The 43,689-nt window shown below is 46.9% G+C and carries 37 protein-coding genes; 25 read left to right on the top strand and 12 right to left on the bottom strand.

Going from position 1 to position 43,689, the window contains the following annotated elements; all coding sequences use genetic code 11:
- On the bottom strand, nt 1-1,024 hold a 1,024-nt coding region (locus BLV62_RS09785; RefSeq protein ID WP_089761139.1), incomplete at its 3' end, for a winged helix-turn-helix domain-containing protein.
- A 179-nt stretch (nt 1,025-1,203) separates the two neighbouring features.
- On the opposite strand from BLV62_RS09785, the gene rhaT reads away from it, so the two are divergent.
- The 7 genes from rhaT (at nt 1,204) to BLV62_RS09750 (ending at nt 13,275) form a co-directional block, all read left to right on the top strand.
- Entirely contained in the window at nt 1,204-2,259 is a 1,056-nt protein-coding gene (gene rhaT / locus BLV62_RS09780) for an L-rhamnose/proton symporter RhaT (RefSeq protein WP_089761282.1), read from the top strand.
- A 42-nt stretch (nt 2,260-2,301) separates the two neighbouring features.
- A complete protein-coding gene (locus BLV62_RS09775; protein WP_089761137.1) occupies nt 2,302-4,428 on the top strand; it encodes a bifunctional aldolase/short-chain dehydrogenase in 2,127 nt (708 codons plus the stop codon).
- 36 nt (nt 4,429-4,464) lie between these two features.
- The gene (locus tag BLV62_RS09770) at nt 4,465-5,739 is read left to right on the top strand and encodes a sugar isomerase (RefSeq protein WP_089761136.1); all 1,275 of its coding nucleotides are present in this window, start codon (nt 4,465-4,467) and stop codon (nt 5,737-5,739) included.
- A gap of 15 nt (nt 5,740-5,754) precedes the next feature.
- Complete coding sequence (locus BLV62_RS09765) at nt 5,755-7,149, top strand: FGGY-family carbohydrate kinase (protein WP_089761134.1); 1,395 nt, start codon at nt 5,755-5,757, stop codon at nt 7,147-7,149.
- 24 nt (nt 7,150-7,173) lie between these two features.
- Nucleotides 7,174-8,115 (top strand): alpha/beta hydrolase, encoded by a 942-nt coding sequence (locus tag BLV62_RS09760; RefSeq protein WP_089761132.1) that lies wholly within the window; start codon nt 7,174-7,176, stop codon nt 8,113-8,115.
- A 137-nt stretch (nt 8,116-8,252) separates the two neighbouring features.
- Nucleotides 8,253-11,480, top strand: coding sequence for a glycosyl hydrolase (locus tag BLV62_RS09755; protein ID WP_089761130.1), 3,228 nt, complete (start codon nt 8,253-8,255; stop codon nt 11,478-11,480).
- A 28-nt stretch (nt 11,481-11,508) separates the two neighbouring features.
- On the top strand, nt 11,509-13,275 hold the full coding sequence (locus tag BLV62_RS09750) for an alpha-L-rhamnosidase-related protein (protein WP_089761280.1): 1,767 nt from the start codon (nt 11,509-11,511) through the stop codon (nt 13,273-13,275).
- A 318-nt stretch (nt 13,276-13,593) separates the two neighbouring features.
- On the opposite strand, the gene BLV62_RS09745 is transcribed toward BLV62_RS09750, so the two are convergent.
- The 3 genes from BLV62_RS09745 to BLV62_RS09735 form a co-directional block, all read right to left on the bottom strand.
- On the bottom strand, nt 13,594-14,952 hold the full coding sequence (locus BLV62_RS09745; protein ID WP_089761128.1) for a Gfo/Idh/MocA family oxidoreductase: 1,359 nt from the start codon (nt 14,950-14,952) through the stop codon (nt 13,594-13,596).
- A 249-nt stretch (nt 14,953-15,201) separates the two neighbouring features.
- Entirely contained in the window at nt 15,202-16,722 is a 1,521-nt protein-coding gene (locus BLV62_RS09740) for a M60 family metallopeptidase (RefSeq protein WP_089761126.1), read from the bottom strand.
- 83 nt (nt 16,723-16,805) lie between these two features.
- Nucleotides 16,806-19,058 (bottom strand): ATP-binding cassette domain-containing protein, encoded by a 2,253-nt coding sequence (locus tag BLV62_RS09735; RefSeq protein ID WP_089761124.1) that lies wholly within the window; start codon nt 19,056-19,058, stop codon nt 16,806-16,808.
- Between the two features lie 55 nt (nt 19,059-19,113).
- Between BLV62_RS09735 and BLV62_RS09730 the strand changes: the two genes are divergently transcribed.
- From BLV62_RS09730 to BLV62_RS09700, 7 genes are all read left to right on the top strand, one after another.
- Nucleotides 19,114-19,545, top strand: a complete 432-nt coding sequence (locus BLV62_RS09730) for a MarR family winged helix-turn-helix transcriptional regulator (protein ID WP_089761122.1) — start codon at nt 19,114-19,116, stop codon at nt 19,543-19,545.
- 196 nt (nt 19,546-19,741) lie between these two features.
- A complete protein-coding gene (locus BLV62_RS09725) occupies nt 19,742-20,605 on the top strand; it encodes a TIGR02452 family protein (protein ID WP_168927884.1) in 864 nt (287 codons plus the stop codon).
- The gene (locus BLV62_RS09720; protein ID WP_089761118.1) at nt 20,595-21,155 is read left to right on the top strand and encodes an NADAR family protein; all 561 of its coding nucleotides are present in this window, start codon (nt 20,595-20,597) and stop codon (nt 21,153-21,155) included. The genes BLV62_RS09725 and BLV62_RS09720 overlap by 11 nt, the downstream gene beginning before the upstream one ends.
- Nucleotides 21,142-21,684, top strand: coding sequence for an RNA 2'-phosphotransferase (locus BLV62_RS09715; RefSeq protein ID WP_089761116.1), 543 nt, complete (start codon nt 21,142-21,144; stop codon nt 21,682-21,684). The genes BLV62_RS09720 and BLV62_RS09715 overlap by 14 nt, the downstream gene beginning before the upstream one ends.
- Nucleotides 21,685-21,748: 64 nt before the next feature.
- Nucleotides 21,749-22,180, top strand: a complete 432-nt coding sequence (gene queF / locus BLV62_RS09710) for a preQ(1) synthase (RefSeq protein ID WP_089761114.1) — start codon at nt 21,749-21,751, stop codon at nt 22,178-22,180.
- Nucleotides 22,181-22,200: 20 nt separating this feature from the next.
- A complete protein-coding gene (map, locus tag BLV62_RS09705; RefSeq protein WP_089761112.1) occupies nt 22,201-22,965 on the top strand; it encodes a type I methionyl aminopeptidase in 765 nt (254 codons plus the stop codon).
- A 30-nt stretch (nt 22,966-22,995) separates the two neighbouring features.
- On the top strand, nt 22,996-24,165 hold the full coding sequence (locus tag BLV62_RS09700; protein ID WP_089761110.1) for a THUMP domain-containing class I SAM-dependent RNA methyltransferase: 1,170 nt from the start codon (nt 22,996-22,998) through the stop codon (nt 24,163-24,165).
- Between the two features lie 31 nt (nt 24,166-24,196).
- Here BLV62_RS09700 and BLV62_RS09695 read toward each other — a convergent pair whose 3' ends face one another.
- Nucleotides 24,197-24,670 carry an Lrp/AsnC ligand binding domain-containing protein gene (locus BLV62_RS09695; RefSeq protein WP_089761108.1) on the bottom strand — a complete coding sequence of 158 codons (474 nt, stop codon included), beginning with the start codon at nt 24,668-24,670 and terminating at the stop codon, nt 24,197-24,199.
- Nucleotides 24,671-24,821: 151 nt separating this feature from the next.
- Here BLV62_RS09695 and BLV62_RS09690 point away from each other — a divergent pair, with 151 nt between their 5' ends.
- The 3 genes from BLV62_RS09690 to BLV62_RS09680 all read left to right on the top strand — a co-directional run bounded on the left by BLV62_RS09690 (nt 24,822) and on the right by BLV62_RS09680 (nt 26,750).
- Nucleotides 24,822-25,697, top strand: coding sequence for a class I SAM-dependent methyltransferase (locus BLV62_RS09690; RefSeq protein ID WP_089761106.1), 876 nt, complete (start codon nt 24,822-24,824; stop codon nt 25,695-25,697).
- A 131-nt stretch (nt 25,698-25,828) separates the two neighbouring features.
- Nucleotides 25,829-26,470, top strand: coding sequence for a DUF4136 domain-containing protein (locus tag BLV62_RS09685; protein WP_089761104.1), 642 nt, complete (start codon nt 25,829-25,831; stop codon nt 26,468-26,470).
- A 49-nt stretch (nt 26,471-26,519) separates the two neighbouring features.
- Nucleotides 26,520-26,750 (top strand): DUF3820 family protein, encoded by a 231-nt coding sequence (locus BLV62_RS09680; RefSeq protein ID WP_089761102.1) that lies wholly within the window; start codon nt 26,520-26,522, stop codon nt 26,748-26,750.
- Between the two features lie 89 nt (nt 26,751-26,839).
- Here BLV62_RS09680 and manA read toward each other — a convergent pair whose 3' ends face one another.
- On the bottom strand, nt 26,840-28,051 hold the full coding sequence (manA, locus tag BLV62_RS09675; RefSeq protein ID WP_089761279.1) for a mannose-6-phosphate isomerase, class I: 1,212 nt from the start codon (nt 28,049-28,051) through the stop codon (nt 26,840-26,842).
- A gap of 120 nt (nt 28,052-28,171) precedes the next feature.
- On the opposite strand from manA, the gene BLV62_RS09670 reads away from it, so the two are divergent.
- Nucleotides 28,172-28,522 carry a YraN family protein gene (locus BLV62_RS09670; RefSeq protein ID WP_089761100.1) on the top strand — a complete coding sequence of 117 codons (351 nt, stop codon included), beginning with the start codon at nt 28,172-28,174 and terminating at the stop codon, nt 28,520-28,522.
- A gap of 355 nt (nt 28,523-28,877) precedes the next feature.
- On the opposite strand, the gene purB is transcribed toward BLV62_RS09670, so the two are convergent.
- A complete protein-coding gene (gene purB / locus BLV62_RS09665) occupies nt 28,878-30,218 on the bottom strand; it encodes an adenylosuccinate lyase (RefSeq protein ID WP_089761098.1) in 1,341 nt (446 codons plus the stop codon).
- Nucleotides 30,219-30,358: 140 nt separating this feature from the next.
- On the opposite strand from purB, the gene BLV62_RS09660 reads away from it, so the two are divergent.
- Together BLV62_RS09660 and BLV62_RS09655 are read left to right on the top strand one after the other, a co-directional pair.
- Nucleotides 30,359-31,105: a menaquinone biosynthetic enzyme MqnA/MqnD family protein gene (locus BLV62_RS09660; protein ID WP_089761277.1), complete on the top strand. Its 747-nt coding sequence runs from the start codon at nt 30,359-30,361 to the stop codon at nt 31,103-31,105.
- Nucleotides 31,106-31,165: 60 nt separating this feature from the next.
- A complete protein-coding gene (locus BLV62_RS09655) occupies nt 31,166-31,843 on the top strand; it encodes an NADPH-dependent F420 reductase (RefSeq protein WP_168927883.1) in 678 nt (225 codons plus the stop codon).
- A 6-nt stretch (nt 31,844-31,849) separates the two neighbouring features.
- Here BLV62_RS09655 and BLV62_RS09650 read toward each other — a convergent pair whose 3' ends face one another.
- Nucleotides 31,850-33,484, bottom strand: a complete 1,635-nt coding sequence (locus BLV62_RS09650) for a M1 family metallopeptidase (protein WP_089761094.1) — start codon at nt 33,482-33,484, stop codon at nt 31,850-31,852.
- Between the two features lie 48 nt (nt 33,485-33,532).
- Here BLV62_RS09650 and BLV62_RS09645 point away from each other — a divergent pair, with 48 nt between their 5' ends.
- On the top strand, nt 33,533-35,176 hold the full coding sequence (locus BLV62_RS09645; RefSeq protein ID WP_089761092.1) for an ABC transporter substrate-binding protein: 1,644 nt from the start codon (nt 33,533-33,535) through the stop codon (nt 35,174-35,176).
- A gap of 105 nt (nt 35,177-35,281) precedes the next feature.
- On the top strand, nt 35,282-36,064 hold the full coding sequence (locus BLV62_RS09640) for an acyl-CoA desaturase (protein ID WP_089761090.1): 783 nt from the start codon (nt 35,282-35,284) through the stop codon (nt 36,062-36,064).
- Between the two features lie 326 nt (nt 36,065-36,390).
- Here the strand turns inward: BLV62_RS09640 and BLV62_RS09635 are convergent, their stop codons facing one another.
- From BLV62_RS09635 to BLV62_RS09620, 4 genes are read right to left on the bottom strand one after another with little or no spacing between them, the layout of a single operon-like run.
- Entirely contained in the window at nt 36,391-36,981 is a 591-nt protein-coding gene (locus BLV62_RS09635) for an HAD family hydrolase (RefSeq protein WP_168927882.1), read from the bottom strand.
- Nucleotides 36,978-37,709, bottom strand: a complete 732-nt coding sequence (locus BLV62_RS09630; RefSeq protein ID WP_089761086.1) for an SDR family oxidoreductase — start codon at nt 37,707-37,709, stop codon at nt 36,978-36,980. Before BLV62_RS09630 ends, BLV62_RS09635 begins: the two co-directional genes overlap by 4 nt.
- An 18-nt stretch (nt 37,710-37,727) precedes the next feature.
- A complete protein-coding gene (locus tag BLV62_RS09625) occupies nt 37,728-39,059 on the bottom strand; it encodes an FAD-binding oxidoreductase (protein WP_089761084.1) in 1,332 nt (443 codons plus the stop codon).
- Nucleotides 39,059-39,946, bottom strand: a complete 888-nt coding sequence (locus BLV62_RS09620) for a decaprenyl-phosphate phosphoribosyltransferase (protein WP_089761082.1) — start codon at nt 39,944-39,946, stop codon at nt 39,059-39,061. The genes BLV62_RS09625 and BLV62_RS09620 overlap by 1 nt, the downstream gene beginning before the upstream one ends.
- Before the next feature lie 113 nt (nt 39,947-40,059).
- Here BLV62_RS09620 and BLV62_RS09615 point away from each other — a divergent pair, with 113 nt between their 5' ends.
- The 3 genes from BLV62_RS09615 to BLV62_RS09605 all read left to right on the top strand — a co-directional run bounded on the left by BLV62_RS09615 (nt 40,060) and on the right by BLV62_RS09605 (nt 43,493).
- The gene (locus BLV62_RS09615) at nt 40,060-41,694 is read left to right on the top strand and encodes a hypothetical protein (protein ID WP_139170053.1); all 1,635 of its coding nucleotides are present in this window, start codon (nt 40,060-40,062) and stop codon (nt 41,692-41,694) included.
- A 276-nt stretch (nt 41,695-41,970) separates the two neighbouring features.
- Nucleotides 41,971-42,585, top strand: coding sequence for a CGNR zinc finger domain-containing protein (locus BLV62_RS09610; RefSeq protein ID WP_089761078.1), 615 nt, complete (start codon nt 41,971-41,973; stop codon nt 42,583-42,585).
- On the top strand, nt 42,582-43,493 hold the full coding sequence (locus BLV62_RS09605) for an EamA family transporter (RefSeq protein ID WP_089761076.1): 912 nt from the start codon (nt 42,582-42,584) through the stop codon (nt 43,491-43,493). Before BLV62_RS09610 ends, BLV62_RS09605 begins: the two co-directional genes overlap by 4 nt.
- Nucleotides 43,494-43,689: the final 196 nt, after the last annotated feature.

Raw genomic sequence — 43,689 nt, 5'->3', positions numbered from 1 at the left:
ACGAGCGCATCGTCACATAGAATGGGACTTCTATCTGGGCGCGGGAATTTTCCTGTATCAGTTGTGCCGCCATTTCGCCCATAGATTTAAAGTCGGTAGAAATGGTGGTAATACCATTGAGAATGAATTTTTTCAGCGGCGTTTCATTATAAGAGATCACCCCTACATCTTTGCCGATCTGCAGATCCAGGGAGATGATCCGCTCGATCAGCAGTACCAAATCGCTTTCCCTCATATTTATATAAACATCTCCCGGCTGCATTTCTTCTACCGTAATATCATCTACCTTTTTACTGTTGAAAGCATAGTTCTGGCAGAATTGTACGAAGCCTTCATAAATTTCTTCAGGGTAATAGGTATTGTCGGGAAAAATGATCTTCAGGGTATGGTAACGTTGTAATTTATCCTTGGCCTTTTCCAGCGCCCCGTAAATATCTTCCTGGAAGTTTTCATATACGGCGCCGTATTCGCCGGTCACTCCTTTCAGCTTTTTGTCAAGCAAGATGAGTTTTTCTTTCGGAATGGTATTGATCACTTCATCCACATGCTCCCAGCGTTCCCGGAAATGTGGCAAAATAACAACATGTGTATACTCGTTCAGGTTTTGGGATAACAGCTTCTTGAAGAGGCTGAAATCGCTGTTGTAGATATAGAAATCTATGTTCGCCTGTTTACCCAGTTTATCTGCAAAAGAATCATATATGATCTTTTTATGTTCGCTAAGTTTATTGAATAACAGGAGGATCTTATATCGCTGATCGAGATTTGTTTGTTGTACATAATATCCTTTGCCCGGAACAGAACCAAGTATGCCCAGGCCTTTCAGGTATTTATACGCCTTTTCGGCGGTATCCCTGGATATTTCAAATGCATAGCTCACTTCATTGATAGACGGCAAAATATCGTCCTGCTGCACTTTTTTGTCGACAATCGCCTTGATAATTGAATTGGCAAGCTGGTAATACTTAGGTGTTGCAGAGAAATCGTCTATGAACAGGTACTTAAAAATCGGATGTTGCTTCATACGCGGCAGATATATAAATGGCTGCTATAATTATGCTGGAATTCCCAGCAATGATAAGGATTTAATTCAACAATAAAAACGGTAAAGCAGAAGCATGACAGTACATGACAGTTTAAAAAAATGCTTGTTATATTTTTATGCTCATAAGTTCTCCACGTTATAAAATTATTGATAACATTATGCAAGCTTTATTGGGCGTTTTATTCCATTTTATAGGCGGTTTCGCCTCCGGTAGTTTTTATATTCCCTATAAAAGAGTGAAAGGTTGGAATTGGGAAAGTTACTGGATTGTTGGTGGTTTGTTCTCCTGGTTGATCATTCCGTTCATTGCTGCCTGGTTAACTGTACCCGGCTTTATGGATATCATCGGCGCTACCCCAGGCAACGTATTGTTCTGGACATATTTCCTGGGCGTATTATGGGGGATTGGCGGATTAACTTTCGGCCTCTCTATGCGTTACCTGGGCATGTCGTTGGGCATGGCGGTAGCCCTGGGCTTCTGTTCTGCATTTGGCGCTTTGATCCCGCCTATTTACCGCGAATTCTTCTCTGATGATCCTAATAATTTTACCGCCATGCTCCATAGCAATAAAGGCATGTTCGTATTATTAGGTACCCTGGTTTGCCTGGCGGGAATTGCCATCTGCGGCAAGGCAGGTATGATGAAAGAAAAGGAGCTGTCGCACGAACAGAAAACCGCTACTATACAGGAATTTAACCTGCGCAAAGGCCTTGCGGTGGCTATTGTTTCCGGTATCCTCAGCGCCTGCATGAGCTTTGCCATATCCGCAGGTAAAACCATGGGCGATGCTGCGGTGGCAAATAATGCTAACCCATTATTTAAAAATAATGTCATCTTTGTAGTAATTATGTTAGGAGGTTTAACTACTAACCTGATATGGTGTGTGTTCCTGAATAAACGCAATCAATCGTTTGGTGACTATACGAATAAATCGACCCCGTTAGCCCGGAATTATTTCTTTGCGGCTTTGGCCGGCACCACCTGGTTTTTGCAGTTTTTCTTTTACGGGATGGGAGAAAGTAACCTCGGCAATGACGCCAGTTCCTGGATCCTGCACATGGCATTTATCATCCTGATCTCCGGTGTCTGGGGCTTTGTGTTGAAAGAATGGAAGAATGCCAGCCGTAAAACATTATCGACTATTTCCCTCGGTATATTCACAATTATTTTATCTGTAGTGCTTGTAGGGTATGGTAATTCTCTCAGTAATTAACCTGCGCATTTCGCAAATTAAAAACGTTAAAAACTATATAGTATGTCTTTAGATGGAACTACTACTCAATTCAAGCATGTCAGCTATTTATGGGATGAAGCAACAGCCGCCTCTATGGCTGGTGATGAAGTTGCCTTGCTGATCTATCGTTCCAATTTACTCGGTGCAGATCTGCGCCTTACGAACTACGGTGGAGGAAATACCTCCTGTAAAGCTATGGCAAAGGATCCGCTCACTGGCGAACCGGTAGAAGTAATGTGGGTAAAAGGTTCAGGTGGTGATCTTGGTACACTGAAGAAAAGTGGGTTAGCGGCTTTATATGTTGATCGTCTTCGCAGTCTTAAGAATATCTACAGGGGCATTCAGCATGAAGATGAGATGGTAGAACTGTTTAATCATTGCATTTATGATCTGAGTTCCAAAGCTCCGTCCATTGATACCCCGTTGCATGGCTTCCTTCCTTTCAAACATATCGATCACCTGCACCCGGATGCCGCCATCGCCATTGCTGCGGCAAAAGATGGCAAACGTATCACCGAAGAGCTGTTTGGCGGCACTATCGGTTGGGTGCCCTGGCAGAAACCAGGATTCGACCTGGGGCTGCAATTAAAACAATGCCTCGACGAAAATCCGGGTATCCGCGGTATCATGCTCGGCTCTCACGGTCTCTTCACCTGGGGCGATACAGCTTACGAAAGCTATATCAATACCCTGGAAGTGATCGAACGTTGCGCCGCTTACCTGGAAGAACATACTGGCCGTACCAAACCGGTGTTTGGCGGCGCCAAAATACAGTCCCTGGAGCCTGAAGCCCGTAAAAAACAAGCTGCCGCACTGGCGCCGGTATTGCGCGGATTCTGCTCTTCTTACCAGAAAATGGTAGGGCATTTCACCGACGATGCCCGCGTATTGGAGTTCATTAATTCCAAAGACCTGGATCGCCTGGCCCCGCTGGGTACCAGCTGCCCTGATCACTTCCTTCGTACCAAGATCAGCCCGCTGGTGTTAAACCTGGCGCCCGACGCTGACCTGGGTAATGTGGCAGCGCTGAAGGAGGGACTGAAACCGCTTTTCGAAGCTTACAGGCAGATGTATGCCGACTATTATAACGCATGCAAGCACCCTAACAGTCCGGCTATGCGCGATCCTAACCCCGTGGTGATCCTTTACCCGGGTGTGGGTATGTTCACCTTTGCGAAAGACAAACAAACCGCAAGAGTGGCCGCAGAATTCTATATCAACGCGATCAACGTAATGAAAGGCGCGGAGGCAGTATCTGAATATACTTCCTTACCTCGCCAGGAAGCTTTCAATATCGAATACTGGCTGCTGGAAGAAGCGAAGCTGCAAAGAATGCCGAAGCCTAAAGCGCTGACAGGCAAAATTGCACTGGTTACGGGCAGCGCCGGTGGTATTGGTAAAGCCATCGCAAAAAAATTCGCTGAAGAAGGCGCCGTGGTAGTGATCAACGATAATGATGCACAACGCCTCGGCACCGCAACAGAAGATTTTAACCGCCTGTTCGGTAAAGACGGGTTCGCAGCGGAAGTACTGGATGTTACAGATGCAGCATCTATCCGCAAAGCCTATGATACTGCGGCGCTGGCATTTGGAGGGGTAGACATCGTGGTGAACTGCGCCGGTTTGTCTATTTCCAAACCATTGGAAGAACATACAGAAAAAGACTGGGACCTGTTATATGATGTGTTGGTAAAAGGCCAGTTCCTTGTAACCCAGCAGGGCATCGAGATCATGAGAAAACAGGGTACAGGGGGAGATGTGTTGAACATTGTAAGCAAGAATGCGCTTGTTTCCGGTCCTAACAACGCCGGCTACGGTTCGGCAAAAGCGGCCCAGCTGCACCTCAGTCGCCTGAATGCCGCCGAACTGGGTAAAGATCATATACGCGTGAACGTAGTGAACCCGGATGCTGTGATATCCGACAGCAAGATCTGGGCTGGCGCATGGGCTGAAGGCCGCGCAAAGGCTTACGGTGTTACCGTGGAAGAGTTGCCTGCTTACTACGCGAAAAGAACATTGCTTAACGAAATCATCGTGCCTGAAGATATTGCCAACGCCTGCTTTGCATTTGTAGGCGGGTTGCTGAACAAGGCTACCGGTAATGTACTGAACGTGGATGGCGGCGTAGCAATGGCCTTTGTGAGATAAAGTGATTATCTTTTCTTACCTACTAAAACATTAACAATGCAGATCGAAAAATATAAAATCGCTGAACATAATGATTCATTGGCCCCTTCGCTGAAGCGGGCCTATGAATTCCTGGCGGGCGAGATAAATGATGCGGAAAGCATCATCCGGAAACTGACAGATTTCCAGGTAGCTATTCCCAGCTGGGCTTTAGGTACAGGCGGTACGCGCTTTGGCCGTTTCCCCGGCGGGGGCGAACCACGCAACCTGGAAGAGAAAATAGAGGATATAGGGCTGCTGCACCAGCTAAACCAGTCGAGCGGCGCCATCTCCCTGCATATTCCCTGGGATATCCCTTCCAATCCTTCTCATATCAAGGCATTAGCCGCCCAGCACGGCCTCCGTTTTGATGCGATGAACTCCAACACCTTCCAGGATCAGCCAGGACAGGCGTTGAGCTACAAATTCGGTTCATTGCAGAACGTGAACAAAGCTATCCGCCAACAGGCCATAGATCATAATATCGAAGTGATCAGGCATGGTATTGAACTGGGATCAGAGTCCTTAACCGTTTGGTTATCTGATGGCTCTTGTTTCCCTGGCCAGCTTAATTTCCGCCATGCTTTTCAGAACACCCTGGAAGGATTGCAGGAGATCTACAAACACCTGCCGGATAACTGGAAGATGTTTGTGGAGTATAAAGCAGCGGAACCTAACTTCTATTCGACTACGGTAGGAGATTGGGGCCAGTCGCTGCTTTATGCGCAGAAACTGGGTCCTAAAGCTTACACGTTGGTAGACCTGGGGCACCATCTGCCCAATGCCAACATCGAACAGATCGTTTCATTGCTGCTGATGGAAGGCAAACTGGGAGGTTTCCATTTTAATGATTCCAAATATGGAGATGATGACCTGACAGTAGGCTGCATGAAACCTTATCAATTATTTCTTATATTCAATGAGCTGATCGAAGGAATGGACGCTCGTGGAATGAATCATAACACTGATCTGGGATGGATGATAGATGCTTCTCATAACGTCAAAGATCCGTTGGAAGATCTCTTGCAGTCGGTAGAAGCGATTATGATCAGCTATGCCCAGGCTTTGCTGGTAGATCGCAATAAGCTGCTGGCGGCGCAACAGGAGAATGATGTGGTAACAGCGCAGGAAGTACTGCAACAGGCTTTCCGGACAGATGTACGTTCTTTGGTAGCAGAAGCAAGAAGAAGAGCAGGGGGCGCCATCAATCCAATTGCACTTTACAGGTCTGAAAAAGTGCGCGACCACCTGATTAAGGAAAGAGGAGCCAAAACTATGGCAACCGGTTTGTAATTTTTTAGCGTATTTATGAGTCAAATTCCCGTTATAGCCATCTTTGATGTTGGCAAAACCAACAAGAAACTGTTCCTGTTCGACGAACAATACCGGATCATCCTGGAACGGACCGCGAGATTTACTGAAACTACTGATGAAGATGGAGACCCTTGTGAAAACCTGGAAAGTCTCAGGCTCTCCGTTTTCGATTCGTTAAGAGAGGTTTTCAGGCGTAAAGACGTGGCAATAAAGGCGATCAACTTTTCGACCTACGGCGCAAGCCTGGTGTATATCGATGAAGAAGGCCGCCCGCTTACCCCGTTGTACAACTACCTTAAAGCCTACCCGGAAGCGTTAAGCGAGCAGTTCTACAATACTTATGGCGGGAAAACAGCTTTTTCGGTACAAACAGCATCTCCTGTATTGGGATCGTTAAACAGCGGGATGCAGTTGTACCGGTTGAAATACGAAAGACCGGAGGTATTTGCGAAGGTAAAATATGCCCTGCACCTGCCTCAGTACATGAGCTACCTGGTAACTGGTCAGGCTTGTTCTGATATTACCAGCATCGGCTGTCATACCAACTTCTGGGATTTTCAGCAAAATAACTATCATACGTGGGTAACAAAGGAAGGGGTGCTGGAAAAGCTGGCGCCTCTCCTTATTTCTTCTGAAGTATTGCCCGCCACATTCCCGGGAAGCGATTATGCAGTAGGCGTGGGCCTGCACGACAGCAGCGCTGCACTGATCCCTTACCTGGTGAATTTCCATGAACCTTTCGTGCTTATTTCCACCGGTACCTGGTGTATCAGCCTGAACCCGTTCAATGACACTCCTCTTACCAACGAAGAATTAGAGGCAGATTGTTTATGCTATATGACTTTCCAGGGGAAACCCGTTAAGGCTTCCCGTCTTTTTGCCGGTTATGAACACGAACAACAGGTGAAGCGTATTGCCGCTCATTTTAACCAGCAACCAGCCCGGTACAGGAGCGTGGAGTATGATAGCCGCATTGTTCGCAGCCTGCAGGAACGAAACGCCGGCGAAACTTACCGGGCGCCTGATAAAACGCAGCTGCAAACCTCCGTATTCGGGCAGCGCGACCTGGGCGCTTTTTCCTCCGATGTAGAAGCTTATCATCAACTGATGATCGATATAGCCAACCAGCAATATATTGCTACCAAAAGAGTATTGGACGGAGCCGCGGTAAAGCGTATATTCGTTGATGGTGGATTCAGCAAAAATGCGATCTATATGAACCTGCTGGCAGGACTTTTCCCGGACATTGAGATCTTCGCCGCATCAATGGCGCAGGCTACAGCAATGGGAGCAGCGCTGGCTATTCATAATGCCTGGAATAGCAAACCGCTGCCAAACGACCTGATTGAGCTCAAGTACTATTCCGTTACGCATGATGCCGCCATCTAACGTGTAATTTAACAGCTTCATACTATGCAGATGCGTTTCTTTTTCTTCCTTGCCTGTTGCCTGCTGTCTTTCCATGCGCAAGCACAAAATGTTATTCCGCTGTATCCTGGTCTGCCTCCCGGCGGGATTGCCGCCAGGAACGAAGAAACAAAAGATGATGGCGACAACAGGAGACTGGTGAGCGAACCTACTTTAACGCTCTTTATTCCACCTAAAGAAAAAGCTACCGGCGCCGCTGTAGTGATCTGCCCTGGCGGCGGTTACAGCACCGTGGTATATAAACGCGAAGGAACGGATATCGCAGATTTTTTCCTGAAACAAGGTATTGCAGCCATTGTTGTAAAATACCGCCTGCCTTCCGACAAGATCATGAAAGACAAAAGCAGCGGTCCGTTGCAGGATGTGCAGCAAGCCTTCAAAACGGTAAGGCAACATGCAGCCGAGTGGAATATAGATACCAACCGAATTGGTATCATGGGCTTCTCTGCCGGCGGTCACCTTGCTTCCACTGCAGGTACGCATTTCGACAGGCCGGTGCTGGCAGAAAATGCAGGAGTGAATCTCAGACCCGCATTTATGATACTCGTGTACCCGGTGATCAGCATGGAAAAATACCTCACGCATCCCGGTTCCCGCAGAAACCTGCTGGGAGAGAACCCGGACGAAGATAAAGTAAGATACTATTCAAACGACCGCCAGGTCACCCTGCAAACGCCTCCTACTTTGTTATTCCACACGGAAGATGACAAGGTAGTGGACGTAGACAATTCTATTGCTTTTTACCAGGCATTACGTCGTGCGCATGTTCCGGCGGAAATGCATCTTTACCCGGAAGGGGATCATGGATTTGTGCTCAAACTGCAGCGCGATGCATGGATGCAGATCATTATGAAATGGCTGGGAAGAACAGGGATGCTGAATGCCGATAATCCCCTGTTGCAGGGAGGTACAGGACAGTTATACTAATACTCTTTTCTATTTTAGGGATTGTTGTTGATAGCCTGAAATGCTATGGCATGGCAGACAGGGAAACTTTTGCCCTATACATACAGAATGAACTAAAACCAACAGGGTAAGCCAATCCCTGTTTTCAAATTCTACTTATGAATCAACTGATACTGAGAAAAAGAATCGGATGCAGCCTGGTTGCTGGTATGCTGACGGCTTCTGTTGCCGTTAACGCCCAGCAGGGGCCTATGCTGAAAGGATTTATAACTCCTCCCGAAACAATCAAACCAAGCGTTTACTGGTACTGGATGAGCGATAACGTTTCTGTTGAAGGTGTTAAAAAAGATGTGGAAGCGATGCAGAAAGTAGGCATCGGTCGTGCATTCATTGGTAACATTGGTTATGCGAAAGAAGAGGTGCCTTATGGTACCGTAAAATTATTTTCGGATGAATGGTGGAAAGCTACGCATGCAGCCATTAAAACTGCTACAGATAAAGGTATTGATATCGGCATGTTCAACAGCCCGGGCTGGAGCCAGAGCGGAGGCCCATGGATCAAACCAGGCCAGTCAATGCGTTACCTGGCAGGTAACGAGGTGCGCGTAGACGGCGGCCGGCAGGTGAACGTAAAGTTCCCCACTGTCTCAACGGACTTTCAACAGGTAGCGGTGATCGCTTTCCCCGAACCGGCAGCCGACAGGGAGGAAATAGCCAGGCATAACCCGGTATTGACTTCCAATGCACAGTTCACAAATATCAATGGATTGATAGATGATAATACAGCGGAAGAAGTTAAAACAGCCAAGCCTTTAGGCAAAGGTTCGTATATCGATTTTGAAGTAAAATCAGATTTCACGGCAAGAAGCCTGGTGATCTATCCCGCCGCTAAACCATTCAAGGGTAGTGTGGCCCTGCAGGTTAAGGACGGTGAACAATATCGAACAGTGACTACTTTTGAAATGGACCGCAGCAATCCGCAGGGGAACGTAGGTTTCAGACCCTATGCCCCTGTGGCTGTGTCCTTCGCCCCTGTAAAAGGAAAATCATACAGGCTGGAAGTAACGGGCGGCAACATTATGCTTGCTGAAACAAAACTGCTCACAGCGCCCCGCGTTGAAAGATATGAAGAGAAACAACTCTCTAAAATGTTTCAGACTCCTCTGCCTTTGTGGAACGAATACCAATGGCCTCAACAGGCGACGGTAAATGATCCGGCGCTGGTGATCAATCCATCCGCCGCCATCAACCTGACCAAACAGGTATCCGCCGACGGAACGCTTAACTGGAATGCGCCTGCCGGCAAATGGATCGTGATACAATATGGCATGCTGCCAACAGGCGTGCAGAATGGACCCGCCTCCCCGGAAGGAATAGGGCTGGAGCTGGATAAAATGAATGATGCCTATGTGCAGCATCACTATGATTCTTTTGTAGGAAAGATCAGGAACAGCATGTCGCCTGCCGATCGCAAGTCCCTGAAATGGGTAGTAGCAGATAGCTACGAAACCGGTTCTCAGAACTGGACAGACGATATGGCGGATGACTTCAAACAGAAATACGGCTATGATCCCCTGCCATACCTGCCCGTATTGGGAGGCAGAGTGGTAGGCTCGCAGGACCTGTCAGACAGGTTCCTGTGGGACCTGAGAAGGCTCGTAGCCGACCGGGTAGCTTATAAATACGTGGGCGGACTTCGTAAGGTGAGCAACAAAGATGGTATGAAGATTTGGCTGGAAAACTACGGCCACTGGGGATTTCCTTCAGAGTTCCTGAAGTATGGCGGACAATCGGACGAGATAGCCGGCGAATTCTGGAACGAAGGTTCATTGGGGAATATAGAATGCCGGGCGGCTTCCTCCGCTGCGCATATTTATGGCAAAACAAGAGTGGCGGCAGAATCCTTCACCGCCGGCGGGAATGCGTATGGTCGCTATCCTGCCTTACTGAAGAGAAGAGGCGACTGGTCGTTTACCGAAGGCATTAACCACACATTATTGCACGTATTTATAGAGCAACCGTATGAAGATCGTGAACCAGGTGTGAACGCGGGTTTTGGAACTGAATTTAACCGCAAGAACACCTGGTTTTACCAGGGCAAGGCATTTGTTGATTATATCAGGAGATGTAATTTCCTGCTGCAACAAGGTAAAGTAGTGAACGACGTTGCTTATTTTATTGGGGAAGACGCTCCTAAAATGACAGGGGTAAGAGATCCGGAATTGCCTAAAGGCTATTCTTTCGATTACATCAATGCCGAGGTAATTGAAACCAGGCTGCAGGTAAAGAATGGCAGGCTCGTATTACCCGATGGGATGAGCTACCGCATGATGGTTTTGCCTAAACTGGAAACCATGCGGCCCGAATTGCTGGAGAAGATCAGCCAGTTGGTGAAGCAGGGCGCCGTTATCCTGGGTCCCGCTCCCAAACGCTCTCCAAGCTTGCAGAACTACCCGGCGGCAGATACGAAAGTGCAGCAGTTAGCCACCGAATTATGGGGTAACAGTGCAGAACGCAAAAGAAAGGTAGGACAGGGTACCGTAATGAATGGGCTGACCATGGAGGAAGCCCTGGCCGAAATCGGCCTTCAGCCGGATGTTAAACAATTACCCGCAGAAGCATTATACATACATCGCTCTACGCCGGAAGGAGAAGTTTATTTCATCACCAACCAAGGCGCAGGAGAACTCACGTTATCGCCTGCTTTCAGGGTAACCGGTATGCAACCGGAGTGGTGGGATGCCGTAACCGGCGAAACAAGAGCGTTGCCAGAGTATACCGTGGAAGGCCAGCATACCGTCGTGCCGTTAACGTTAGCACCGGCACAAAGCGGTTTCATTGTGTTTAAAAAGAATGTAGGGAAGAAGGCTTCCGGCAAACAAAATTTCCCGGCTCCGGAAGTGCTTACGACACTGGAAAAACCATGGACGGTTACCTTTGATCCTGCGAAGCGCGGCCCATCAGGTCCTGTTACTTTCGAAAAGCTCACAGACTGGACAGCGAGCAGCGATGAACGGATCAGGGCCTATTCCGGTACAGCGGTTTATACCACTACTTTTGAGGTAAGTAATATCCCGGCAAACAACGCTCTGTACCTGGACCTGGGCGCCGTTAACGTAATGGCTAAAGTAAAGCTGAACGGCGTTGACCTGGGCACCGTGTGGACGGCTCCGTACCGTGTTAACGTAAAAAATGCATTGAAGAAAGGCAGCAACAAACTGGAAGTGGAAGTGGTGAACACCTGGGTGAACAGGCTGATAGGCGACAGCAAGCTGCCGGAATCTGAACGCAAAACCTGGTCTAATGTCAATCCTTATAAACCTACCGACAGTTATCAGCCGGCAGGCCTTGCAGGTCCTGTGGCCTTAATATCCGTTAATTATTAATTCTGTAACTGAACAGCCAGTGATGAACATGAAGCATATACTCCCGGCAGCAGCGTTGTTATTGAGCGCTTATACAGCCAGCGCCCAGCTGCCCCCCATCTTCGACCAAAGCAGGAATGCCACTGTTGAAACCACGCCTACAGTGAGAAAATATTTATCGCCCGTTAAAATTGTCTGGCAGGCAGGAAAAGAAGGCGAAAACGTGATCAATGCCTCCCGTTTCCTTTTGAAAGGGAACGGGCAGGCAGATCTGGCCAACAAGGATATGTGCATCCTGAAAAGTACCAGCAGCGTGCATCCGGCATTGCTGTTCGATTTTGGCACTGAACTCCATGGCGGTTTGCAGATCGTAACCGGTATGAGCAAGGTAAACAAACCCGTTAAGCTCCGGGTACGGTTCGGCGAATCCGTAAGCGAGGCAATGAGCGACATCGAACCGCAGAAAAATGCAACCAACGATCACGCCATGCGCGATATGATCGTTGAAGTGCCCTGGCTCGGCAAACTGGAAGTAGGAAACACCGGTTTCAGGTTTGTAAGAATAGACCTGCTCGATGATAACACCGAACTGCAACTGAAGGAAGTAAGGGCCATTTTCGTATACCGTGATATCCCGTACCTTGGTAGCTTTAAATCCAGCGATCCACTGTTGGATAAGATCTGGATGACAGGCGCCTATACGGTTCACCTGAATATGCAGGATTATCTCTGGGACGGTATCAAACGTGATCGCCTGGTTTGGATAGGAGATATGCATCCTGAAACTTCCACTATCAGCGCCGTGTTTGGCAATAACGAAGTAGTGCCTAAAAGCCTGGATCTCTCAAGAGATATTACTCCCTTACCCGGCTATATGAACGGCATGATCTCGTACTCCATGTGGTGGGTGCTTATACAGCGCGACTGGTTTATGCATACCGGTGATATGAACTACCTGAAGCAGCAGGCCGCATACCTGAAAGGACTACTGGCACAACTGGTAAGTAAAATAGACCCGGTTACCAATTCGGAGAAACTGACAGATGGTACCCGCTTCCTCGACTGGCCATCCAGCGAAAATAAACCTGCCATTCATGCGGGTTTGCAGGCAATGATGGTAATGACCCTACAGGCTGGCGCAGATCTCAGCAAACGCCTGAACGATCATGCAACTGCCGAAAAATGCGCAGAGGCCATCAGCAGGCTAAAAAAATATGTTCCCGAAATTAACGGCTCCAAACAGGCTGCCGCATTGCTTGCGCTGGCCGATATGGCGCCCGCAGAAAAGATCAACCAGGAAGTATTATCAGTAGGCGGCGTAAAAGATTTCTCTACCTTCTACGGCTATTATATGTTGCAGGCAAAAGCCAAGGCCGGCGACTACCAGGGTAGCCTGAACAATATCCGCACTTACTGGGGCGCCATGTTAAACCTCGGTGCTACTACATTCTGGGAAGATTTCAATATGGACTGGCTGCCTAACGCTTCCCGGATCGATGAAGTAGTGAAGCCCGGCCAGAAAGACATCCATGGCGATTACGGCGCCTATTGCTATAAAGGCTTCAGGCATAGCCTCTGCCATGGCTGGGCAAGCGGTCCTACCGCCTGGTTAACCGAACATGTTTTAGGTGTAAGCGTAGTAGAACCAGGCTGTAAAGTCTTGAGAATAGTACCGCATTTGGGCGACCTTACTTTCGCTGAGGGAACCTTCCCAACCCCCTACGGTGTGGTAACCATCAAACACAGGAAGCTCCCCGACGGCAAGATCCAATCGGATATCAAGGCGCCGTCCCAGGTAAAAATCCTGCGGAAGTAGTTGCACGCAAAGAGGCGGAAGGAGGCAAAGAGCGCAAAGGATTTTTTTAAGGGAAATAAGGAAAAAAAGGAGGTAAGGGAAATAAGAAAACAAAGGGAGCGAAGATTATGTTGTATAACACATTCTTCGCTCCCTTTGCCTGTTTGTTTTTTCTAAAAATTCTTCCCTTCGTATTTCACTTAAAAAACTTCGCTCCCTTTACCTGTTTATTTTTCCTAAAAATTCTTCCCTTCTTATTTCACTTAAAAACTTCACTCCCTTATTTCCCTTAAAAAAATCCTTTGCGCTCTTTGCCTCCTTCTGCCTCTTTGCGTGCAACTACGCGAAAGGGTGTACCCACGGGCCGCGATACGGGCGTTTCAGTAAGGCGGTGGCTTCCGGGTCGTTGATAACGATCTTCCGTTGAGGGTCATACGCTAAAGGTCTGCCCAGCTTCATCGAAATGTTGGCAAGGATGCAGCTGGCTGTAGAAATATGCCCTTCTTCTATATCTGCTACCGGCCTGCTTCCTTTCTGGATGGCTTCCAGGAAATTCAGCATGTGCAGGCGGGTAGCCGGTGCGGCATGCAGTTCAATTCCGGGCTCCTGCAGGTCTTCAGGGTATTTTTCTTTTTCGTATACAACATCCTTATGGATAGGTGTGCCGTTTCCTTCAGGCACAAAGTCGTACGACATGGGGCTGCCCGATAGTGTTCCTTTTTCTCCATACAGCTTAAAGCTCCAGGGATATTTGGGATCTGCCGGCGTACCCCAGGTACGGTGTTGCCAGACGCAGTTCAGGCCATCGTATTCAAAGATGGCGTGTTGTGTATCGGCGATGTTGGATTTACCTTCTTTTTGAACATAGATGCCGCCTGTAGAACTGATGCGCTTAGGCCAGCCCAGTTGCAGCATCCATCGTACGGTATCGAACATGTGAATGCACATATCTCCCATGATCCCGTTGCCGTATTCCATAAACGCACGCCACCAGCGTACATGAGGCATGCCGTCGAAAGGCCGCATAGGAGCGGGGCCTGTCCACATTTCATAATCGAAGTATTCAGGAACAGCCTGTAAAGGAGGGTTGCCGTTGTTGCGCATATGATAGTAGCAACACATTTCAACGTGCGATATCTTGCCTAACAGTCCCGCATCTACGATGTTTTTCTTGGCTTCTATCAGGTGTGGGGTGCTTTTGCGCTGGGTGCCGACCTGCACTACCTTGTTGTACTTGCGTGCGGTGGCCAGCATGGCTTCTCCTTCCAATACATCTACGCTGATAGGTTTCTGAACATATACGTTGGCGCCGGATTTCAGCGCCTCAATGGTTTGCAGGGCATGCCAGTGGTCGGGCGTGCCGATAAGTACAATATCCAGCTGGTTTTCGGCCAGCAGCTTCCTGTAGTCTTTATACAATTTGGGCGTCTGGTGTGAAGCCTGGCGTTGACGAACCATTTCGCCTGCGCCTTTCAGCATTTGCTCGTCTACATCACATAAGGCTACTACGTTGACAGGCGCCACCTGTATCAATTTAAAAAGATCGCTTTTTCCATACCACCCGGTACCTATCAGGGCTACACGAAGAGGTTTGGCAGGATAGATAAAGTCAAGGCCGCTTGCCCCTAATGCAGATAAGGCCAGGGTTGCAGTAGCGCCTTTGAGAAAACGTCGTCGGTTAATGTTAAACTGCTCCATACGTGGAATTTTTATATGTAGGGTACGGAGATATTTCTATCTCCACGTTTCAACATACAAAAAATCCTTAAATATTACTACGAAAAAAGTATCAGCTGGCGACAGGCGTTATTTACGGGTTTGACGCTGCAAGAAGAATTCCCGCTACCTCTTTTGAAGGTGAGAGATTTTCTACCTTCCACCAGGGAGGGGACGTTAAAATGCTCAGTACTTTCATGGTTTGGCAATTTGTATCGCCTGGTTGTTTTGTTATGGTTGCGGAGGAAAATTATATGGCATCCATACCGGGTATTGCTGAACAACAGCTTTAACGCTGTCGCTGATGGGAATGCCCCATTTTTCGAAGAAAGGCGCCAGGTTGCGTTGCGTGATGGCCGAGAAATCGCCTACCCACCGGTCGCGCTTGGCCGCATCTGATAACGGCCTCTCAAACTTCGGATCTGCCTTTGCAGCTTCCTGGCATTTCCGGAAAAACGTTTTGAACGACTCCCATCCGAAGGCTTCCTGCAATTGCCTGAAAAGTATCAGCCCTAAAAACGGTTCGTTCTTCCAGGTTTCATAATTCGCTCCATTTGCGAAATATTCTTTCATCAACGCTGTTGTATGAGTATTGCGGATGTCTGAATGCGCGCCATCCCTGCCGCCTGTGAGCCGGTCGAACATATAGAGGGAGAAAAAGTTGCAGCTCACTTCAGTGGTGCCGTCAAATACCCAATCGTAGTTCTGCATGTTGTGACCTATCTCGTGAAAGAAACCCCAGTTGGCGCCTCCTTCGCTGGGAACCAGCAATTTGCCCGGGTCTACCACTATATCGGTTGACAACATATGCATGGTAGGACTGTGATGAACCATGAACGGGTAACCGCTATGCGCATACCCGGCAAAGAGATGTTCATCTATTACCATGCGCTGTGGGCGATAGGGCTTGTCAGGTAATTGCGCCAGTTCCATTTCTCCGCTCACGATCAGATCCCAGAGGGCGGCAACGCTGTCCGGATGTTTAATGGTTTGCAATACGCTGTCGGGCAGCGACAAAATGATCTTATCCGCCATCAGTTCTCCCCAGGGCGCTTTATTTTGTTGCAATTGCCGTTGCCATTCTTCGTTGCTGGTTTGCCCTTTTACATACAGGGGCGACGCAATAGCGCCGTCAATTGTAATATTGCTGCTCCAGGAACTGGTTGCGGGTTCGCAGTTGATATAAACAAGCCCGCCGAATGGACTGGTTACCTTCTTTTTCGTTTTATTGAGTGCAATGTCGGTGATGATATAAGGCATGCGCCGCCAGTCTTCGAACGCCGACCAGCCCGCCTGCAGCGGGTCGGTATGGCAGCCTATCTGCACATGAAGCCCTTTCGCTACCAGGCTGTCTGGTATCTGTATCTCAATAGGTTGCCCCGCTACGGCATACAGGCCGGTGCTGTACATGGTGCTTCTTAACGGGTCGCTGAACGACATGCGGCTTACAATAGGAAGCTGTTCATCCGGTAACTGCTGGTGCCGGATGTTCACCGTCCGCTTTACCTTTTTCGCACCCTCTTTTACAGGGCCGGGAAAATATTTGGCCGAAGCCTGTTCTGTGATATGTTTGTAATCCTCGTTGGTTGACATATATAGGCACCAGCCTGCAATCTGTTTCCTTTCTGAAGTGTCTTTCTTTGAAAAGGTCTGGTATGGGTTGATGACCAGGCTTTCTACGTGTACCGGGCCTTGCTGGGCAAGGGATGGGAGATAGCTGATCACGGCCAGCAACGAGAATAGTTTTTTCATTTATTCGTGTGGTTCTTATAACTAATATAGAACTATGATAGTGTAAACTATCGTTTTTTTATATCATGATAAGACCCCCGATATTATATGGCCAGGTGCTTCCTCAGGTATTCAGCAGTGAACGACTTCCTGTTTTTAAGTAATTCTTCCACCGTGCCCTCGAAAACGATCTGGCCTCCAAACTTGCCGGCGCCGGGGCCGATGTCGATGATCCAATCGGCCTGGGCGATGATGTCCAGGTTATGTTCGATGACCAGCAGGGTGTTTTGTTTACCTGCCAAATGATCCAGGAAGGAAAGCAGTTTTTTTGTATCGCTGGGATGTAGGCCGGTACTGGGTTCGTCCAGCACCAGTATTTTGTTGGTTTCCTTTAATTCCCGGGTTAGTTTTAACCGTTGTCTTTCTCCTCCCGAAAAACTGTCGAGACGCTGGCCTAAGGTAAGATACCCTAATCCTAATTGCATCAGCAGCTCAAACTCTTTGCTAAACGCCGGCTCAGTAAAGAATTGCTGCGCTTTGGTCACGGTCATCCGCATTATATCGGCAATGTTCTGACGTTTGTAGGTATACTGAAGCACTTTAGGATCGAAGCCTGTGCCGCCGCATACTTCGCAGGGCTGTTCTATATCATCCATAAATGCCAGGTCAATTTTTTCGACGCCCAGGCCATTACAGTTTTTGCAGGCGCCTTCACTGTTCCTGCTGAACAGTTTTTCCGAAACTTTATTCTGCTTCGCGAACAGCGCCCTTACAGTATCCGAAAGATGCAGGTAGGTCAGTAAATTAGAGCGTATCCCCGCGGTAAATGCCGATTGGTCTATAATGGTAACGGAAGGATAATATTGCGGCAGTACTTCCGTCATCAGCGTACTTTTTCCCGAACCTGCCACGCCGGTGATCACCGTCATGATGCCGGTTGGTATCTGAACGCTCAGATCCCGGAGGTTATGGGCATTGGCATTATTGATCTGCAGGTACCCGGTTGCCGACCGGGGATTTTTCCTGTAGGTAGGATGATGAGAGAAGTAGGAGCCGGTTTGCCCGGAAGATCTTTTCAGCTCCTTAAAACTTCCTTCAAATATAATTTCTCCGCCTTCTTCACCAGATCCTGGTCCCATATCCACCACATGATCGGCGATTTTGATCAGGTCAGGATCATGCTCCACGATCAGTACCGTATTCCCTTTATCCCTTATCTGCCTGATAATATTGGCAATATGCTGGATGTCTTTGGGATGAAGGCCGATGCTCGGTTCATCGAAGATATAGAGCAGGTCTACCAGGCTGTTTCCGAGGTTCTTTACCATTTTGATCCTCTGGGATTCGCCCCCCGAAAGGGTATCGGTACGCCTGTCGAGGGTGAGGTAGGGTAGGCCGATATTGATGATATTCTGCAGTTTTCTCGTTAATTCCTGGAGGATAGATTCGTAGGTAGTTGAATGGAGAGAATGGATGAAATTCAAGAGGTCATCTACCGACATAGCCGTGCAGTCGGCAATATCCAGCCCGCCGATCTTGCAGGACAGTATTTTTTCGTTGAGCCTTTTTCCCAGGCAGCGGGGACAGGTTTTAGTTGTGATCACTTTCTTCAAAGCATCTTTCCTCGTGGTATTTTCTTTGGAGTCTTTTTTCAGGAAAGCTTTTTCAATCCGGGGGATAATCCCCTCGTATTTTACTGTTTTACCCCATTCGGGAGACGGATGCTCCAGCTTATGTTCGGCTGCATTTAAAAGCAGGTCCCATTCCTCTTTCGTATAGTCTTTCAGCTTTTTATCATTATCAAAGTATCCAGAATGAACATAGCGGGTCCAGCGCCAGCCGCCCGGCTGAAACGTGGGAAACCGGATGGCGCCTTCGTTCAGCGATCGTTCTTTGTCGATGAGGTGTGAAACGTTAACGGTTTGAACATAGCCAAGGCCTTCGCATTCAGGGCACATGCCCTGCGGGTTATTGAAAGAAAAAACATTGGAATAGCCTACGAATGGTTCGCCCATGCGGGAGTAGAGGAGCCGCAGTGCCGCATAAACATCGGTTGCTGTTCCGACGGTCGACCGGGCGTTGCCGCCCAGTCTTTTCTGGTTGATGATAATGGGAACGTTCAGGTTCTCGATCTTCTCCACATCCGGAACACCGTAATGCTGCAAACGGTTCCTGATAAAACTGTGCTGGGTTTCATTGATCTGCCGTTGCGCTTCCGCTCCAATGGTTTCAAAGACCAGTGACGATTTGCCTGAACCAGAAACACCGGTAAAAACAGTAATGCGGTTTTTAGGAATTTTAATGGAGATATTCTTCAGGTTATTCTGTCTTGCGTTCACTACAACAATATCTTTCATACCCAATAAATTTATTAACTTTGTTAATAGTTAACAAAGTTAAGTATATTTATCAATGGACCAATCAAAGCAGCAGTTTTTCGAGATATTCACTGACCTCCAGTGTTATATACTTGCCAACATGAATAAAGGCAACTATAACGGGGTAACAGCCACGCATTATAACATCGTGGAATTTATATACCGGAAGGGGATGGTAACGGGAAGCGAGTTGGCCAGGGCCTTTGGGGTAAGTCAGCCTGCGATTTCCCGACAGGTGAGGTTCCTGGTAGAGAGTGGCTTGCTGGTTCAGCGGCAGAACCCTGGCGATAAAAGGGTATTCTTCCTGGAAGTTACAGAGAAAGGTAAGTTCCTGGTGGATAATTCGGAGAATTTCCGCCATCATGTGACCGCCCGGGCGGCTGAAATTCTTTCCAAATCCGAGTTGCAGCAGCTGTCGGCTTTGCTGGGCAAGGTGTTGGCAGAGGTTAAATCTACGGAGCCATAAATATTTTAAGGCAAGACTTTGACCCGTATCGCCAGCCGTTTTCTTACCTCATTTCTTATCAAGCTACCTATACCGTTTTGCAGTTCCGGTTTTTTGTTTTTACTTTGCGTCATAATGACGTAAACAAATACTAACCTAAGCCGAAAAAGGAAGACGTTAACCTCAGTATTCCGCCCTCGGTAAAAAATGAATGACTATGAACAGGAATCAGCGAATTAAAACAGCTTATGAAACATTGGAGATCCTCGACAATGGCTGTTATATAAATACAAGATCGCAGCAGATCGATTTGCGGGCCGACCTTTCATCCAGCGTTGAACAAACAATTCACTATACGCCAGACGATTTCGAAACGGTATACCAGCGGCGCGACAACTTGCTGGATAACCGGGAAAGATATGATACCCGTATATCCGTCACCGGTGAAACTACTTTTGCAGCCGCCCGGAGATTGGTAGTAGAGGAAGAGAAAACAGGTGTTTGTTGCCTGAACTTCGCTTCTGCGAAGAATCCCGGAGGCGGTTTCCTGGGAGGCGCCCAGGCGCAGGAGGAAGCGCTGGCAAGAGCCAGCGGGCTTTACGCCTCCCTTAAGGCCAGGCCGGCGATGTATGATTACAACAGGGCGAATGGAGATGCATTGTATTCAGACCACATGATCTATTCTCCCAATGTCCCTGTTTTCAGGAATGACCATGACGAGTTGCTGGATAACTACTACACCGTGGATATCCTTACTGCTCCTGCTGTCAATGCAGGAGCGCTTAGAACAAATAGCCCGGAGAAACTGGAGCTGCTGGAACCTGTGATGTTGTCGAGGATCGGGAAATTATTGTCGCTGGCCGTGATCCACAACCAGTCTGTATTGGTGTTGGGAGCCTGGGGCTGCGGGGTATTCAGGAACGAGCCGGCGGATGTTGCCGCATGGTTTGCCTTCCATCTTACCTCTAACCCGGTACTGAAAGGAGCTTTCAGGGAAGTGGTGTTTGCGGTGTATGACAGCTCAGATAAACAAGTGAATAAAAAAGCATTTCAAACAATATTTGAACAGTATGAAGTATAGTAACGAATGGGTAATAGCTCAATGGAACGATCATAAGGCGCCTCCTTTTTTGTTTTTCTGGGGGCATCGGCCTGATAAGAACGGACAGGTCTCCAAAAGTTGTTTCAGCCAGTGGTATGAAGCAGCTTTTGTTGTGGATGGCGTGAGATATCATACTGCCGAACACTGGATGATGGCGTGCAAGGCCAGGCTATTTGCGGACGCGGAGATATTGGAAAAGATCATCAATACACTTTCTCCCGCTACCGTTCAGAACCTCGGCCGGAAAGTGAAACGCTTTGATCCTGCAACCTGGGATGCAAAGAAATTTGACATTGTTGCGGAAGGCAATCTTCACAAATTTTCTCAGCATCCTTCATTAAAAGAATTCTTATTAAACACCGGCGACCAGGTGCTTGTCGAGGCTTCGCCTTACGACAGGATCTGGGGAATCGGCCTCGCTGAAGGCGATCCCCGTGTTAAAAAACCTGCTGACTGGAATGGGCAAAACCTGTTGGGATTTGCCCTGATGGAAGTAAGGGATAAATTAAGAAAACATGAAAACGATTGAGATAAGTAAATTTTTAAGCCTGATCCTTCGGCATAAGCCCGAAACAGTTCAGTTAACCCTCGATGAACATGGATGGGCTGATGTTGATCACCTGCTGGAGCAATGCGCCATCCATGGTTATCATTTTTCAAAAGAAGAACTGTTTAAAGTGGTGGCAGAAAATGACAAACAACGATTTGCCATCGATGAAAGCGGGTCCCGTATCCGGGCCAGCCAGGGGCATACTGTGGCCGTAGACCTGCAACTGGCGCCAGCCACGCCGCCTGCAACGCTTTATCATGGTACCGTAGAGAAATTCCTGGATGCTATCAGGCAGGATGGACTGCAGAAGATGCAGCGAAATCACCTGCACCTGAGCGCTAACCTGGAAACAGCCGTAAACGTTGGCAGGCGGAGGGGCGCCCCGGTGATCCTCACTATCGACAGTGGACGCATGCACCGGGATGGCTTCCTGTTTTACCTGTCGGATAACGGTGTTTGGCTGACGGAGTTTGTTCCCCCGGCGTATATCTCCATTCCCCGGCAATAGGATTGGTTATTAATAAGGCATTTACCTACCTTTGCAGCTTACCCGTAATGTTTAATAAAGGAACATGACCAAGAAGCTCTATCAAAGTATTGATAAATCGATCTTAAAAGCCCTCCCCAATCCATCCAAGGAGAAGTATGAAATGAAGATAAAAGTTCCTGAATTTACCTTCCTCGGTGTTCAGGAACAACCGGATTTCGCTAAATTGTACATCACTTTCTATCCCAAGAACAAGATCATTGAACTAAAGTCGCTAAAACTTTATGTTTATCATCTCAGGGATATTATCGTATCTTATGAAAGGTTGATCAACATCATTTATGATCACATGATGGAAGTCTATGAACCGGATCGTTTGAGGATCACCCTTATCTGCAACCCGCGCGGCGGTATCAGTTCCAAACTGGTGATCGATTCCGACTGGAAAGACAGGGGAGGAAGTGAAAGATTTAAAGACTATCCTGAAAGAGATGAAGAATGGGGGATTTTAATGTAAGATGTTAAACGTTATATAGTATGTCAATTACGAACCAGGCCGAATTGGAAGGTATGAAAAAGGTCAGCGAAGTGGTGGCTGTTACCTTAAAGGCGATGAGAGAATACGCACAACCGGGCATGTCCACTAAACAATTGGATGATTATGGGTATGATGTATTAAAATCATATGGCGCCAGGTCTGCTCCCTATCTGACCTACCGCTTTCCGGGCTGCACCTGCATCAGCGTCAACAACGAAGTAGCCCACGGCATTCCTTCTGCCAAAAAATATATACAGGAAGGCGACCTGATAAACATAGATGTATCAGCCGAGTTAAATGGTTTCTGGGCTGACAACGGCGGATCTTTTGTACTGGGAGCCGATATCCACAAACATCAGAAGTTGGTGGATGCCTCTAAAGCCATTCTTCATAAAGCTATTCAACATATCAAATCCGGTGTTAAGATCCGGCAGATAGGCCGGTTGATCGAAACAGAAGCCGCAGGCGCCGGTTTTACCGTGATCCGCAACCTTGGCGGGCATGGGGTAGGGCGCTCACTGCACGAAGAACCGGAAGATGTGCTGAACTGCTATTCCCGTTACAACCGCCAGCGGTTTCAACTTAACAGCGTTGTAGCAATCGAAACATTCATTTCTACCAAATCCAACATCGCCGCCCAGCTAAACGACGGCTGGACGCTGGTAGGGAACAAAGGGGGATTTGTAGCTCAACACGAACATACCATCGTAGTAACTGATAAAGAACCAATTATTCTTACCGCTGCCAACGGTATCTGGAATTAATAAGACAAAAGGTGGTAAATTTGCCGCCTTATGTCTTTATACACAAAAAAAGGAGCGGTTACCGTTACCTGCAATAAACGCCTTACTCCCTTCCTGGAACAGGAAATCAAAGAGCTGGGCTTTGTTGTGGAAGAAACTTTTGTAACGGGAGTCAGGATCACCGCCTCCATCAACGATTGCATCAGGCTTAATCTCAATCTTCGTTGCGCCAGCCAGGTGCTGTACAGCCTTAAACAGTTCAAGGCGCAGGATGCCAACGATATCTACGATTCTTTACACCAATATCCCTGGGAAACAATTATCTCTCCTGATAAATATCTTTCCATTACCAGCAACGTATTGAATGATACGATCAACAACAGCATGTTCGCCAACCTCAGGGTGAAAGATGCGATTGTTGACAGGTTAAGGGAAAAAACAGGCAAACGCCCGTCTACAGGCGCAGAGCTGTCGGGCGTCGTGATCAACCTGTTCTGGAAGAATGAAGATGCCGAAGTATTCCTTGATACCTCGGGCGATTCGCTTGCCCGGCATGGATACCGCAAGATCCCGGGACGGGCTCCTATGCTGGAAGCGCTGGCTGCCGCCACCATTCTCGCTACAAAATGGGACCGTAAAAGCCCTTTCGTCAATCCCATGTGCGGTTCCGGCACCGTAGCCATAGAAGCTGCTCTCATTGCCACCAATACGAGACCAGGACTCTTCCGCAACAACTACGCGTTCATGCATTTCATCGGGTACGATGAAGAAGTATACCTGCTGGAACGCGCCAGGTTGGAAAAACAAATAAAAGATGTGCCAGGGTTGAAGATCATTGCCAGCGACCTGAGTGAAATGGCGGTCATCAACGCCCGTAAAAATGCCAAAGCAGCAGGGGTAGCAGATCTTATCACTTTTAAAACCTGCGACTTCGAGGCCACGCCGGTGCCGGAGAATACTAACGGTGTCGTATATATGAATCCTGAATATGGGCTTAGGCTGGGAGAAATAAAGGAGCTGGAAGCTACCTACAGCCGCATCGGCGATTTCCTTAAACAAAAATGCGGGGGATATTTCGGCTATATCTTTACAGGAAACCTTGAATTGGCAAAGAAAATAAGACTGAATCCAAACAGGAGGATCGAATTCTATAACAGTACCCTCGACTGCCGGTTACTGGAATATGAGCTGTATGCCGGTACAAGGAGAAAAGATAAATAAAAAATAAGGGAGCCAGCGGCTCCCTTTTATGTTACATTACTTCGCTTACATTCACAGGTCTTGAAAAACTCTCTTCAAGAGAAATAATAGTTTCTGTTCTTTCAATTCCTTTGATATGCTGCAGGTCTTCCTGCAAGATCTTCCTTAACTCGCTGCTATCCCTGCAGATGATCTCTGCAAACATACTGTATGAACCCGTTGTGTAATTCAATCTTACTATCTGCGGGATCTTTAACAGCTGTTTGGCAACTGATTCATATAAAGAACTCTTTTCCAGGTAAATCCCTATGAACGCTAAAACATCAAAGCCGATCGCTCTAAGGTTCACCTGCAAACGGGTACCTTTGATCACTCCCAATTCCTGCAACTTTTTGATACGTACATGGATAGTGCCACCAGATACAAACAGCTTTTTACCAAGCTCCGCATAAGAGATGCTGGCGTCTGTAGACATCTCTGAAATAATTTGTAGATCTAATTTGTCAATATTCAACGGTTGGCTCATTTTAATAAGCAGGTTTAGAATTTTTTCTAAAATTATGTAATTTTTTAGAATTATTCCAAATAAAAGCGGATGAGCTACCCTGCATATCCCCATTTTGACGCGCCTATATGATTTTTTTTGATTAAATTATGGTCACAAAATCCTAGGTAGAATGAAAGATGATGTCTCGAGTCGAACGGCGCAATATATGGCGCTTTTCAGGGCTTTGGAAACTACCCGCCCGAAGAATAACAGATTATTCACCGACCCTTTTGCGATCAACTTCCTTGATAACCAGTTCAAACTTCATGTATATTTAAGCAAATTCATACCTGGTTGGAGAGGTATGGTCGAAAAGCAGATCCGTAAACGCATCCCCGGCGCCCTCTCTTCCGGCCTGGCAAGAACCAGGTATATCGATGACCTGTTGCAGCAAACAATAGAAGCAGGCAACCAGCAGGTGTTTATACTTGGGGCCGGCTTCGATACCAGGTGTTTAAGATTGCCTTTCTTAAAACAGCTGAAGGTGATTGAAATAGATCATCCGCTCACGGCCGCTTATAAACTGAAAAGGCTGTCTAAACGCCTGATACCGGAGAAAGTCTTCTACCACCAGATCGACTTCAACAAACAAAGCCTCGATCAACTCAGCGCTATCAATAACTTCAATTTCTCCATACCCACCACTATTATTTGGGAGGGCGTGACTAACTACCTCACCCAGGAAGCAATAGACAATACCTTCGATTTCCTGCGGCGCTTTACCCCGGGTTCTACTGTCATTTTCACCTATGTCAATAAAGACGTTTTAGAAGATCCTTCGCGTTATGAAGGCGCAGAAAAATTACTCAGCGACCTTAATGAACTGGAAGAGGAATGGCTGACCGGTTTTGACCCGGCTGCTTTACCGGCCTACCTGAACAGCTATCAATTCGAACTGGTAGAAGATGAAAGCGCTACCAGTTATCGTCAACGCTATTTACCCGAAAGAACAGAGAAAGGGTACGAGTTTTACCGGGTAGCCTGTGCGCGCCGCCTCACTGAATAATTTAACAAACCCTTGCACTGCACTGTATTTGAGCTTGATGGGAAATCGCATTTAGGGTATTTTCCGTTGATAAACCTTTTTCAGGTCCTCGTGTTTAAGAGATAAGACACTAAGCATAAAAATCATATTTTATGAAAGCAATTATCACTTCCGCGATACTTGGAATCTTGCTGATATTGGGTGCATGCGGCACTTCAGTGCACATGACCGGAACATGGAAGGCTCCGGAAGCGCCTGCCAGCGGGTTTCACAACATCCTCGTTGCAGCGATCACTTCAAACCTGGCAGCTAAACAATCGGTAGAAACCCAAATGATGGCAGACCTGCAGAAACATGGCGTGGTGGCCGGAAGAAGTGTAGATATCTTCCCTCCAAAATTCAATCCCCTCGATGAAAAGGATAAAACTGCCGCTACCGAAAAGATCACTTCACAAGGGTATAATGCAGTGCTAACAGTTTCGCTGATCCGGAAAGAATCTGAACTGCGTTATGTGCCAGGTACAGTTGGTTATGCTCCTTATCCCGCCTATGGCTGGTATGGAGGCTTCTGGCGTTATTATGGATATATGTACGGATCGCTTTACTCTCCTGGTTATTACACTACCGATAAAACTTATTTCCTGGAAAGCAACCTTTATGATTTGAGTGATGGAGGTAAGCTGGTATGGTCTGGCCAGTCGGAGACCTATAACCCTGGCAGCCTGGAATCTTTTGCGAAGGCTTACGCAGCAAGGGTTTCGGATGCACTGCAGCAATCCGGTCTCTTAAAGTAAATTACTTGCTATTATCCTTTAAATTTGCAACAGCCTAAACTTAAAGGATATGGAAATGTTTCAGCCCGACCCGCAGTTCCTCAGGCAACTGGTGGAAATGAAAATGCCTTTCGGGAAATATAAAGATGTAGTGCTTTGCGATTTGCCCGTCAGCTACCTGGAATGGTTCCAGCGTAATGGATTTCCCAAAGGTAAACTGGGCATGCTCCTGGAAACCATGTTGGTGATAAAAATGAACGGTCTGATGTATTTGTTAGAGCCTATCAGGAAATCAAAATAAGAGGACAATGATTTGATATCAGTATGCCTCCAAACCAAAAGCAGGTTGCTATTTAGTTAGCAACCTGCTTTTTTATATGAGAGAGAAAATTATAAGTTACTGTTGGCTGTTGCTTTAAACAACACTGCTTCAGAAGAAGTAGTGATCTCGTAGCTGGCCTGGTATGCTGTAAATACGGATTGCCCTTTTTGCAGGTCAAGTGAAGTACCATTTTCTTTAACAGTAGCGTTGCCGCTCATCAGGATGATGATCTCAGCAGATTTAGCTACGTGTTTGTAAGTGTCTCCGGCTTTTAACTGGATCTTGCTCACTTCGAAATCCGGGGCGGGGGTAGGATAGATCTTTTCCAATCCATCGGCGCCCAGGTCTCCGTTGATGATGCGTGGCGTTACAGCTTCAAAGCGGGTATGTTTCAGCAATTCAGGTACATCTATATGTTTAGGCGTTAAGCCGCCTCTCAATACGTTATCTGAATTCGCCATCAGTTCTACGTTCTGGCCTTCCAGGTAAGCATGCGGAATGCCGGCGTCCTGGAACACGGCGCCTCCCGGTTCTACTTTCATTATGTTGAAGAAGTAAATGGAGAAGATACCCCTGTCGAGTTTCGTGTTGCTTTGCGGATCATTCACCACGGCTCTGGCGGCCCAGAAGGCAGGTGTGGTTTTAGATAATTTACCTGCCTGGTAGTCTGGTACCAAACGATCGGCCAGTGGGCGAAGCATCGTTTCTACCTGTTCCTGCGGCATTTCCATTACATGTTTGTACAGGCCATAATACCCGTCTTTCTCAAACACGGGAACCAGGGAACTGAATTCAGGTGTATTTTTAAGGATATCCAGCAGCTGCGCTTCCGGCAAAAATCCATGCAACAGGTAAAACTCGCTGAGGGCAACCATAATTTCAGGTTTATGGTTGTTGTCTTTGTAATTACGGTTAGGTGCATTTAAAGGAATCCCTTCTTCATTCTCCCTTGCAAAACCTTTTTCAGCTTCCGCTTTGGTAGGGTGCACCTGGATGGAGAGCATATCTTTTACATCCAGGATCTTAAAGAGGAAAGGCAGCTCCCTGAATTTATCCCAAACCTTAGGGCCAACAGCATTGGTAGGATCTTCCTGGATTAGCTGGTTCAATAAAGTAGTGCCTGATGCCAGCGTGATCGTGGAAGGCGCACTAGGGTGGGCGCCCATCCAGTATTCTGCACTGGGTTTGTCTGTCACTGGCTGACCCAGTAGTTCGGGGATGTATTTAAATCCGCCCCAGGCATAATGCTGAACTTTGCCCTCTAATCTAAATAACTTCATATATGGGTAGTCTGTTTTATGAGTAACAAGGATATCGATATCTTTGTGCCGCTGCAAAAATAGCATGTTAACCGTGAAATAGCTATTGAATGCGATAAATGTTTGTTAATCTGATAAGTTATGCCCGCTCATTTAACGATTGGCCGGCGTGGCGAGAAAATCGCCGCTGCCTATGTCCGGAAATACTGCCAGGTGTTACATCAGAACTGGAAATATGGAAGAAAGGAGATAGACATCGTTGCCTGCCGCAATGCCTGTATCTATTTTATAGAAGTGAAAACGCGCAGCTCCGGAACTTTTGGATGGCCCGAAGAAGCAGTTGATTCCCGGAAGAAGGAAAATATCCTGGCCGCCGCTGATGCTTATTTGTTAACCTATGATCTTGCACCTGCAATGATCCGTTTCGACATCATTGCTATTACTTTCCGGGGCGCCGCCTATGAACTGGTGCATTTCAGGGATGTGTTCTGATCAACAAAAAAATCTGTCAAAAACCTTGTATCTGTTGGCTTTTGCGGTATCTTTGCAGGGTAAAATACGACCTGCCTCCTGGTATAAACATACCATCAAATTCCGGAATCTTCCCTTAAAAAACTGGTTATTTACTTCGTGGTTTTATCACGTAGTTAATAATGATGCAGGTAGAAAATTAATACAAGCGACGTGAATGAAAAGGTAACGTCAGATCGTTCAAGCAGGGATTGCTTTCGAGAGTCAGCCAACCTGCAATAGGTTGGAGCAATTTTTCCCTCTGTTCAAAAAAAGTTATGCTGCCTGAATGGATATTCCATTCAAGGCAGCATAATATGTTTTAAGGCCCCGGGTATTATTGCCAGATGCCGGTGTAATTGTGCGGGGTGATGGCTTTCAGTTCTTTCTTCAGCGCTGCGCTGATCTTCAAGCCATCTATAAACTTATGCATAGTTTGCTGGGTGATCTGCGCGCCGCCGCGGGTCAGCTCTTTCAGCGCTTCATAAGGCTGAGGATAATTTTCCCTGCGCAGAACTGTCTGGATAGCTTCTGCTACCACCGCCCAGTTGTTTTCCAGGTCTTCTTTCAGCTTCGCTTCGTTGAGGATCAGTTTACCTAATCCTTTCTGGATGGATTTTGTAGCCAGCAACGTATGCCCGAAAGGTACGCCCAGGTTACGTAATACAGTTGAATCGGTAAGGTCGCGCTGCAATCTTGAAACCGGCAGTTTGGCGCTCAGGTGCTCAAAAACTGCGTTGGCAATACCCAGGTTGCCTTCTGCATTTTCAAAATCGATAGGGTTTACCTTGTGAGGCATTGCCGATGAACCTACCTCGTTTTTCTTGATCTTCTGTTTGAAGTAATCCATGGAGATATAAGTCCATACATCGCGGCAGAAGTCGATCAGGATTGTATTGATACGTTTTAAGGTGTCAAATTGGGCAGCTATATTATCATAGTGCTCGATCTGGGTGGTATAGCTCATTCGCTGTAATCCCAGCGTTTTGTTAACGAATTTTTCGCCGAACTTTTCCCAGTTGATCTTAGGGAATGCGACGTGGTGAGCGTTGAAGTTGCCGGTAGCGCCCCCGAATTTGGCTGCAAATGGTATCTGACCCAACAGGTCGATCTGTCCCTGCAATCTTTCTACGAACACCAGGATCTCTTTTCCTAAAATGGTAGGAGAAGCCGGTTGCCCGTGCGTTCTTGCCAGCATTGGCACTTTCATCCAGGATTTTCCGAATTGTTTAAGTTCCAGTATCAGGTTAGCCAAAGCGGGCATATATACCTGTTCTATTGCGTCTTTCCAGAACAGCGGGGTAGCGGTATTGTTGATATCCTGGGATGTTAAACCGAAATGCACCCACTCCAGCAGGGCTTCCAGCCCCAGGTTTTTCAGCTCGTTCTTCAGGAAATATTCCACTGCTTTCACATCGTGATTGGTGATTTTCTCAGTGTCTTTGATCAACTTCGCATTCTCGATGGTGAATTCCTGGTAGATCTTTCGCAGGGCGGGAACTTTGGCTTTCGGCAAGGTGAACAGCTTTTGCTCGCCCAGGGCGATAAAGTACTCTACCTCAACCATTACACGGTAACGGATCAACGCAAATTCCGAGAAATAGTTAGACAGCTCTTCTAATTGATTGCGGTAACGCCCGTCCAGCGGAGAAATAGCAGTTAGTGGTTGTAGTTGCATAATGTATATATTCCGATATTATAATTAACATTTTTAATGATAACAATTTCTATTCACATCCTGGAACCGGGATAAGAATTCGCCTTTTGGCATTTGTTAACAGGGATTTGTTTACTTTTGCAGCCTCAAAAGTACTGAAATTGGAACGGAAAGTAAAAGTTGCGGCTGTAAGTTATTTGAATACCAAGCCATTATTGTTCGGATTTAGGGACCACCCGGTGATGGATATGATTGATCTGTCGGTAGATTATCCTGCCAAAATTGCCCAGCAGCTGGTAGATGGGGATGTAGATGTAGCCCTGGTACCGGTAGCAATCATTCCTAAATTAAAAGAATACCATATCATCTCTGACTATTGTATAGGAGCGGAAGGACCGGTAGCTTCCGTTTGTATGTTCAGCGAAGTGCCATTAAATGCTATTAAACGTATCTACCTGGATTACCAGAGCAGAACATCTGTTGCTTTGCTGAAGGTGCTGGTAAAAGAATACTGGAAGCTGGATGTAACCTTCATCGAAGCGGAAGGCAGGTTCCAGGACCTGATTAAAGGCACAGATGCGGGGGTAGTGATAGGCGACCGTGCTTTGGAACAAAGAAAGGTTTCTCCCTTTATCTATGACCTGGCAGAACATTGGAACCGCTTTACCAGCCTTCCTTTCGTATTTGCAGCGTGGATAGCCAATAAAGCGTTGCCCGCTGAATTCATCAAACAGTTCAACGACGCCAACAGCATCGGGGTACATAATATCCCTGCCGTCGTTGCCGAAAATCCGTATGAAACATACGATCTGACCACTTATTACACCCGCGATATCAGCTACCCGCTGACACCGGCAAAACGGCAAGGGATGCAGAAATTCCTGTCGTATCTCCAGCAGGAACAATAAGGATCACCATAAATCCTCAATTTTAACTAACTTCATGACCTTCACCATTAAATGAGGGTCATGAATATTGGTATCCTTGGAAGCGGTCCTGTTGGTCTTACTCTGGGCAAAGGATTGATGCATACAGGACATTATATTACTATTGGCACCCGTAACCCCGCACGGGAATCCCTGCAACAATGGGCCCGGAACTACGGCGACAAGGTCCGGCTTGGGACTTTCAGGCAAGCAGCCGAATTCGGAGAACTTTTACTGATCTGTACCAGCTGGCAAGGCACTAAAAAGGCCATAGAAGCAGCAGGTATCTGGAACTTTAAAGCCAAAACAGTTGTAGACGTAACCAATCCCCTCGATGGCAAAGGCCCTGATAAATACGGGCGTTTAACTTTCACCATAGGACATAATAATTCAGCAGGCGAACAAATCCAGGCCTGGCTTCCTCCCGATGCCAGGGTAGTAAAGGCTTTAAGCTGTGTTGGCCACGAAAGGATGCTCTTACCCCAGCTCTTACAGGCAGGGGCGCCTACCATGTTCATTGCAGGCAACAGCCAGGAAGCAAAAAAGGAAGTGATAAACCTGTTGCACGAGATCGGCTGGACAGATATTGCGGATATGGGGCAGATTGAAATGAGCAGGAGTATAGAACCCCTTTCAATTCTCTGGGCTGCTTATGGTTTCCTGAACGATAGCACCAAACATGCCTTCAAATTATTAAGGGACGTTGGAGACGCCCCCTAAAACTCTTTATTTTACCTGTTTCGTATGAATATAGAAGTTTTTGTCTACCTCGAAATCTTTCGTGTTTGACAGCGTGAAGTTTGCAGTATGCCACAGGGTGCCCGGGTAGATCAGTTTGAATCCATTCTCATTCAGCTTCACTTTTACCGGCATATTGAAATCCTTTACATCAGATACCCACCTGAACTGAAGCTGCTGGCCGATGAACCGGTATTCCAGGGTTGGAATGGTCGTATGGCGCAGATACTGGTCAAAAACCTTTTCCAGGTTCATTCCCACATACTGGCTCATATATTCTTCTATCTGCCGGGTAGTGACCACCTGGTGATAGAATGTTTTGTTCATGCCTCTCAGCATATCCCTGAACGCTTCATCATTCTCCATGATCTGCCTGATCATATGTATCATATTCGCGCCCTTATAGTACATATCTCCACTGCCTTCTTCGTTCACGCCATAAGGACCAATAATAGGAATATCGTTCCTGATATTCTTTCTTATTCCCTGTACATACTCGTTAGCAGCCTTGCGACCGTACTGGCACTCCACGAACAGGGTTTCAGAATAGTTGGTGAACGACTCGTGGATCCACATATCTGCTATGTCTTTACTGGTAATGCTATTGCCGAACCATTCATGCCCGCTTTCATGAACCACGATGAAATCCCATTTCAATCCCCAGCCGGTACCCGAAAGATCTGTTCCCTTGTAACCCATCTGGTAATTATTTCCGTAAGCTACAGCGCTCTGGTGTTCCATACCTAAGTATGGCGCATCTACCAGTTTGTAACTGTCTTTATAAAAAGGATATTTCCCAAACCAGTATTCGAAGCACTTCAGCATAGGCTTCACCACTTTGAAATGCTCAGTGGCCTTGTCTTTATTATAGTCCAGCACCCAGTAGCTGATATCCAGTTTACCGCCTTCCCCGGAATAAGCGTCTTTTATTTCCGTATAATAGCCCACATTCAGTGCAACATCGTAGTTGTTGATAGGACTGTTCACCACCCAGGTAAAGGTCCTGGTACCATCAGGATTGTCGACAACCTTTTTAAGGCGGCCGTTGGAAACATCTGTCAATTCCTGTGGTACCGTCACATTGATCAGCATTTCTTCCGGTTCATCGCTCTGGTGATCCTTATTGGGCCACCATAAGCTGGCGCCAATATGCTGAACAGCGGTTGCCATCCAGGTCCTGTCTTTTTCATCTTTTGTCCATATCACGCCGCCGCTCCAGGGTGCATTGGCCGCCCTGCGGGGCTTGCCGCTAAAATGAACGGTCAGTTGTTTGGATTTATCTTTAAGCTGGGGACTTTTAACAGTAACAAACCAGGCATTGCTGTCGCGGGTCACGCGCAACGACTGTTTGTCCTGCGTTACGCTGTCTATCTGCATGGGATACTGCAGGTCTATCTGCAATACAGAATCCTGTTTTAATACCTTGTAGGTGATAGTGTTATAACCGCTGAAAGTACTATCTTCCGGGTGAACGGTGACGTGCAGGTCATATTTGGTCACATCCCACCAGCTGCGTTGAGGAGTGATGCTACCCCTGAGGGTATCTGCACGGCTGAATCGTTGCTGGCCGAATGCCGTCGCAGAAAATAATAGAGCTATACAGCATGTAAGTGCTCCGCGCATAATTAATTTTAGTCTGTTTTAACCGGAAAGATATTAATTTACTGTCAAATGAAATGTTATTATTGTCAAGCGGTTAGAAGCAGCGCCTGGATACTGTTGTTCCTGGTGACCTTATCGTGCAACAACCGCCGGTCGCAAAGCCTGGATGTTTTCCGTTATAACAGCGTTAATGCTATCAGCAGCCTTGATCCGGCATTTGCCAAAAGCCAGGAAGTGATCTGGGCGGCGAAGTTATTATACAATACATTGGTGGAAACCGATACTGCATTGGCCATCCGGCCATCGGTGGCTAGATCCTGGGAGGTATCCGATGATCATTTGACTTATACCTTCCATTTAAGAACAGATGTTTATTTCCACGATAACGAGGCGTTTCCGGGTGGCAAAGGGCGCAAGCTGGTGGCTGGTGACGTGGTGTACAGTCTCCGGCGCCTGCTCGATCCTGCTACTGCTTCTCCCGGCGCCTGGCTTTTCAATGGCCGCCTTAATCCTGAAACGGGTTTTCAGGCGCTGGACGACAGTACTTTCCAGCTTACCCTGTTCCAGCCATTCCATCCGGTATTAGGTATCCTCAGCATGCAATACTGCAGTATAGTACCCTTTGAAGTGGTGAATAAATATGGAAAGGATTTCAGGAATCACCCCTGTGGCAGCGGCCCTTTCAGGTTTTTCTTCTGGGATGAGGGCCAGGCGCTGGTGCTGCACAGGAACCCGCGTTACTTTGAGAAAGACAGTACCGGGCATCAACTGCCTTACCTTGAGGCTGTGCAGATCAGCTTCCTGGAAAGCAAGGCATCTGAATTCCTGCTTTTCCGCCAGGGGCAACTGGATTTTATGAACGACATTGAACCATCATTTAAAGACGAAGTGCTCACCAAGCAGGGGAAGTTGAAAAAGGAGTGGGAGGGGAAGATGGTGTTAAGCAAACATGCCTACCTGAATACGGAATATCTTGGTATTTTGATGGACAGCAGCAACCCGTTGGTAAAAAACAGTCCACTCCGTATAAAAAAGATCCGGCAGGCGATCAACTACGGGATCGATCGTACGAAAATGATGACCTACCTGCGGAACGGTATCGGAACTGCTGCATTGTCGGGTTTTGTGCCGGCGGGGTTACCGTCTTTCGACCCTCAGAAAGTCAAAGGCTATCCATATTCTCCGGCTACCGCCAGGGCGCTGCTGAAGGAAGCGGGCTTCCCGGGAGGGAAAGGATTGCCGGTGATCAGGTTGCTCTCTATTCCGGCTTACGCCGATCTGGCTAATTATGTGGCTAACCAGCTGCAGGAAGTGGGGATTCGTGTACAGGTAGAAGTGGTACAGAAAGGAGTGTTGCTGGAACAAACATCCAGGTCGCTGGCGCTGTTTTTCAGGGCCTCATGGATTGCCGACTACCCCGATGCAGAAAGCTACCTGACAGTTTTTTACGGGAATAACCCCGCGCCGCCTAACTATACCCGTTACCGCAACCCGGCTTTTGACAGGCTATACGAGCAGGCGCTGAAAGAGAATAACGACAGCATACGATATACGCTTTACCGGGAGATGGACAGGATGGTCACAGAAGATGCAGCCGTGGTGCCGCTGTTTTATGATGAAGTGATACGGTTGGTGCAACCCAATGTACAGGGTTTATACAACAATGGCATGAACCTGCTGGAACTGCGCTGGGTAAGGAAAGTAAAACAGTAAAATTATTTTTAACATTTCATTCACCTTCTCAACGCTATTTTTTACGGCATATCCCATCCTTTAGCGTTACCTTTGGCGTTTAATTGTCACTTATAAAAATCTGAAATGACTGTAATCCTCATATTCTTCTGTGTGCACTGGTTCTGTTCCTTGTTTTTTCACACGTTTTATTTACATAGGTACGCATCTCACCAGATGTACACTACCAGCAAGTTCTGGGAGCGTTTTTTCTATTTCTGCACCTGGTTCTTCCAGGGATCATCTTACCTGATCCCAAGGGCGTATGGGGTAATGCATCGTATGCACCACGAGTACAGTGATACGGAAAAAGACCCGCATTCTCCACACTTCTTCAAAGACGTTTGGACAATGATGGTTCAAACCCGTAAAATTTACAACGGTTTCGTAAACAATACCAGCACTGTAGATCCGCAGTTCACTGCCGATCCGTTACCGGAATGGAAAGCAATGGATAAAATCGGTGACAGCAACATCACCAGGTTAGCCTGGATTGCTGCCTACATCGCATTCTACGTAGCTTTTGTTCCTGCCGGCATGTGGTACCTGTACCTCTTGCTGCCTATCCATTTCCTGATGGGGCCTGTACAGGGCGCAGTAGTTAACTGGTGCGGACATAAATATGGTTACCAGAATTTCGATAACGGCGATCATTCCCGCAACACTTCACCATGGGGCGTAGTACTGTTGGGAGAATTGTTCCAGAACAATCACCACAAGTTTAAAGACAGCCCGAACTTCGCTAAAAAATGGTACGAGCTGGACCCAAGCTACCAGGTGATGAAGCTGATGAACTTTATCGGTATCATTAAGCTGAAACCAGCCGTAGTAGCTACAGCCACCCCAATGAAGAAGGTGAACGCCGCTTAGTTGGGTATATAGTATAATCAAGTACAATCAATCTGTTACAATAATAAAAAGTGCCTTACCGTAATGGTGAGGCATTTTTTATTTCACGCAGAGGCGCGAGGTTTCACGCAAAGGGGCAAAGTTTGCAAAGAGGCATAAGGATTTTTTTAAGAGACATAAGGAAATTTTTTTTAAGGGAAATAAGAAAACAAAGGATTGAAGATTGTATTACATAACATATTCTTCGCCTCCTTTTCTTCCTTTCCTTCTTATGTCCCTTAATAAAATTTCCTTATGTCTCTTAAAAAAATCCTTATGCCTCTTTGCAAACTTTGCCCCTTTGCGTGCTAAGAACGGAAGGGTTTATAGATTTTGTGCTGCGCCAACTCCAGCATGGGCAGGTCGCCTTTCGTATCGCCGTAGGCGTAAATAGTTTTGAAGTTCTCCAGGCGGTATGCCTTTTTGATCCTGTTCACTTTTTCTTCCCCGTTGCAGTTGGCTCCCAGAATTTTGCCGGTGATCTTCTGTTGATGCACTTCAAGCTGGGTGCCCAGGCAGATGATATTTTCGGTTCTGCACCAGGGCGCTACCCAGTCCTGGGCCGAGGCGGTAACCACTACAACATGATGACCATTTCTCTGGTGTTCTTTGATAGCAGCCAGGGCCTGGGGGCGTATGAGGCGGGGCAATTTCTCTTTACAGAAAGCCTCACAGCAACGCTTAAACGCAGTTGAATTCATTTCTGCAAAAAAATAGGCTAACACCTGTTCTTTCATCGATTGCGCACTGATAAGGTTTAGTTTGAAACGGATCAGGGAAGGAAGTAACTGCACCATACCGGCGTAAAGACTGGCGCTTCCACGGTGAAACCGGATGATTTCCCATAGGGTGTCTTTACGGGTAATAGTGCCATCAAAATCAAAAAAAGCAATGATCACAATGATAGTTTTTTAAATATTGCTTCAGGGATAGTTTTAATAATAAGCATAATAAACTTCCATTGCCACTTAACGTACAGAACATTTTTTCGACCCTTATCGGCTTTCCGGATAGCATTCGCTACATCTTCCGGCTGCGCGGTTAGAAGCGGGGGAAGTTTAAGATGCTGCGTCATCTGTGTGTTTACAAAGCCTGGTAAAACACTCATTACATGTACGTTTGATTTTGCCATTCGGTTTCGCAGACCGCTTAAATATGCTGTAAAACCTGCTTTTGCGCTACCATAAATATAATTACTCTGCCTTCCTCTTTCTCCCGCCACCGAGCTGATACCTATAATCGTACCTTTTCCGGCCTTCTCGTATGTTTCCGCTGCAATGTTCAGGATAGAAACTGCGCCGGTATAGTTCGTGTGAATGATCTGCGCTGCTTCCTGCCAGTTTTGCTGCGCAGTTGCCTGGTCGCCCAGGTAGCCAAATACACAGATGGTTGTATCAGGGATCACCGGTAAGGAATGAAAGAAAGAAGCATGACTGTTATAGTCTGTAGCATCAAAAGCATGAACAGATGCATTGACGCCATATCTTACCTGCAGATCCTGCATTAATGGTTCGAGGGCTTTGGTATTGCGACCAGCTAATTGTACGTCATATTTTTCGGAAGCATATTTCCTGGCTAATGCAATAGCCATGTCCGAACCTGCGCCTAATAATAAAACTGTTGGCATGTATGGTAAGCGAGATAATTATTTTGTAAGTAATAAACGTGCTGACTGCAGCGATTCGAAACGGGCTTCGGGGTTGTATTGTTTAACAATATCCGCAAAGGCCTGGGCGTTAGGGTAGCTTTTCCAGAAGATCTGTTGCTGCATCCTGGCGTCTTTCGACAGGTACAGGCGCCCCCCGTATTGCAGAACGATCTCGTCCAGCTCGTCCAGGAATTCAAACAACCCTTTTCTTACAGGGAAATCCATCGCCAGCGTATAACCTTCCATAGGGAAGGAGATGAGGCTATCCTGGGGGCCGAATACTTTCAATACGGTAAGGAACGACCCCCAGCCTTTTTCACTGATCCGCTTCATGATTGCTACCAGTCCTTCTTTCTGATCCAGCGACAAAACGAATTGGTATTGTACAAAACCAGCTTTCCCGTAACCCCTGTTCCAGTGCAGAATAGCGTCCAGCGGGTAGAAGAACGGCTCGTAGGGGATCACTTTGTGCATTTCCTTCTTATAGTTCTTGGCGTAGTACAAGGCGTTGAATGCCTTGACTGTCAGCTTGTTCAGAACGAAAGACGGAAGATTAAAAGGAACTACCAGCTTTCGTTTAGGCGGGATCGTTAAAGGCGCTTTCCGCTGTTGCGCATTCAGTTCTTCGGGTGTAGCATGTTCTCCCACGATGAGGATACTCCTACCGAACGAATCGCCTTTCTGCAGGCAATCGATCCACGCCATGCTGTAAGTATAGTGCTTGTATTCGTCGAACAGGCGAAGTACTTCATCCAGGTTGGCCGCTTTGAATTGCGACTGACGGATATAGGCAGTGCTGATCTTCTTAAGCGTGAACTTCACCCGGGTGATAATACCGGTAAGCCCCATTCCCCCGGCGGTAGCCTGGAACAGGTCGGTGTGGCGGTCGGGGCCGCAGGTCATAACTGTACCATCTGCCAGCAGTACATCCATATCAATCACGTGATTGGAGAAGGTACCGTCGACATGGTGATTTTTGCCATGCACATCGGAAGCTACTGCGCCTCCTACAGTAATATATTTGGTACCGGGAGTTACCGGGAGGAACCAGCCTTTCGGAACAATGATCTCCAGCAGCTGATCCAGCGTCACCCCCGCCTGTACATCTAAAATTCCCTGCTGCACATCGAACGCCAGCACTTTATCGTACCGGAGCATGGATACGTTGTTCTTTCCAAGGGAAGCGTCGCCGTAACAACGGCCATTTCCCCTGGCAATGATACCTTTATGAGCAGCTACATATCTTTTTAACTGATCTTCCTGGGTAAACGCATTTTCTTCACTGGTAATAACCGGGTAATTTCCCCAGTTGGATAACCGTTTTTGCATTATTCAAAAAAGCTTTTATCTGTTGGTAAATAGATAATTACATAAAAACTCAGGACCCAAAGGAGTATGGTTAATTGAATAAAACGGTCTTTATATAGGATCTTGGTGGGAGAACCGGTATTGTTCTCCACGTAGGTTATTTGCAAATATCGCAATAATCCGCCAATAACGAACAGGGTTGTATAATAAAGGCGGTAAGTATGGAACCTTGCCTGTGTCTCTGGTGCAATGGCGTACATCAGGTAGGCAACAATGATCACTGCCGAAACAACCGCCAGCATCACATTCAGGAAATCCATGTTGTATCCTTTGCTGGCTTTCCGTACTTCCTTGCCTGAATCAAGGCGGATCAGGATATCGTCCCTGCGTTTGGCGATAGCCATAAATAAAGCCAGCAGGAAGATCATAATGGTAAGCCATTCCGACATGGCGATCCCCGAGGCAACTCCGCCCGCTTTTACTCTCAGCACAAAGCCGATGGAGAGGATAATAATGTCGAGAATGGAAATATTTTTAAGCCCCAGGCAGTAAAAAAGGTTGAGAACGAAGTAGATGCTCAGTACAAAGACGAATTTCTCTTTAACCAGGAAACCTAATCCGAAACCCCCGGCTATACAGGCAATGAATAGCATCAGGGCTGCCGTTTTAGAGATCTCTCCCGAGGCTAACGGGCGTTTGCACTTTACCGGATGTTGCCTGTCGGCTTCTATATCACGGTAGTCGTTCAGGATATAAATACTACTGGCAATTAAGCTAAAGGAAGCAAATGCGATCAGTACGGTCATCACTTTGTCTACAAGAAATATCTCTCCGGCAAAGAAAAGCGGTATAAACAGGAACGCATTTTTGATCCAATGTTTTGGCCTTAGTAGTCTGATAAATTTCATGGGGAACTTAAAAAGTTGGTCTCTTTCCGGGGTCAAGATACAATTTATTCGATTACTTTTGCCGCAGTTCATTAAACAGTAACATAATAATTAACTGAGAATCCCAATCTTTTATGCCAACGATGTCCCTAAAGCAGAGCCGCTTATCGATTGCCGAAATCTGTATTATTATTGGTTTAGCACTGGTTCCACTGTTCGTAACATTTCCTTACCGTGTCAACATTTTTCTTTCCTGGGAAGGCGCATACCGTTTATCCATTGGCGAAATACCATATAAGGATTTCGGGATGCCTTTAGGTTATGGTTACTGGATCATTCCTGCTATCTTCTTTAAAATATTTGGTCCCCAGATGATCTCACTGGTGAAAGCCCAGGTGTTCATCAACATTATCTCGGGATTGGCCTTCAGGTCGATCTTGAAAAGTTTGCAGGTGAGGCCTGGCGTTCGCTTCCTCTCTGTGCTGGTGTTTGTATTATCGTATTCCTTTTTCAATTTCTGGCCCTGGTATAACCAGACGGTTATCGTGTATGAACTGGTTGGACTAAGTTTTTTGCTGAAAGCTATCTTTTCGGATAACCGTAAACGTAGTTATGCCTGGATGGCCGGCGCTGCATTCTTCACTTTCCTTTCCCTCTTTACGAAGCAGGATGGAGGGGGCATGGCGCTGATGCTTTGCTTAGGTTTGCTGGCTTACAACTGCCTGGTTACCCGCCGCTGGGTTGACCTGCTGGTATTTGTTGGCATGTACGCGGTAATTGCCATTTTATTTATAGCGCCTTTGATGCCGGGATTTGCCTATTGGTTTAACCACGGGCAGCCGCCTCATAGTTCCAGGTTGGCGGTGAACGATTTTACGGATGAGATCATGGGTAACTCCAACTGGATAAAAGGCTACCTTGTATTGGTAGGCTTATGCCTGGCGGCTGGCATCAAAAGCTGGAACGCCTGGTTCCGGCAGCGCCGGGATGTGCTGTTCGCGTTGCTGACAATAGGTATTCTGGGAGAAGCGGCTATTTTCCAGGTCACCAGTTATACCCCGCCTGATAACAATATCTTCTTCCATAGCTTCGCTTTTGCCTTTATTGCCACCTACCTGGTCGACCTCCTGCAACTGAACCTGGATCGTACTAAAGCCCTGGCGGGCGCTACCGCGCTTGTGCTGTTCTGGTGGTCCGGTACCTGGTGGAAATACATCGGCCGGTTTACAGACCGCCTGTTCCCGGCGCAGGAAGTTGTTGCTGATAAAAACGGGGAGCATGAGAACGTGGTGAACAGGAGGAATTTTATGGTGAACACAGATACCACAGATGTACCGGTTTCAACCTGGGTATTTACAGATCTGGCTCCGTTTAAAAAGATCTATATGCCGGCCTCTACAGTGAATGGAATAAATCGTTTGTTGCAATTACCGGTTGTAAAAGAAAAGAAAAATGGAGACATTAAAGTGCTAAACATGACAGAATTGACACCTTTGGCGGTTGTTATTCCATACCGTACAGAGACGGGGCCCGACTTCCCATTATGGTATCATTTGGGGGTAGGGATGTTCAACCGGCAGTTGGCGGCATTTAAAGAGAAGGTACAGAATAAGCATTATGATCTCATCCTTTACGAATATGCACCGACCTTAAACAACTTTTTCCCGTTTGCATTGAGGGAAGAACTGAAGAAAAATTACCAGCAGGTAGATACTTTCCTGGCCCCAAGAAGACCAACAAATGCAATTATTGAAGTATATGTAAAATAATTTATGTATCTTGTGGAGAAATGAATCGATTTACTCCGGATCTTCGTAAATCTTCATGGTAAAATTATATCAGTATAGCTGGGGATAGCCTTCTTTTTGAAGGCTATTTTCAGTTTATAACTAATTGAATTTAAACTTATTTTATTATTTGGTCTATAGCGATACTTTAGTTGCCGGAAACATACATAAAACCCCTGATTTTTATTAACCAGTAAAATAAGTTTTGGTGGTTAAGTAATTCTCTTATCTTTGTATTCATCACTTAAACAGGAGTATATGTTAGCCACCAAGAGCATTCAATCACTGCGTTTAGACGGCGGTATTTTTTGCCTGGATTTTGTGAATACGGTTGATTACCGGAACCGCGAAACTTTCCATGATTACCTGGCAGATTTCAAATCGCTGGTTGCCTGGTACGAGCACACGAAAATGCTGACTCCAAAATTGCTGCATACCATTGAACGGTTAGGAAAGGATTACCCGCAAAAAGCGGCAGCGGTTTTTGCAAAATCATTGCAACTGAGAGAACTGTTGTATGACATTTTTACAGCCATCTTGCAGCGAAAAAATCCTGCAACTGATGTGCAATTGCAATTCAATGCTTTCATTGCTGAAGCATTTTCTAACCTTGAAATGGGGTGGAACAGGGGAGCGGGCGTCCTTCATTTTAATGCGCCGGCTCCGGAGCAATTATATTGGTGGCCGGTAAAATCGGCCGCCGGGTTGTTGACCTCCGACGAGCTGAAGCAATTAAAGGAATGTCCCGCATGCGGCTGGCTGTTCCTCGACAAAAGCAAAAACCAGTCAAGGAAATGGTGCAGTATGTCCACCTGCGGGGATATAGATAAAGTTACCCGGAATTACCAGAAAAATAAAAAGAAGAAACAATGACCAATCTTAAAGGAAACTATGCATCTAAGCTCGTAGCATGTTTGTTAGCTGTTTACATTATCTGGGGATCAACCTACCTGGGAATGAAGATCGCCACCGGGGTCATCCCGCCCTTTATGTTGTCTGCTGTTCGCTTTTTGCTCGCGGGAGCTATTATGCTGACAATAGGTATTATTAAAGAGAAGACATGGCCTGAAAGAAAACAATTGCTGTCGGCGATGCTGATAGGCGTTATGCTCATTGGAATGGGTAATACAGTTACCGCTTTAGGGGTGCATTATATGCCCTCGGGATTGGTAGCGCTATTAGTAGCAGCGGTACCTGCCTGGATTATTGGGTTTGATTGGGCATTTTTCAGCAAACAACGGCCTTCAACGCTCACATTACTTGGAATTGGGGTGGGCTTTTGCGGCTTGTTCCTGTTGTTTAATCCATTTGGCTCGCACCACGAAACCAGGGAATATCCTTTATGGCCGGTAGCCGTGGTAACAGGCGGCTGTATCAGTTGGGCGCTGGGCACCTTGCTGATCAAGCGTTTGCCTATGCCGGCGCAGTTGACAGGCACCGGTATCCAGATGTTCACAGGCGGAGTGTTTGCCTTGTTGCTGAGCTTTTTGATGGAGCCAGGCGCCATTAATACCATTTCCCAAAATACCTCAGAAGGCATCCTGGCATATTTCTACCTGGTGTTTGTAGGTTCGCTTGTAGGTTTCGGCTCTTACAGCTGGTTATCAAAAAATGCCCCGCCCAGGTTAACTGCCACCTACGCTTATGTGAACCCTATTGTGGCCCTGATCTTAGGTTTCCTGGTAGGAAAAGAGGCATTAAGCCCGATAGTTGGGGTAGCCGCTGCGATTGTCATTTCAGGCGTTGTTTTGATGACATTAGGAAAAAAGACAAGTAAATAATTGATAAAGAAGCAGATATATCGTGTATTTCGACAAAATATCTGCTTTTTCCTTCCTTTTACCCCTGAAAAAGGCTATCTTGCAAGTATCACGCTTATACGGGCTCGGCCTTTATCCCGCTCCGGGATAACCCTGTTGATGAACCACCGCCGCTTTCGCTGCACTTTACATACTGTTAATACGGTTCCGCTCTTTT

Source organism: Chitinophaga terrae (ex Kim and Jung 2007) (assembly GCF_900107795.1).
Taxonomy (GTDB): Bacteria; Bacteroidota; Bacteroidia; order Chitinophagales; family Chitinophagaceae; genus Chitinophaga; species Chitinophaga terrae.
Note: the sequence above shows the minus strand (reverse complement) of the source record. Positions and strands in the feature narration are given on the sequence as shown.

Excerpts from the sequence above, each read along its gene's own strand:
- BLV62_RS09670 (WP_089761100.1), top strand. The coding sequence starts at position 28,172 with ATGCCCGCTCATTTAACGATTGGCCGGCGTGGCGAGAAAATCGCCGCT.
- BLV62_RS09610 (WP_089761078.1), top strand. The coding sequence starts at position 41,971 with ATGTTAGCCACCAAGAGCATTCAATCACTGCGTTTAGACGGCGGTATT.
- BLV62_RS09685 (WP_089761104.1), top strand. The coding sequence starts at position 25,829 with ATGAAAGCAATTATCACTTCCGCGATACTTGGAATCTTGCTGATATTG.
- BLV62_RS09630 (WP_089761086.1), bottom strand. The coding sequence starts at position 37,709 with ATGCCAACAGTTTTATTATTAGGCGCAGGTTCGGACATGGCTATTGCA.
- BLV62_RS09735 (WP_089761124.1), bottom strand. The coding sequence starts at position 19,058 with ATGAAAGATATTGTTGTAGTGAACGCAAGACAGAATAACCTGAAGAAT.
- BLV62_RS09775 (WP_089761137.1), top strand. The coding sequence starts at position 2,302 with ATGTCTTTAGATGGAACTACTACTCAATTCAAGCATGTCAGCTATTTA.
- BLV62_RS09745 (WP_089761128.1), bottom strand. The coding sequence starts at position 14,952 with ATGGAGCAGTTTAACATTAACCGACGACGTTTTCTCAAAGGCGCTACT.
- rhaT (WP_089761282.1), top strand. The coding sequence starts at position 1,204 with ATGCAAGCTTTATTGGGCGTTTTATTCCATTTTATAGGCGGTTTCGCC.
- BLV62_RS09730 (WP_089761122.1), top strand. The coding sequence starts at position 19,114 with ATGGACCAATCAAAGCAGCAGTTTTTCGAGATATTCACTGACCTCCAG.
- BLV62_RS09715 (WP_089761116.1), top strand. The coding sequence starts at position 21,142 with ATGAAAACGATTGAGATAAGTAAATTTTTAAGCCTGATCCTTCGGCAT.
- BLV62_RS09640 (WP_089761090.1), top strand. The coding sequence starts at position 35,282 with ATGACTGTAATCCTCATATTCTTCTGTGTGCACTGGTTCTGTTCCTTG.
- BLV62_RS09605 (WP_089761076.1), top strand. The coding sequence starts at position 42,582 with ATGACCAATCTTAAAGGAAACTATGCATCTAAGCTCGTAGCATGTTTG.
- BLV62_RS09740 (WP_089761126.1), bottom strand. The coding sequence starts at position 16,722 with ATGAAAAAACTATTCTCGTTGCTGGCCGTGATCAGCTATCTCCCATCC.
- map (WP_089761112.1), top strand. The coding sequence starts at position 22,201 with ATGTCAATTACGAACCAGGCCGAATTGGAAGGTATGAAAAAGGTCAGC.
- BLV62_RS09645 (WP_089761092.1), top strand. The coding sequence starts at position 33,533 with ATGAAATGTTATTATTGTCAAGCGGTTAGAAGCAGCGCCTGGATACTG.
- BLV62_RS09725 (WP_168927884.1), top strand. The coding sequence starts at position 19,742 with ATGAACAGGAATCAGCGAATTAAAACAGCTTATGAAACATTGGAGATC.
- BLV62_RS09620 (WP_089761082.1), bottom strand. The coding sequence starts at position 39,946 with ATGAAATTTATCAGACTACTAAGGCCAAAACATTGGATCAAAAATGCG.
- BLV62_RS09760 (WP_089761132.1), top strand. The coding sequence starts at position 7,174 with ATGCAGATGCGTTTCTTTTTCTTCCTTGCCTGTTGCCTGCTGTCTTTC.
- BLV62_RS09650 (WP_089761094.1), bottom strand. The coding sequence starts at position 33,484 with ATGCGCGGAGCACTTACATGCTGTATAGCTCTATTATTTTCTGCGACG.
- purB (WP_089761098.1), bottom strand. The coding sequence starts at position 30,218 with ATGCAACTACAACCACTAACTGCTATTTCTCCGCTGGACGGGCGTTAC.
- BLV62_RS09770 (WP_089761136.1), top strand. The coding sequence starts at position 4,465 with ATGCAGATCGAAAAATATAAAATCGCTGAACATAATGATTCATTGGCC.
- BLV62_RS09750 (WP_089761280.1), top strand. The coding sequence starts at position 11,509 with ATGAAGCATATACTCCCGGCAGCAGCGTTGTTATTGAGCGCTTATACA.
- BLV62_RS09765 (WP_089761134.1), top strand. The coding sequence starts at position 5,755 with ATGAGTCAAATTCCCGTTATAGCCATCTTTGATGTTGGCAAAACCAAC.
- BLV62_RS09755 (WP_089761130.1), top strand. The coding sequence starts at position 8,253 with ATGAATCAACTGATACTGAGAAAAAGAATCGGATGCAGCCTGGTTGCT.
- BLV62_RS09655 (WP_168927883.1), top strand. The coding sequence starts at position 31,166 with ATGAATATTGGTATCCTTGGAAGCGGTCCTGTTGGTCTTACTCTGGGC.
- BLV62_RS09690 (WP_089761106.1), top strand. The coding sequence starts at position 24,822 with ATGAAAGATGATGTCTCGAGTCGAACGGCGCAATATATGGCGCTTTTC.
- BLV62_RS09615 (WP_139170053.1), top strand. The coding sequence starts at position 40,060 with ATGCCAACGATGTCCCTAAAGCAGAGCCGCTTATCGATTGCCGAAATC.
- BLV62_RS09680 (WP_089761102.1), top strand. The coding sequence starts at position 26,520 with ATGGAAATGTTTCAGCCCGACCCGCAGTTCCTCAGGCAACTGGTGGAA.
- BLV62_RS09695 (WP_089761108.1), bottom strand. The coding sequence starts at position 24,670 with ATGAGCCAACCGTTGAATATTGACAAATTAGATCTACAAATTATTTCA.
- manA (WP_089761279.1), bottom strand. The coding sequence starts at position 28,051 with ATGAAGTTATTTAGATTAGAGGGCAAAGTTCAGCATTATGCCTGGGGC.
- queF (WP_089761114.1), top strand. The coding sequence starts at position 21,749 with ATGACCAAGAAGCTCTATCAAAGTATTGATAAATCGATCTTAAAAGCC.
- BLV62_RS09720 (WP_089761118.1), top strand. The coding sequence starts at position 20,595 with ATGAAGTATAGTAACGAATGGGTAATAGCTCAATGGAACGATCATAAG.
- BLV62_RS09625 (WP_089761084.1), bottom strand. The coding sequence starts at position 39,059 with ATGCAAAAACGGTTATCCAACTGGGGAAATTACCCGGTTATTACCAGT.
- BLV62_RS09700 (WP_089761110.1), top strand. The coding sequence starts at position 22,996 with ATGTCTTTATACACAAAAAAAGGAGCGGTTACCGTTACCTGCAATAAA.